Source organism: Kitasatospora sp. NPDC028055 (assembly GCF_040637885.1).
Lineage (GTDB): Bacteria > Actinomycetota > Actinomycetes > Streptomycetales > Streptomycetaceae > Kitasatospora.
In genome coordinates this window covers 229,216-283,600 of the sequence record NZ_JBEZXE010000002.1, presented here as the reverse complement: position 1 = coordinate 283,600, position 54,385 = coordinate 229,216, and the positions used below count along the sequence as shown (strand labels likewise).

Below are 54,385 nucleotides of genomic sequence, written 5' to 3'. Positions count from 1 at the left end.
TGGAGCAGCGCCGGGCCAACGAGGAACGGCTCAGGATGGCCAGGGAGTTGCACGACATCCTGGCGCACAGCCTGTCCCTGATCAACATCCAGGCGGGGGTTGCGCTGGCGCTGCTGGACCGGCGGCCGGCGGAGGCCCGCACGGCGCTGGTCACCATCAAGTCGACCAGCAAGGAGGCGCTCGGCGAGGTCCGCCAGGTGCTCGCCACGCTGCGCGGGCCCGACGCGGCGCCGCGCGGGCCGGCCCCCGGGCTGGGGCGGCTGGACGAACTCACCGAGCAGGCCGACCGGATGGGGCTGACGGTCGAGGTGCACGAGGACGGCGTCCGTCGCCCGCTGTCCGCCACCGTCGACCTGACCGCCTTCCGGATCGTCCAGGAGGCGCTGACCAACGTGATCCGGCACTCGGTGGCCCGGGAGGCGGTCGTGGTGCTGGACTGGCGGGACACCGCCGTCCTGGTGGTCCGGGTCGAGGACCCGGGGCCAGCGGTGGTCGCGGACGCCGGCGGGTCCGGCAGCGGGCTGGTCGGGATGCGGGAACGCGCCTCCGCGTTCGGTGGCACCATCACGGCGGGGCCGCTGCCCGGCGGCGGCTTCCGGGTCCGGGCGGAGCTGCCGACACCGAAGGTGGAGAGCGATTGATTCGGGTACTGCTGGCGGATGACCAACTGCTGGTCCGGGCGGGCTTCCGGGCCCTGCTGGACCTCCAGGACGACCTCACCGTGGTCGGCGAGGCGGACGACGGCGAGGCGGCGCTGCGGCTCGCCCGTGAGCTGGTGCCGGACGTGGTGCTGATGGACGTCCGGATGCCCCGGATGGACGGGCTGGAGGCCACCCGGAGGATCGCCGGAGACCCAGCGCTGTCCTCCGTACGGGTGGTCGTGCTGACCACCTTCGAGCTGGACGAGTACGTCTTCGAGGCACTGCGCTCGGGGGCGTCGGGCTTCCTGGTCAAGGACACCGAACCGGCCGACCTGCTGCGGGCGATCCGGGTCGCGGTGGCCGGGGACGCGCTGCTCTCGCCGGGTGTGACCAGGCGGCTGATCGGCGAGTTCGCGGCCCGCTCCAAGGGGCCGGAGACGGCTCCGGAGGGGCTCTCGGACGTCTCGGCGCTGACCGAGCGGGAGCGCGAGGTGCTGGCGCTGGTCGGGATGGGGCTGTCCAACGAGGAGATCGCCCGGCGGCTGGTGGTCAGCCCGCTGACGGCGAAGACGCACGTCAGCCGGGCGATGGTGAAGCTCGGGGCCCGGGACCGGGCGCAACTGGTGGTGCTGGCCTACGAGTCGGGGCTGGTGCGGCCGGGCTGGCTGGGCTGAGGCCCCTCGGCCGGCGGGACGGACTTCGGGCGCGCTTTCGCGCGGCTACTTCCGGCCCGGCGTGGCGCGGGGCCTGCGTACTTCCCCGGGAGTACTCCAAGTGCCGCTGCTGGTAGGACGCGTGATGAGGCCCCTCGGCGGGACGCTCAAGGCACCTCGGGAAGACCCGGGGCCGTGGAGCCGACCGCGAGGAGATGAACCGTGATGAACACGCAGCTGGCGGAGCAACTGGCGGACTGGCACGGGCCGGGCGCCTGGATCCTGCTGGTGCCCCTGGTCTGGATCGCCGTGGTGGTCCTGGTGATCGCACTGCTGCGCCGGACGCTCTGGCGGCGGCGCGGCGCCTGCGGGTTCGGGGCCGGCGCCCCGGGCGGCGCGGAGCACCCGCTGGCCGTCCTGGGCCGCCGCTACGCCGAGGGCGACATCGACGCCGAGGAGTACCGCGCCAAGCGGGCTGTGCTCACCGAGCCGACGCGGGACGGCCCCCGGGGCGGTGGCGCCGCATGACCACTCTCGACGTCGTGCGCGGCACCGCCGCCCGGGCCGCCGACGCCGTGAAGGTCCACGGCGTCGGCGGGGGCCGGCCGCCGGGGTCCGGCGGATCAGCCCACCGTGACCTGCGGGAACACCTCCCGCAGCAGCGGGTCCGGCAGCCCGCGCTTGCGCCACTCGCGCGGGTAGCCGAGCGAGACCTCCTCGAACGGGACGCCGTCGTAGGAGGTCTTGCGCGGAATGTGCAGGTGCCCGTAGATCATCGCCGCGGTGTTGAAACGGCGGTGCCAGTCGGCGGTCAGCTCGGTGCCGCACCACTGGGCGAACTCGGGGTACCAGAGGACTTCGGTGGGGTGGCGGACCAGCGGGTAGTGGTTGACCAGGACCAGCGGGACGTCCGGGTCGCAGGCCGCGAGCCGCTGCTCGGTCAGCCGGACGCGCTCGCGGCACCAGGAGTCGCGGTCCGGGAACGGGTCCGGGTGGAGCATCCGCTCGTCCGCGCAGACGATGCCGCTCTCGTACGCGGCCGCCAGGGACTCCTCCTTGGTGGTCGTCCCCGGGGCGCGGAAGGTGTAGTCGTACAGGAGGAACAGCGGGGCGATCCGCACCGGACCGGCGGGGCCGTGCCAGAGCGGGTACGGGTCCTCGGGGGTGACGACGCCGAGGGCGCGGCACAGTTCCACCAGGTGGTTGTAGCGGGCCACGCCGCGGAGCTGGACCGGGTCGTCGGGGTGGGTCCACAGCTCGTGGTTGCCGGGGGCCCACACCACACGAGCGAAGCGGTCGGCGAGCAGGCCGAGCGCCCACTCGATGCTGGTGGTGAGTTCGGCGACGTCACCGGCGACGAGCAGCCAGTCGTCGGGGTGGGTGGGCCGGAGCTTCTCCACCAGGTCGCGGTTCTCCTGGTAGGAGATGTGCAGGTCGCTCACCGCGAGCAGCCGCCCGCCCCCGCCCGCCCCGATGGGCCTCGGCTGTGCGTCGCTGCGGATCTCGGTACTCACTCCTGCCCCCTGTGGTCACCCGGCCGATGTGGCCACCCTACGTGGCGGGCGGGGGTCGTGGGCAGGGTTGACATGATCGGCTGTCCGGCCCGGGGCGTCCGGGAGTTGAAGCCGGTCAGGAGCCGAGGTCGATGAGCACGCCGTGAGAGGTGGCGGTGGTGACGGCGAGGATGGCCAGCGAGGCGATGCCGAGGGCCAGTCCGAGGAAGGCGCGGCCGCGGCGGCTGGTGCCGCGGACCAGGGCCAGGGTGGCGAGGGTGACGGCGATCGGGCCCAGCACGAGGTTGAAGAGCAGCAGGCCCGGGAGGCCGAGCAGGAAGGAGGCGACGGCCAGGTTGTCGGCCTCGGCGGTGCCCTGACGCTCGTCGGCGGCGCGCCCGGCGGTGCGCTCGGTGGTGCGCTCGGAGCTGCTGCGGCCGGTGGCGGCGCGGCTGGTGATGGCGCGGCTGGTGACGGCGTGGTCGGTGACGGTGCTCATGGCGGTGGCGGTCCTCTCGGCGGTCGACGGGAGTGGACGGTGCGGCGGACTCAGCGGTGCCGCAGGCGGGCGACGCCCTCGCGGGCGCCGAAGGCGAGCAGCCAGGCGGAGATGGCGGCGGAGGAGGCGAGGAACACCGGGAGGGGGAGGTGGGCGGCGGTGCCGATCAGGACTCCCATGGCGACCAGTGCGGAGAACAGGATCACGGCTGGCTCCTTCGGCTGGGGATGCGGCGGCTGCTGCACCGATTTCGGTTGACAAGTGTTCACTGACTTCGAGGCCCACTGTACGCCTGGCTGGCCAAGTTCGGCAAACGACTGTTTACTGAATGGCGTGAATCACACCGTGGGGGCCAGACAGGCCCAGAAGCAGCAGAGTCGGCGGGCCTTGCTGGACGCCGGACTGCACCTGCTGGCCGATCAGAACCTGGCGAGCCTGGGCGTCCGCGAGGTCACCCGGGAGGCGGGGCTGTCCCCGGCCGCCTTCTACCGGCACTTCCCGGACCTCGCCGCCCTCGGCGTCGCCCTGGTCGAGGAGTCGCTGGCCAGCCTGCACGTCATGATCCGCGCGGTGCTCGCCGAGGCCGGCGGCGCCGAGGAGCTGATCGACCGGGCGGTGGACGTGATCCAGCGGCACGTCCGCGACCACCAGCCGCACGTGCGCTTCCTGTCGCGGGAGCGGCACGGCGGGGTCCGGCAGGTGCGCGAGGCGATCGACGCCGAACTGGGCCGCTTCGCCGCCGAGGTGGGCTCCGCCCTGGCGCTCCAGCCGGTCTCGGCGGGCTGGAGCGAGCAGGACCTGCGGATGCTGGCCGAGCTCTACGTCGACCACATGGTGTCGACGGCCTCCGCCTTCCTGGAGGCCCAGGAGGCGGACCCCGCCCGCGAGCAGCGGATCGCCGCCACGGCGCGCTCGCAGCTGCGCCTGATCAGCCTCGGCCGGCGGTACTGGCAGGGGAGTTGACCGCGGCGGGGTCCTGACCGCCCGCCCGGGTGCCGGGGGGGCGCGGTCCGGGCGCCGGGCGGGCGGTTCCTGACCAGGGGTGTTCTCTTGGGCCGGTTTTGACTCTTGACAGTAAGTCATGTCCGCGACAGCTTTGGGGGACCCCCACACCGAGAGGTCTCTCATGAAGAAGCCGCTCATAGGCATGCTCGCCACGCTCCTGGTCGCGGGCGCCACCGCCCTCGGCGGTGCCGCCCCGGCGCAGGCCGCTGCTCAGGCGCAGGTCACCGCCCCGACGGAGGCCACCGCCCAGGCCGAGGGCTCCGCCCCGGCGGCCAAGGCGGCCGCGGTCAACTTCGCCGGGACGGTCGCGCTCAGCAACTGCTCCGGCTCCCTGGTGCGGATGCCCGGCTCGGCCGCGACCGACCCGGCCCTGGTGCTCTCCAACGGCCACTGCCTGGAGTCCGGCATGCCCGGCCCCGGCGAGGTCGTCCTCAACCAGCCCTCCAGTCGGACCTTCACCCTGCTCAGCTCGACCGGTGGCCGCCTCGCCACCCTGCGTGCGAGCAAGGTGGTCTACGGCGCCATGACCGACACCGATGTGTCGATCTACCAGCTGAACACCACCTACGCCTCGATCAAGTCGAAGTACGGGATCTCGCCGCTGACCATCGCCGACACCCACCCCACCCAGGGGTCGGACATCCGGGTCGTCTCCGGTTACTGGAAGAAGATCTACTCCTGCTCGATCGACGGCTTCGCCTACCAGTTGAACGAGGCCGACTGGACGTTCAAGGATTCGGTCCGTTACACCTCGGGCTGCAACGTGATCGGCGGCACCTCCGGTTCGCCGGTGGTCGACGCCTCGACCGGTCTGCTGGTCGCCGTGAACAACACGATCAACGAGAGCGGCGAGTCCTGCACCCTGGACAACCCGTGTGAGGTCGACGAGTCGGGCGCGGTCACGGTGCACCAGGGCATCGGCTACGCCCAGGAGACCTACGGCATCCCCGCCTGCTTCGCGCCCGGCAACCGCCTCGACCTCACCCTGGCCGGCTGCACCCTGCCCCGCCCGTAGGCCCCGCCTGCAAGCCCCGCCCGTAAGCCCTGGCCCGACCGCAAGCCCTGTTCGTATGCCCCGCCCGTAAGCCCTGGCCCGACCCGCAAGCCCCGGCCCGCCCGCACCGCACCCCCTCGGCGGGCGGGCCGGCCGGCGGGACCTCCGGGCCGTCGACGGAACCGCAGCAACCCCCTTGACCAGCACCTTTCCCCGATGGGCCACCCGCGACCAGGCGGGTGGCCCATTCGGCCGTCCGCCGGGCGGCCGCCGCACCACCCGCACCGCAGAGTAGTGCCGACGAGGCACGTCATGTCCGTTGACCAGATGGAGAGTTGATGACCACCAGGCTCAAGAGGCTGCTGGTATCCGTCCTGCTGATACCGATGTTCGCGATCGGGGGCCTGGCCGTCCCGGCCTCGGCCGACACCGGCCGCGGGGCCGAGGCGTCCGGGGCCGCGCACGGCCGGAGCCCCGCCGACGACCCGACCGCCGACATCAAGGACCGCCTGGCGGCGATCCCCGGCGTGACGATCACCGAGGAGAAGCCCACCACCACCGGCCACCGCTACTTCCTGGCCACCTACACCCAGCCGATCGACCACTTCCGCCCCTGGCTGGGCACCTTCCAGCAGCGTTTCAGCGTGCTGCACCGCGGCTACGACCGCCCGACCGTCTTCTACACCAACGGCTACACGCTGGGCACCACGCCGTCCCGCACCGAGCCGACCCGGCTGGTGGACGGTAACCAGGTCTCCATCGAGTACCGGTACTTCACCCCCTCCCGCCCCGAGCCGGCCGACTGGTCCAAGGCGGGCATCCGCCAGCAGGCCGCCGACTCGCACAAGCTGGTGACCGCGCTCAAGCGGATCTACGACCAGGAGTGGCTCTCCACCGGCGCCAGCAAGGGCGGCATGTCGTCGACCTACTACCGCCGCTTCTACCCGGACGACGTGGCCGGCACGATCGCGTACGTCGCGCCGAACAACACCGACGTCAACGACTACGCGGCCTACACCGAGTTCTTCCGCAACGTCGGCACCCCGGAGTGCCGGGCCAAGCTGAACGCCGCCCAGCGCGAGCTGCTGGTGCGCCGTGACCGCCTGGAGCCGCGCTACATCGCCGACAACAAGGCGGCGGGTTCCACGTTCAACACCCTCGGCACCCCGGACCGCGCCTACGAGGCCGGCGTGCTCGACGTGGTCTGGGCGTTCTGGCAGTACAGCCTGGAGTCGGACTGCGCGAAGGTCCCGGTGGCCGCGACCGCGACCGACGACGAGCTGTACGCGTGGTACGACGCCCAGTCGGGCATCACCGGCAACAGCGACCAGTCGCTGGCGAAGTACACCGCGTACTACTACCAGGCCGCGACCGAACTGGGCGCGCCGTTCTTCGACGTCTCGTACTTGAAGGACCAGCTGCACTACGACTACAAGGAGCTCTACTCGGCCCGCTCCTACGTGCCGAAGGAGATCCCGACCGTCTTCAACCCGAAGGCGATGCCCGACATCGACCGCTGGGTGAAGCGCGAGGGCGAGCGGATGATGTTCGTCTACGGCGGCAACGACCCGTGGGGCGCCAAGCCGTTCCACCTCGGCCGGGGCAGTGACGACAGCTACGTCTACGTCGTGCCCGGCGGCAACCACGGCTCCAACATCGGCAAGCTGCCGGCCGACCAGTCGGCGGAGGCCACGGCCAAGGTGCTGGAGTGGGCCGGTCTGGGCGACCAGGCCGCCGCCCGCTCGCTCGCCAAGTCGCCGCAGCCGGGGGCGCCGTTCGGGCCGCTGGACGTCGAGGGCCAGCGCCTGGAGCAGGAGCGCCGCCCGCTGTAGCGCTGCGTAACCAGGAAGCAGAACCAGGAGGCCGCCCCGCCCGGGGCGGCCTCCCGTCGTTCCGGCCGTTCCGGGTTCCCGTGCCTGCCCCTGCCGCTGCCTCCGCCACCGCCGTCTCCACCTCCGCCCACCCCCTCCCCGAAGCAGTGAATCGGTGCTTCAATGCTTCCATGGCCTACCGACGCACCCCCGCCGTCCAAGCCCGCCTGGACGCCCAGCGCGAGGCAGTGCTGCAGTCGGCGGTCGGCCTGCTCGCCGAGCGCGGCTACGGCGGCTGCACCATGGCCGCCGTGGCGGACCGCGCCGGGATCGCCACCGGCAGCCTCTACCAGCACTTCGCCAACAAGGCCGAGCTGTCGGTGCAGCTGTTCCGCCGGGTGGTCACCCGCGAGATGGCCGCGGTGAACGCCGCCGTCGCGCTCCGGGACACCCCGCGGCAGCGGATCGCCGCCGTGGTCGAGACCTTCGCCGCCCGCGCCCTGCGGGCCCCCCGGCTGGCCTACGCGCTGCTGGTCGAGCCCGCCGACGCGGTGGTGGACGCCGAGCGGCTGGTGTTCCGGCGGGCGTTCCGGGACGTGATCGCCACCGAGATCGCCGCTGCCGTGGCGGCCGGTGAACTCCCCGAGCAGGACCCGGTGCTGACCGCCGCCGCCCTGGTCGGCGCGGTCGGCGAGGCCCTGGCCGGCCCACTCGCAGCCGAGCCCTCCGACCCCCAGCGGGCCACCACCGAGGTGGTCCCCGCCCTGGTCTCCTTCACCCTGCGTGCCCTGGGAGGACGCGATGACAGCGACGCATGAGGTCACCAACCAGGTGCCCCTGCCGTACGGACACGACACCGCCGCCGATCCGACCCTGCTCGCCGCCCTGCACCGGGCCGGCGCCGGCTGGGCCGAGCCCGAACTGCGCGAACTCGGCCGCCTGGCGGGCTCCGAGCAGGCCGCCGACTGGGGCCGGCTGGCCAACGAGAACCCGCCCGTGCTGCGCACCCACGACCGCTTCGGCCACCGCATCGACGAGGTCGAGTTCCACCCCTACTGGCACGAGCTGATGCGCACCGCCGTGTCCTACGGTCTGCACGCCGCGCCCTGGCGGGACGACCGGCCCGGCGCCCACTCCGCCCGCGCCGCCAAGTTCTTCGTCTGGGGCCAGGTCGAGGCCGGTCACACCTGCCCGATCTCGATGACCTACGCCGCCGTCCCGGCTCTGCGCCAGAACCCCGTCCTGGCCGCCGAGTTGGAGCCGCTGCTGGCCGCCACCGAGTACGACTACGGCCTGCGCGAGCCGCACACCAAGCGCGGGCTGATCGCCGGCATGTCGATGACGGAGAAGCAGGGCGGCTCGGACGTCCGCACCAACACCACCACCTCCGTCCCGCAGTCCGACGGCACCTACCGGCTCACCGGGCACAAGTGGTTCACCTCGGCCCCGATGTCCGACCTCTTCCTGACCCTCGCCCAGGCCCCCGGCGGGCTCAGCTGCTTCGTGCTGCCGCGCGTCCTCCCGGACGGCAGCCGCAACCGGCTGCACCTGATGCGGCTCAAGGACAAGCTGGGCAACAAGTCCAACGCCTCCGCCGAGCTGGAGTACGACGGCGCGGTCGGCTGGCTGGTCGGCGCGGAGGGCCGGGGCGTGCCGACCATCATCGAGATGGTCAACATGACCCGCCTGGACTGCACCGTCGGCGCCGCCTCCGGGATGCGTTACGGCGCCACCCGGGCGGTCCACCACGCCCTGCACCGGCGGGCGTTCGGCAAGGCGCTGGTCGACCAGCCGCTGATGCGCAACGTGCTGGCCGACCTGGTGGTGGAGTCCGAGGCGGCCACGGCCGTCGCGATGCGGCTGGCCCACGCGACGGACCTGACCCTCGCCGGGGACGGGAACGAGGCGCTGGTACGGCGGTTGGGTCTGGCGGTGGCCAAGTACTGGGTCTGCAAGCGCGGCCCGGCGCACTCCGCCGAGGCACTGGAGTGCCTGGGCGGCAACGGCTACGTCGAGGAGTCCGGGATGCCCCGGCTCTACCGCGAGGCACCGCTGGTGTCGATCTGGGAGGGCTCCGGCAACGTCGCCGCCCTGGACGCCCTGCGCGCCATGGCCAAGCGTCCGGAGACGATCGAAGCCTTTCTGGGCGAGCTCGACGCGGCGGCCGGGGCGGACCGCCGGCTGGACACGGCCGTCGCCGGACTGCGCAAGCAGCTCAGCGACCTGACCGACCTCGAGTACCGCACCCGGCGGCTGGTCGAGTCGATGGCCCTGGCCCTCCAGGGCTCGCTGCTGGTCCGGTACGGCAGCCCGGCGGTGGCCGACGCCTTCTGTGCGAGCCGGCTCGGCGGCGACCACGGCGCCGCCTTCGGCACCCTGCCGTCCGGCGTCGACACCGCCGCGATCATCGACCGCGCCCGCCCGGTGCCCGCGTGAACGACCAGGAGGCCGCAGGCGTACGGGAGTTCTGGCAGGAACTGGGCCTGCCCGGGCTGATCGACGTGCACACCCACTTCATGCCGAAGAACGTCCTCGACAAGGTCTGGGCGTACTTCGACGCGGCCGGCCCACTGGTGAACCGCCCCTGGCCGATCACCTACCGCGAGGCCGAGGAGCAGCGGGTCCAGCGGCTGCGGGACTTCGGCGTCCGGGCGTTCACGTCCATGCTGTACCCGCACAAGCCGGGCATGGCCGGCTGGTTGAACGCCTGGGCCGCCGAGTTCGCCGCCCGCACCCCGGAGTGCCTGCACACCGCGACCTTCTTCCCCGAGCCGGGGGCGGCCGGCTACGTGGCCCGCGCGATCGAGGACGGCGCCCGGGTGTTCAAGGCGCATCTCCAGGTCGGCGGTTACGACCCGACGGACGACCGGCTGGACGAGGTCTGGGGGCTGCTCGCCGACACCGGCACCCCGGTGGTCACCCACTGCGGATCCGGGCCGGTGCCGGGCAAGTTCACCGGCCCCGGCCCGATCGGCGCGGTGCTGGACCGGCACCCGGGCCTGGTCCTGGTGGTCGCCCACCTCGGCATGCCCGAGTACCGCGACTTCCTCGACCTGGCCGAGCGCCACCCGGCCGTCCGAGTGGACACCACCATCGCGTTCACCGACTTCGCCGAGGCCGACGCGCCCTTCCCGCGCGACGAACTGCCGCGCCTGCGCGGGCTCCGGGAGCGCGTCCTGCTCGGCAGCGACTTCCCCAACATCCCGTACCGGTACGTGCACCAGCTGGAGGCGCTGGCCGGGCTGGGGCTGGGGGAGGAGTGGCTGCGGGCGGTCTGCCACGACAACGCGGCCGCGCTGTTCGGTCTCACCTGAGGTCTGAGCCCGAGCGCCCACCCCGACCCGAAGCCCCACCTGAGGCCACACCCGAGGCCTCACCCGACCGCCCGCAGCACTTCCACCGCGTCCGCGTGCAGTCCGGGCGCGGCGGTGAGGAAACCGTCCGAGCCGGCCGTCCAGGCCGACCCGGCGGTGTCCGTCACCGTCGCGCCCGCCTCGCTCGCCACCAGGGCGCCCGGCAGCAGGTTGCCCGCGTCCTGCCCGTACTGCCAGAACAGCGCCAGGTGCCCGGAGCCGACCTGGGCCACCTGGAGCGCGGTCGGGCCCAGGTTGCGCACCGCGAGCACCGCGCCCGCCATCGCGGACAGCGACTCGCCGGCCCGGCGCAGCGCCACCGGGTCGGCGGCCACCAGCGGCGGCTGGCTGGTGGCCGCGACGGTGGCCGCCAACTCGCGCTCCAGCGGCGCGATCGGCCGCCCGTCCAACTGCGCCCCGCCGCCCAGCACCGCCCGGTAGGTCCGGCCCGCGCCGAACAGCTCCGGGGCGTGCACCACGGCCAGTACCGCCGCGCCGTCGCGCACCAGCGTGGCCGTCACCGCCCAGTGCGGCTGCCCGAGCAGGTACTGCACCGCGCCGTCGGTCGCGTCGCAGACCCACCACTCGCCCTCGGCGGGCACCGAGCCGTCCAGTTCCTCCAGCACCCACCCGGCCTGCGGGCGCAGCGCGGTGAGCCGCTCGCGCAGCTCGGCGGCGGCCGGACCGTCCAGCTCGGCGAACCGCGCCATCGCCTCCTCGACCGTCCGCCCCGGGGTCGGCTCGACCGGCCGGGCCGCCGCCAGCCCCGCGCCGACCTCGCGCACCGCCGCCTCCACGGCCTCCGTCAGCGCCCACAGCTCCGCGACCTGTCCGTCCATGTCCCGTCCGTCCATGTCCCGTCCGTCCATGTCCTGCCTCCTCGATTCCGCCCCGGTCCGCCCTGGTCCGCCCTGGTCCGCCCCGACCGGCGCGTTCCGGCCGGGCAGGACAAGGAGTACCGTCAGGGCTGCCGAACAGGACGCAGTAGCGGCTTCGAACGACGGAGATCGGACACCATGGACCTCGCCACGACGGATCCGGACACCGTGCTGGACACCCTGGACCGCCGCCTGGTCTGCGCCCTCCAGGTGGACGGACGGGCCGAGCCCGGCCGGATCGCCGAGGTGCTGGGCGTCTCCGCCCGGACGGTCACCCGCCGGCTGGGCCGGATGCGCGAGGCCGGAGTGCTCCGGGTGGTGCGGCTGCCCGACGTCGAGGACGCCGCCGTGGGCGCGCTGCTGCTGCGGGTCCGGGTGCTGCGCGGCCGGGTGGACGCCCTCGCCCGGGCGCTGGCCGACCGCTCCGACGTGCCCTTCGTCGACGTGATGCTCGGCGGCCACGAGGTCGGCGCCGTGATGCTGAGCGACGCCCACGGCCGCGACCGCCTGCTGTACGGGCAGCTGCCCGCGACCGGTGCCGTCGTCGAGACCACCACCCATGCCGTCCTGCACGCCTTCGCGGACGCCGGGCAGTGGCGGGCCGGCTGGCTGACCGACCGGGAGGCCGCCGCGCTCGCCCGGCCGCTCGCCCCGCGCCCCGCCGTGCCCCCGCCGCTGGACGACCTCGACCGCGCCCTGCTGGGCCGGCTCGGGCAGGACGCCCGGCAGTCCCACGCGGTGCTGGCCGGGGCGGTCGGCGCGCCCGAGTCGACCGTACGGCGCCGGCTGCACCGGCTGGACGGGCTCGGCCTGCTGCGCACCCACGCCACCGTGGACCCCCGGCTGCTCGGCATGGCCGTGGACGCCAACCTCTGGCTGGACGTGCCGCCCGGCCGGCTCGCCGAGGTCGGTGCCGAGCTGGCCCGCCACCCGCGGGTGCACGGCGTCTTCGCCACCAGCGGCCCGACCAACCTGCTGGCCACGCTGTTCTGCCCGGACCACGGCGGCCTCTACCGCTTCCTCACCGACACCCTGGGCCCGCTGGGAGTCACCCGCGCCGAGACCACGATCACCGCCCGCGCGGTGAAGCGGGCCGGGGTGCTGCTGGACCGGCCGGCCCGCGGACGGTGAGCGCGCGCCGGGCACCCTGGCCGGGGGCCTTACCTGCGGGGTAATCGACGTGCACGGTCCGGCCCGGCAGGGTGGAGGCACCCGGTCGGGCGGTCGGCGCCACCGGGACACCACCCCGGTCAGGAGACGATCCGCATGCCCGCGAACGCGCCCCCCGTCACCCCCGTCACCCCCGTCCGGTCCGCCGCGGCGTTCTCCCCGTGGACGGTCCGCGGGGTCCTGGCCCTGGACGCGGTGGTCACCATCGGGAACGGCCTGGCCTATCTGGCCTTCGCCGGGCCGCTCGGCAGCCTGTTCGGGGTCGGCCTCCCCACCCTCCTGGACCTCGGGCTGCTGCTGACCTGCCACGGTCTGGTGGTCGGCGCGCTGGCCGCCCGCCGCCCGCCGCGGCCTGCGGTGCTGGCGGTGGTGGGGATCAACGCCGGGTGGGTGCTGCTCAGTCCGGTCGCGCTCGCCGCCCGGTTCGCGCCGACCGTGTCCGGCACGGTCTGGATCCCCTTGCAGGCCGCCGCCGTGGCGCTGTTCGTGGTGCTCCAGCTCGCGGCCCTGCGCCGCAGCGGCGCCCGGCGGTAGGGCCGGACTACCGGGGCAGGCTGCCGAGGTGGGCTACCGGTCCGGGCCGACCACGGAGTGCAGGTGCTGCACGGTCTCCCGGTCGGCCGGCAGGAAGGTCTCCAGGGCCAGTTCGGAGACCGTCACGTCCAGTGGCGTGTTGAAGGTGGTGACGGTCGACAGGAAGGAGAGCACCCGACCGTCGTGCCGGACCCGCAGCGGCAGCGCGAAGGGGTTCCCCTCGTCGGCGGCTTCCGGGGCCGGGCCCTCCTCCGGTTCGGGGTAGCCGAGCACTTCCTCGTACAGCCGCCGCAGTGGCTCGGCGTGGATCCCCGGCTCCAGCCGCTCCTCCAGCCGGCTGAGCAGGTGCCGCCGCCACTGCCGGAAGTTGACGATGTGCGGTGCCAGCCCGTCCGGGTGCAGGGCGACCCGGACGGCGTTGAACGGCGGTCGGAGCAGCTCCGGGGCGACGCCGTCCAGCAGCAGGGTGAGCGAGCGGTTGGCCGCCAGCACCTGGAAGGTGCCGTCGATGACCACGGCCGGATACGGGTCGTGGGCGGCGAGCAGCCGTTCGACGCCGCCGCGCAGCGCGTCCATGGACGGGGCGTCGAGCGGCGTCTCGGGGTAGTGCGGGGCGTAACCGGCCGCCAGCAGAAGGGAGTTGCGCTCGCGCACCGGGACGTCCAGCTGCTCGGCCAGGCGCAGCAGCAGCTCCCGGCTCGGCCGGGCGCGGCCGTTCTCGACGAAACTGAGGTGCCGGGCCGAGGAGTTCGCCCGAAGTGCCAGTTGGAGCTGGCTGAGCTGCCGCCGCTCCCGCCAGCCGCGCAGCAGCGGTCCGACGCCGGTTCCTGTCGGGCCGCCCATGCCCGCCATGATCGTCATGGGCAAGGACGGTACTCGAACCGACCCCGTCCGCGGGAGGGGGCCGGGAGTTCGGGTGCCGGGAGTTCGGAGGCTGGGAGCTCGGAGGCCGGGAGTTCGGGTGCCGGGTTCGGACAGCGGCGGGTCAGGCGCCGGTGGTCGAGCCGGGGCGGATCACCATCAGCACCACGACCACCGCCCACAGCAGGTTGAACACTCCGGCGGTCATCGGGAGCAGCCGCAGGCCGCTGACGGCCTTGGTGCGCTGCTCGTCCGCCGGGTCGAGGCCGAGCGCGTCCACGGCGGCCTGCTGGCCGGGCAGCACGAAGAGCAGCAGCGAGAGCGCGGCGACCGCGGTGAGCACCATGGAGGCGATCAGCCAGGACTGGCCGAGCACGTCCATCACCTGGGCCAGGCCGATGCCCAGCACCGGCACCGCGACGCCGAGCAGCGCGTAGACCTGGGTGATCCGGTGCAGGACGCGCAGCACGCCCGCGTCCGAGGCCTGGTCCGGGCCGCCGGCCAGGGCGGCCTTCGCCCGGCGCGGGAACATGCTGACGGCGACCGCGACCGGGCCTATGAACAGGACCGACGCGAGGACGTGCAGGCTCAGCAGGAACTTGGCCATGGCGGGGCACCCTTTGATCCGGTGGGCAGCTGGGGGTCGGCGGGCGTGCGCGCTCGGCGTGCCCACGACCAGGCACGCTAACACCGCTTATTCACCGGCCCCGCGCTCGGGTACCCGGCCCCGCGCTCGGCCGGCCCGGCCCGGTGCTCGGGTATCCCCAGCCCGGTGCCCCGCTCAGCCCGCCGGGACCAGCTCCACGATCCGCGGCGGGGCGGTGCTGACGGCCGCGACGGCGGCGCCCTGCCCGGGGTCGGCCCAGTCGAGCAGGTGGAGGTCCTCGAAGCGGCTGCGCAGCGGGGCGCCGGGCGGGACCTCCAGCGGCAGGGCGGAGAGGTCGACCTGCCCGAGGGTGTCCAGGGTGACCCGCCCGATCTTGATCAGCGACTCCTTGCGCACCCACTGCCGCAGGAACGCCCGGTCCGGCTCCGGGGCCGCCTCGACCAGGGCCAGCTCGGCCGGGGCGAGCACCCGACGGGCCACGGCGCGCAGCGAGCCGCCCCGGCCGGCCAGCTCGACGTCCACGCCGACCGGGCGGCGGCCCGCACCGGCCGCGACCACGCCCCGGGTGTGCGACAGGGTGACCTCCACCCCGGGGTGGTCGGGCAGGTAGGGCTTGCCGTGGTCGGCGAGGCCGCAGTCCGGGCACTCCTGGGCGAGCACCAGCCCGGCGACCGGTACGCCGAGCAGTCGGGCGGCGCAGAGCCGGACCAGGACGTGCCCGGCGACGAAGTCGGCCCGCCCGGACTCCTGCCGGAAGCGCGCGGCGCGCGCCCGCTCGATCTCGGTGAGCAGGTGCTCGCCCGCCTCGGGGTGCCGCAGTACGGCGTCGGCGGACGCGACGGCGACGAGCGGCGCGTCCTGCTCCTGGGCCTCGGTGGTCATGCCCTCCAACCTAGTCCGCCCCGTGGCCGGGCGGGGAGCCGGACCCCGGGCGGAGAGCCGGACCCCTGGGGGAGCGGCCGTGGTCCCGGCGGGCCGGGCCGACCGATGAGTCGCCCGCAGGGTGTGAATAGTCCGTTTTAGGATTGAATGTCTCTGATCTATGGGATCGTCAGGAGATATGACGGAACCTGGCAGGTCATCCGGCCTGCCCTTTTCTCTGCGCGGAGGAATTGTCGATGGGTCAGGCCACCGGTTCGCCGGGTCACCGAGCGACCGCCGTGAGAAGAACACCAGCCACCGGCCGTCGCCGGGCCGTCCGGATCGCCGTGGCGACCGCCGTCGCCGCCGTGCCGATGGCCGCCGTGCTGACGGTCGGTTCGGCCGCCCCGCTCGCCCCGCCGCTGGGTGCCTGCTCCGGCCCCGACTGCCCCGCCACCTGGCCGCCGGCGAACAACGGCGACTTCACCGGGCGGGACGCCACCATCAACGTCTTCACCGGCGGTGACTACACCGTCAACGGCCGTGCGGCCGAGGCCGAGGGCAAGATCGTCACGCTGGGGAACCTGACCGTCGACAAGAACGGCGGCGGCGTCTACAACATGGGCGTGGTGGGCGTCGGCTCGCGCGTCGTGCCGCCCAACGGCAGTGACTTCGTCACCAGCGGCGGCAACGTCGACGTCAGGACCGGCAACTCGATCCTGATCGGCGGTAGCGACTCCCACGGGCCCGCCTTCGGCAACCTGCGCCACGCGGGCAGCGTCACCGGCACCGTCAGCATCGACCCCACCGGCAAGTCGATCCAGGACCCGAACGCCGCCGCGCCCTACCAGGACGTGCTGACCCAGATCGAGGAGGTCTCCGACTGCGTCGGCCGGGCCACCGCGACCGGCACCGTCGACGTCTCCTCCAGCCAGGCCACCTTCACCGGTGACGGCGTCAGCATGAAGCAGGTCTTCAACGTCAGCCAGAACCTGGCCTCGCCGAGCGGCGGCCAGATCGGCCTGGTCTTCAACAACATCCCGGCCGGGGCCACCGTCGTGGTGAACATGCTCGGGGACAGCCCGATCATCAACACCTACACCGGCACCGGCCTGGCGGGCGACCAGACCACCGACATGCGCTCCAAGCTGATGTACAACTTCCCGACCGCGACCTCGCCGCAGATCCTCGGCAGCGCCCAGTTCCAGGGCTCGGTCATGGCCGGCAACCCGGGCAGCACCACGACCCTTGCCCAGCCGGGCATCAACGGCCGGGTGTACCTCGCGGGGAACCTGATCCACACCGGTACGGGCGGCTACGAGATCCACAGCTACCCGTTCGACGGGGATCTGCCGGACTGCCGGGTGACGCCGAGCCCGTCGCCGACCTCGCCGAGTCCGACCTCGCCGAGTCCGACCTCGCCGAGTCCGACCTCGCCGAGTCCGACCTCCCCGTCCCCAACGTCCCCGTCTCCGACCTCGCCGTCACCGACGTCCCCGAGTCCGACGTCCCCGAGCCCCACCTCCCCGCGCCCGACCTCCCCGAGCGCGAGCACCACTTCGGCGTCGGCCAGCGCGTCCACGTCGAGCGCGGGCCCGGCCCCGACCAGCCACCATCCGACGAGCCACCACCCCACCAGCCACCACCCCGGTGGCGACGGCGAGTTGCCCTCGACCGGTTCGGGTGACGCGCCGGTGGTCTTCGGCCTGGCCGGTGTCGGCCTGCTCGGCCTCGGCGGCCTCGCCGTGCTGGCCGCCCGCCGCCGCGGCCGCCACAGCTAGCAGCCCCCCAACACCCCGGCCAGTACCCCTCGGGCCGCCCGCCTCCGTGGCCGGGCGGCCCGAGTCGTGTCACTGCCCCGACCGGTACCCGGCGAGTCCGGAGGTGAGCAGGTCGAAGGCCCGTTCCACCGCCGTCCTGACCCGTTCCCGCACCTCCTCGGCCGGCTCCCCGGCGACCATCGCCCGCCGGATCTCGCCGAGCACCGCCCGGTGGGCCCCGGCGACGGCGCCGGCCACCACCCGGGGGAGCGGGTCCGCCGGTCCGGTGCCCGACTCCTCGGCCAGGGCGGCCGCCAGGGCCGCTTCGGAGCGTTCGCCGAGTTCCAGCAGCCGGGCCCGCAGGGCCGGGCTGTCCGCGATGATCCGCCAGAACGTGGCCATCCGGGGGGTGAGCCCGATGGTCGGCTCCCCGTCGGCGAGGCCCGCCAGCAGGTCGGCCCGGACGGCGTCCACGGCGGAGCTGTCGGCCGGCCGTCGGCGGACCACTTCGGCGAGGTGGCCGACGACCGCGTCCTGCCGGTCGAAGAACAGGTCCTCCTTGGTCGGGAAGTAGTTGAACACCGTGTTGGGCGAGACCCCGGCGGCCCGGGCCACCTCGGCCACGGTGACCCGCTCGAAGCCGTGCTCGGCGAACAGGCCCATGGCGGTGTCGGCCAGGAGTTCCCGGGTCTGCTGCTTCTTGAGTTCGCGAAGTCCCATGGCCGCATCGTAGCGCAAAATCATGGAGTCACTTAAAACTTGCAGTGACACCAAAAATATCCGCTACGGTGTCGCCATGACCTTCACCTTCGGCATCTACCCCGGTGGACTGCTCGGCGACGAGACCGGGATGATCCAGCCCGCCCGCCCCGACGATCCTGCGGAGATCACCGCCGCACTACGCGAACTCCAGGGCGAGGCGGCAGAGTTGCTCGTGCGCGCCTACCGCCTGTACCCGGACGGCGCGCACACCCCGGAGCGGCCCGAGCGGTACGCCGCCGACGGGCGGAAGCTCGACCTCGTGCTCCAGTACCGAGAGCTCAGCGGGGAGTTGGCGGGCTGGCTGGACTTCGTCCGGCGGACCGTCCGGGCCGAAGGCCCCCGCCTCGCGCTCCTGCAGATCTGCGAGGAGCCCAACCTGGACCTGCCCGTCCTCGACGGCAGCATCCCGAACGTCCGCCGGGCGCTGGTCGAGGGCGTCGTCGCGGCCAAGGAGGAGGCGCTGGCCTGTGGTTACGACCACCTGGCGGTCGGCTTCAACGCGGTGCCCTCGTTCGACCCGGCCGACACCTTCTGGCCGGAGCTGGGGCGGCTCGCCGACGAGCGCTTCCACCGCGCCCTGGACTACGTCGGCCTGGACTTCTTCCCGGACGCCTTCCGCCCCGTCCCGGAGGGCCGGATCGCGGACGCGGTGCGGGCGGTGCTCACCGGCTTCCGCAACGACGCACTGCCCCGGGCCGGGATCGGGCCGGCCGTCCCGCTGCGGATCTGCGAGAACGGCTGGCCCACCGGTCCGGGGCGGAGCGAGGCCCGGCAGGCCGAGGTGGTGGAGCAGGTGGTCCGGGCGGTGGCCGGGCTGGCCGGTGAACTCGCCGTCCGGAGCTACTCGTTCTTCTCCCTCCGGGACGCCGACAGCGCCGGCCCCGGTCCGTTCCACCACTTCGGACTGCTCCGCGACGACTGGACGCGCAAGCCGGCCTTCGACGTCTACCGGCAACTGATAGCGGAGTTGACGATCGGTCGGTCGAGCGACTGAGCGAAGGGCCCCTGCCTCCGGTCAGGTCACCTCGCCCCGGCGGGAGAACCGCTCCTCCCGCCACTCGCCGCTCGCCAGCACCTCGGCCAGCTGCTGCGCCGCGTCCCACACCTCGGTGTACGAGAGGTACAGCGGGGTGAAGCCGAAGCGCATCAGGTCCGGTGCGCGGAAGTCCCCGATCACCCCGCGCGCGATCAGCGCCTGGACCACCGGGTACCCGTCCGGGTGCCGCAGCGCGACCTGGCTGCCCCGCCGGGCGTGCTCGCGCGGGGTGACCACCTCGATCCCGTCCAGGCCCTCGACCAGCGAGACGAACAGGTCGGTCAGCGCCAGGCTCTTGGCCCGTACGGCGGCCAGGTCGGCCCGCTCCCAGATGTCCAGGGAGACCTCCAGCGAGGCCTGGCCGAGCAGGGAGGGCGAGCTGGTCAGGAAGCGCCCGATGCCCGGCTTGGGGTCGTACCCGGGCTCGAAGGCGAACGGGCGGGCGTGCCCGAACCAGCCGCTCAGCGGCTGCCGCGGACCGGCCGCCAGGTGCCGCTCGGCGACGTACAGGAAGGCCGGCGAGCCGGGGCCGGAGTTCAGGTACTTGTAGGTGCAGCCGACCGCGAAGTCGGCGTTGGCGGCGCCGAGTTCGACCGGCAGTGCGCCCACCGAGTGGCAGACGTCCCAGATCATCAGGGCGCCCGCGGCCTGCACCCGGGCGGTGATCCCGGGCATGTCCAGCAGCTCGCCGGTGCGGTAGTCCACGTGCGAGAGCACCACCGCGGCGACCTCGCCGTCGAGGTGCCGGTCCAGCTCCTCGGGGCGGATCAGCACGCTGCGCCCGCCCTCGACCAGGCCGGTCACGCCCTCGGCGATGTACAGGTCGGTCGGGAAGGCCTCGACGTCGCCGAGCACCGTGTGCCGCCCCGGGCGGAGCCGGAGCGCGGCCGCGAGCACCTTGAACAGGTTCACCGAGGTGGTGTCGCAAACGACCACTTCCGCCGGGTCGGCCCCGATCAGCGGCGCGATCCGCCGCCCCAGCCGGTACGGCTGCTCGAACCAGCCGGCGTCGTTCCAGCTGCGGATCAGCTCCCGGCCCCACTCCTGCTCGACCACCCGGGCCACCCGCTCGGGCGTGCGCACCGGCAGCGCGCCCAGTGAGTTGCCGTCCAGGTAGATCACCCCGTCCGGCAGGGCGAACTCCTTGCGGAACGCCGCCAGCGGGTCGACGGCGTCCAGCGCCGCGCAGTCCTCGCGCGTGGTCATGCCCGTTCTCTCCTTCGCCACCGGCTCGGTCACAGCTCGTCCCGGATCGTCCACAGCTCCGGGAACACGTCCTGCTCGGCTGCCTTGCGCAGCCAGGTCAGTCCGCTGGAACCGCCCGAGCCGGGCTTGGCGCCCATGGTCCGCTTGACCGAGCTGAGGTGCCGCTGGCGCCAGCGGGTGACCCGCTCGGCGACGTCCAGCAGCGCCTCGGCGAGCGGCTGGAGGTCGGCGAACTCCGGCTCGGTGTAGACCCGGCGCCAGGCCGCGGCGACCTCCTCGGAGGGCCGGTAGCGCTGCTCCGAGGCGGCCGCGGGCACCGCCAGGCCGCGGCGGGCCAGCAGGCCGAGCGCCTCGTCGTACAGGCCGGGGGAGCGCAGTGCCTCGGCCAGTTCGGCCTGGGTCTCCGGCATCCCGTCGTACATGTTCAGCAGCGCGGCGTTCTTGTTGCCGAGCAGGAACTCCAGGTGCAGGAAGGCCGAGGACTGGAAGCCGGAGGCCTCGCCGAACAGGGCGCGGAAGGAGTTGAACTCCTGCGGCGTCATGGTGGCCAGCAGGTCCCAGGACTCCACCAGCACGTCCTGGACGTGGGTGCCGCGGCGCAGCGCGGCCCGCGCGGCGGTCGGGTCGTCCTCGCGCAGCGCCTGCCGGGCGATCGTCCACTCGTGCCGCAGCAGGTCGAAGAGCAGCTCCATCACCTGGGTGGTGACGATGAAGGACAGCTCGGCCGGCTCCTTGCTGCGCGGGTGCTGGAGGCTGTGCAGCTCCTCCAGGCGCACGTACTGCGCGTACGGGGTGCCCCGACCCGGTCGGCCGTCCGCACCGAACGACAGGTTGGGTGTCTCCACCGTGTCGTGCCCCATCCCGATCCCTCCTGCTCCGTCCGGGCCGCGTCGCCCGGGTCCGATGGAGCGGACGGATGTCCTGGTTCCACCGGGGAGCCCATTGTGCGGCGCCGTGGTCCCCCGCTTGAATGGCCGACGAGCACCGCAACAGGGCTTCGGGTTGTCGTTCGCGAGGCGTTCGGTCGATCTGCTTTACGAATGAAAAACCGCTGATCACCCGCTGATCACACCCGCTGACCACCACCGCTTCGGGAGCCCCCATGGACGCCGTCGACCGCCGCCTGCTGGCCGAACTGCAGGCCGACGCCAGACTCTCGTACAACGAACTCTCCCGCCGGGTGAGCCTGTCCGCACCCGCGGTGGCCGAACGGGTCCGCCGTCTGGAGGCGGACGGCGTGATCAGCGGCTACCACGCCCATGTGGACCCCACCCGGGCCGGGCTGCCGATCACCGCGCTGGTCCAGGTGCAGTGCTACGGCCCGCGCTGCGTGCTGCGCGACCCCGAGGTGGCGACCTGGCCGGAGGTGCTGCAGCTGCACCGGGTCACCGGCGGGGCCTGCTGCGTGCTGCTGGTCGCGGTCGCCACCATGGCCGAGTTCGAGGCGCTCTGCGACCGGCTCGGCGGGTACGGGCCGCCGGCCAGCTCGATGATCCTCTCCAGCCCGGTGCCCTGGCGGCCGCTGCTGCCGAGCTGACCCCGCCCGGGACTGCCGGCCCGAGCCCGCCCGGGTTCGCCCGCCCGAGCCCGCCCGCCCCGGCGATCGGCCTCCGGCTGGCCTTGACGCGGACGTCAAGGAGTAGGTTCCTCGGCATGCCGAACGAGCGCCACATCCTGCTGCTGCCGGGGAGCCTGCGGGCCGGCTCCGCCAACGAGGCCGTGCTGCGCACCGCCGCCGCCGTGGCCGACGACCTGCCCGGCGTCCGGACCACGTACTACCCGGGCCTGGCCGGGCTGCCGCACTTCAACCCGGACCACGACACCGACCCGCTGCCGGAGCCGGTGGCCGCGCTGCGGGCGGCGATCGAGGCGGCCGACGCGCTGCTCGTCTGCACCCCCGAGTACGCAGGGACGCTCCCGGGCTCCTTCAAGAACCTGCTGGACTGGACGGTCGGCGGGATCGAGATCTCGGACAAGCCCGCGGCCTGGATCAACTGCGCGGGGCCGGGCCGCGGCCTGGGCGCCGAGGCCACCCTGGGCACCGTCCTGGGCTACACCGGCGCGGCCGTGCTGGCGGAGGCCTGCGTGCGGATCCCGCTGGAGCGCGGCGCGGTCGGCCCGGACGGGCTGGTCGCCGACCCCCTGGTGCGCGGGCGGATCGGCGAGGTGCTGACCCGCCTGGCGGCCGGCTGAGCGACCGCCCGAGCCCCTGCCGCGCCCCCCGCCTGCGCCCAGCCCCCGCCCGAGCCCAGCCCCCCGCCCGGGCGCTCCGGCTCAGTGCCCGGCGGGCAGCGGCACCCCGAGCCCGGCCAGGCCCTCCAGGAAGAGCTCGACGCCGACCGCTGCGAGCAGCAGCCCGAGCAGCCGGGACGCCACCTCCAGCGAGGTGCTGTGGGTGCGCTTCATCAGCGGCGCGAGCACGGCCACGCAGAGGTAGTTGAGCACCGCGACGGCCACGTACGCCCCGGCGACGGCCGCCTTCCAGCCCCAGTTGTCCTGGTTCAGGGAGGCGACCAGGACGGCGGTGATCGCGAGCGGGCTGGCGATGTACGGCAGCAGCAGTTCGCGGATGCCGTCCGCGAGCGGGTTGGCCAGGTGCTCGTCGTCGTCGCCGGTCGCGCCGAGGTGCAGGCCGAAGACCAGCGCGACGGCGTAGACGAAGAAGATCGCCCCGCCGGCGAGCTGCAGCGACTGGTCGCTGATGTGGAAGAGCGTGGTCACCTCGTCCGCGCCGAAGCCGAGGACCAGGCCGATCAGCGCCGAGACGGCCGTGCTCCAGGCGGCCAGCCGCCGGAGCTCCCGGGTGCTGCGGTCCCCGGCCAGCCTGGCGAAGGTCAGCAGGGTCTTCGGCGGGCCGACCACGGCGAAGAAGGTGATGAAGGCGCTGCCCAGGTTGAAGACGAACATGGGCCCAGCATTCCTTGTCGCGGTCGGATTCGCCCGGATGGCGGCCCCGGGTCGAGCCGGCGGGCGCTCTCGGGTGCCATGGAGGTACGTACGACCACTCCCCTGGCGGAAACGAGGATGCGACATGTGCCTGAACCGTAGGGACCTGGGCCTGCTGGCCCTGCGCAGCGCGGTCGGCGGAGTGCTGATCGCGCACGGGACCCAGAAGCTGTTCGGCTGGTTCGGTGGCGGCGGCCTGGAGGGCACCACCCAGGCGATGGACCACATGGGCTTCCACCCGGCCCGGGAGAGCGCCATCGCGGCGGGCCTCGGCGAGGCGGGCGGCGGGGCGCTGCTGGTGGCCGGGCTGGCCACCCCGGCGGCCGGTGCGGTGGTGGCCGGGACGATGGCCGGGGCCGTGGCGGTGCACGCCCCGGCGGGCTTCTTCGCGATGTCCGGCGGCTACGAGTACCCGGCGTTCCTCGGCGCGACCGGCCTGGCGATCGGCCTGGCCGGCCCCGGGCGGTACTCGCTGGACCACCTGACCGGGCACGTCTTCGACCGGCCGTGGGTCGGCACGCTGGCCTTCCTGGCGAGCGCGGCGGGCGCGTACGGGGTGGTGGCGCGCCGCCGGCACCTGGTGCGGCTGCGCGAGGAGCGGGCCGCGGTGGAGGCGGACGAGCAGGAGGGCTCCGGGCTGTCCTGAGGCCCGTACCGGAGGGCCGGGCCCTCACCCGGAGGCACCACCCCTGCTGGCGGGGGCGGCGGGCGGCTCGGAGGGTGGGCGGGAGGTGTGCCGGGCAGCCCGGCGCCGGGAAGGAACGAGGACCCGCATGGACCGCCAGCCGCTCACCCGAGCCACCTCCGGGCCGCGCCGCACCGTTCAGCGCCCGACCGCACCGACGAATCGTCACCATCGGCTGGCCGCAGGGGTGTTGGCGGTGGCCGTGCTGGGTTCGGCGGTGCTGGCCGGCTGCTCCTCCGGCAAGAGCGCGCGCGGTGAGGCCTCCGCGGCGGCCGGGGAGGTGCAGAAGGCGGCGAGCGCGGCCGCCTCCGCCGCGTCGGCGCTGGCCTCGGCGGCCGGCGGGGTGGGCGGGCTGCTCGGCTCGGCGCAGGCCGAGGCCTCGGCGGCGGTCTCGGCGGCGTCCTCGGCGGTCGCCGGGATCAAGGGCGGGCTGGACGCCAAGGGGGACGTCTCGGTCGGCGCGGTGTCGACCGGTTCGGACGGCAAGCCGCAGGCGCAGCTCACCGTCACCAATCACGGGCAGGAGTCGTACCGGTACGTGGTCCAGGTGAACTTCACCGACGGGAGCGGCAAACTGCTGGACGCGACCGCGGTGACCGTCCAGGACGTGGCGGCGGGCCAGAGTGCCCAGGCCACCGCGCAGGCCAACCGGGAGCTCAGCGGCACGGTGAAGGCCGAGGTGGCGAACGCCGTCCGGTTCTGAGCGCCGCTGTCGCGGTTCCGCGGGCCGCCGTTGCGGGGCGGGTGCGGAACCTTAAGCGGGTCTCAAGGCCAACGGGACCCCTTGACGGGGGAGTTGGTCTAGTCCATTTTTGTTCCCCAGGTGCAGGGAGCCCCTGAACCGGCGTCACCGGCCTCGTGCCGGGGGCGCCGGTTCGGCACATCCCGGTGTCCGTCATGGCCTGTCCGCTCGATTCCCACCCCTGATCTGTCATGTCCCGGTCGTCCGGCCCCACCCCGGACGCACCCCACCGGGCGACGGAACCCCCACACCCAGGAGTCACGCACCCATGCTGCGCTCACGCATTGAAAGGGCCGGGACCCCGGCTCCGGACGGGCCCCGCCGGCGCCGCCCGAAGAGCCTGGCCGCCGTCGCGGCCGGCACCACCGCCTCCCTGCTGCTCGGCGCGGGCCTCGCGCTGTCCGGCGGCGGCGCGGCCAATGCCGCGACCACCAACTCCACCGGCGCGACCGCCACCAGCGGCGGCATCAAGGTCGCCTACTACGACCAGTGGTCGGTGTACGCCAACGCGTACTACCCGAAGACGATCCAGGACACCGGCGTGGCCGGGAAGCTGGACTACATGATCTACGACTTCGCCAACATCTCCCCGACCGACCTGGGCTGTTTCGAGGCGACCAAGGCCGCCGACACCAACGACAACAACCCCAACGCCGGTGACGGCGCGGCCGACGCCTTCGCCGACTACCAGAAGAGCTTCGGCGCGGACATCTCGGTGGACGGCGTCGGCGACGTCTGGAACCAGCCGATCGCGGGCAACTTCAACCAGCTCAAGAAGCTCAAGGCGAAGAACCCCAACCTCAAGGTCCTGCTGTCGATCGGCGGTTGGACCTACTCCAAGTACTTCTCGTCGGCGGCCGCCACGGACGCCTCGCGCAAGCACCTGGTCTCGTCCTGCATCGACATGTTCATCAAGGGGAACCTCCCGTCCGACGCCGGCTACGGCGGTCCGGGCACGGGCAAGGGCGTCTTCGACGGCATCGACATCGACTGGGAGTACCCGGGCGGCGGCGGCCACACCGGCAACATCTCCAGCCCGGCCGACAAGCAGAACTTCACCCTGCTGCTGCAGGAGTTCCGCAACCAGCTGGACGCCCAGGGCAAGGCCGACAACAGGACCTACGCCCTGTCGGCGGCGGTCGGCGCCGGCCAGGACAAGATCATGAACGTCGAGACCGACAAGATCGGTCAGTACCTGACCTTCCTCGACGTCATGACCTACGACATGCACGGCGGCTGGGACCCCCAGGGCCCGACCAACCACCAGGCCCCGCTGTACTCCGGCCCGAACGACCCGTCGACCCCGGCCAAGCCGGGCAACGGCAAGTACTCGATCGACAACGCGATCAAGGCGTGGACGGTCGGCGACGCCCAGTACGGCATCCCCGGCGGCTTCCCGGCCAACAAGATCAACATGGGTGTGCCGTTCTACTACCGCGGCTGGACCGGCGTCCAGAACAACGGCAGGAACGGCCTCTTTCAGCCCGCCACCGCCCCGGCCGCCGGCGCCGCGATGTCCGGCAACGTCCCGGGCATCCAGATGTACAAGGAGCTGACCGGCTTCGTCGACAACCCGTCCAAGACCTTCTGGGACGACGACGCCAAGGCCGCCTACTTCTACGACGGCAACACCTTCTGGAGCGGTGAGAACGCCAAGTCCATCCAGGCCAAGCTGGACTACGCGCACTGCAACGGGCTCGGCGGCTCCTTCGCCTTCTCGCTGTACGACCTGGGTACCAACACCACCCTGTTCGACACGATGGTGAACGCCACCAACGGCTCCGCGGCCGGCTGCCCGGCCCCGCCGACCGGCAGCCCGACGCCGACCCAGACCCCGACCGGCACGCCGACCGGGACCCCCACCGGGACCCCGACGGGCACCCCGACCGGCACGCCCACCGGGACTCCGACCGGCACCCCGACCACGCCGGCCACCTGCTCGGCCGCCCCGAGCTGGGACCCGAACGCGACCTACGCGGCCGGCGGCACCAAGGTCTCCTGGAAGGGCCACTACTACACCAACAAGTGGTGGACCAAGGGCGAGGACCCGACCCAGAGCGGCCAGTGGGGCGTCTGGACCGACAACGGCCCCTGCTGACCCGCTGACCGCCCCGAGGCCCGACGGGCCCCGCGGCACCTGAACGAACGAAGGAGTCCGGCCCGCCGGGGGAGCACCCCCGGCGGGCCGGACTCCGTCGTTCCGGGCCCGGACCCGCGACCGCGACCGCGGCTCAGGCCAGGTCGGCCGTGCGCCCGAGCGCGTCCGGCTGGCTCTCCTCGATCCGCCGCAGCATCCGGGCCAGCAGGCCGGACAGCGCGGTGCGCTCCTCGCCCTTGATGTCCTGCAGCAGCTCCTCCTCGAACACCGCCGCCATCCGCATCGACTCCAGCCACTTGTCGCGGCCGTTCTCGGTCAGCTCGATGATCACCCGCACCCGGTTGGACTCGTCCCGCTCCCGGGTGACCAGGTCCTCGGCCACCATCCGGTCGATCCGGTGGGTCATCGCGGCCGGGGTGAGCCCCAGCCGCTTCGCCAGCTCGCCCGGGCCCAGCCGGTAGGGGCTCCCGCTCACCACCAGCGCCTTGAGCACCTCCCACTCGGCGGAGGTGATCCCGAGCACAGTCAGCTGCCGGTCGTACGCGACGCCCATCCGCCGGGAGACCCGGTTGAGGGTCTGCACGATCGTCTCGACCTGGGGGTCGACGGTGGGGAACTCCCGCTGGTAGAGGGCCACTTGCTCGGCGATGCCGAGCTCCAGGGGAGTGGCCTTCGGCGGCTTGTCAGCAGCCGGCGACGGCTTGTCCGTAGTCATGCGGACCAGTGTCGCACGGGCGTGCACTCCTTAAGCCTTTGACTCCGCAGCCTTCCAGTGCTAAGACTTTATCTCGGCAGAGTTTAGGTCTGAAATCTTCTGGGCTCAAGAGTTCCAGTGGAAACAGGAAGGGATGTGCACGGTGACCGGCACGGTGAAGCAGCAGAGGCAGCAGCGACGTGGGGCGGGCGGCCCGCTGCGCCGCGTCCAGATCGGCAACGCGCTCAGCGCGTTCGGCAGCGGGTTCACGATGCCGTACATGTTCGTGTACGTGGACCAGGTGCGCGGGCTGGGTTCGCTGGCGGCCGGGATGGTGTTCACCGTCTTCGCGCTGGCGGCGCTCGCCGTCCTCCCGTTCACCGGGCGCGGCATCGACCGGTACGGTCCCCGTCCGGTGCTGCTGGCGGGTGCGGCCCTGGCCGCCACCGGCGCGTTCGCCTTCGGCCACGCCACCGGCACGCCGGCCCTGCTGGTCTCCTCGTTCCTGTTCGGCGCGGGTGTCACCACCTGCCAGCCGGCCCTCGCCACGATGATCGTCCGCTGCTCGACGGCCGCGACCCGCTCGCACGCCTTCGCGCTGCAGTTCACCCTGGTCAACCTGGGCATGGGCATCGGCGCGCTGGTCGGCGGGCAGATCGTGAACGTCGCCGACCCGGCCAGCCTCACCCGGCTGTTCACCATCGAGGCGGTCACCTTCCTCGGCCTGGCCCTGGTCACCGGCACCGCCCGGATACCGAAGGCCCAGCTGAGCGTCGTCCAGGGCGCGGCGACCGGCCCGACCGGCCTGCGCGCCCTGCTCGCCGACAAGGCGATGGTGCGGCTCTGCGTCCTCGCCGGGCTGATCTTCTTCACCTGCTACGGCCAGTTCGAGTCCGGTGTCGCGGCCTTCGCCACCGACACCGTCGGCACCGCGCCCTCCACCCTGGGCCTCGCGATCGGCGCCAACGCGGTCACCATCGTGGTGCTGCAGATGTTCATGGTGCGGATCACGGCGCGCCGCCGCCGCACCGCCGCGATGGCCGCGGCCGGCCTGGTCTGGCTGGCCGCCTGGGCGATGGCCCTGGTCGCCGGTCTGATCCGGACCGAGACCATGGCCGCCACGGTCGCGATCGTCTCGATCTACGCCCTGTTCGGCGTCGGTGAGTCGCTGCTCGCGCCCACCATGGGCCCGATGGTCGCCGACCTCGCCCCGGCCCGGCTGCTCGGCACCTACAACGCCGGGTACGCCCTGGTGAAGCAGATCGCCATCGCGGTCGGCCCGGCCGTCGGCGTGCTGCTGGTCGGCTCCGGCACCTGGCCGCTCTACCTCGCGGCCATGGCGGGCTCGACGCTGCTGATCGTCGTGCTGGCGCTGCGCCTGCGCCCGTACCTCACGGCCGAGCAGGACAACGCGGCCCCGGCCGTGGTCCGCACCCCGGCCCCGGTCCGGGAGCGGGAGCTGCAGACCGCCGCGTGATTCGGCTGAGCAAATCGGCCGCGTGATTCGGCCGCTTGTGCGGCCATGTGTACGGCCGCTCGCACGGGCGCCGACCAGGTCACCTGGTCGGCGCCCGTCGCGCTTGGCTTCCCGGGCACCGCCACATAGTGTCAGTGGCTGTTGACCGCCCGGCCCCCGGCCGGGGCAGCAGACCCGGGCCCGGTGCAGCAACCCCAGGGCCCCGCAGACAGGCGAATCGGCGAGGCTATGACGCAAGCGGCGCTCACGCACCCCCCGGCGGTCCAGGCCACCGCCGAACCGGACCCGGCACTGGCCCCGCGCGGCCTGCTGCGCTGGGCGGCCGACCGTTCCGGCTGGCTCGGCCCGATCGCCGTCGCGCTCTTCGCCGGCCTGCTGCGGTTCTGGAACCTCGGCTACCCCAACGCCTTCGTCTTCGACGAGACGTACTACCCCAAGGACGCCTGGTCCCTGCTCCAGCAGGGCTACGAGGGCACCTGGCCCGACCACGCCAACGCCGACATCCTGGCCGTCCCGCAGTCCGTCCCGCTCAGCTCCGCGCCCGAGTTCGTCGCCCACCCGCCGCTCGGCAAGTGGGTGATGGCGGTCGGCGAGCAGCTGTTCGGACTGCACCCCTTCGGCTGGCGGTTCATGACCGCCCTGCTCGGCACCCTCGCCGTGCTGATGCTGGCCCGGATCGGCCGCCGGCTCTTCGGCTCCACCCTGGTCGGCTGCACGGCCGCCCTGCTGATGTCCGTGGACGGCCTCCAGCTGGTGATGAGCCGGGTCGGCCTGCTCGACGGCATCCAGATGTTCTTCGTGCTCGCCTCCTTCGGCGCCCTGCTGATCGACCGCGACCACGTCCGCGCCCGGCTCGCCGGGGTCACCGACGGCGACGTCGTGCGGCTCGGGTGGCGCCCCTGGCGGATCGCCGCCGGGGTGCTCGTCGGCGCCGCCTGCGCCGTCAAGTGGAACGGCGCCCCGATCCTCGCCGCCTTCGGCGTCCTCACCGTGCTCTGGGACCAGTCCGGCCGCCGCGCCGCCGGCGCTCGCCACCCCTGGCGCTCCATGCTGCGCCGGGACGCCGTACCCGCCTTCCTCGCCATGGTCGGCTCGGCCCTGGTGGTGTACGTCGGCGCCTGGAGCGGCTGGCTGGCGAGCGGCGCCGGCGACGGGGGCGGCTACGACCGGCACTGGGCGGACGGCCGCGCCGGGCTCTCCCCGGACCACGCCTTCGGCATCCCGCTGCCGCAGGTCCCGATGACCTGGGTGCCCGCGCCGCTGCGCAGCCTGTGGCACTACCACTCGCAGATGTACGACTTCAACACCGGCCTGAGCACCCCGCACACCTACCAGTCCAATCCCTTCGCCTGGCTGGTCGACGGCCGCCCGGTCTCGATGTACTGGGAGCAGGTGCCGACCGGGACGCGCGGCTGCACCGCCCCCGGCGGCTGCGCGGCGCAGATCCTGGGCCTGGGCACCCCGTTTCTGTGGTGGGCGGCCTGCTTCGCGCTGGTCTACCTGCTGTGGCGCTGGTTCTTCCGCCGGGACTGGCGCTCGGGCGCCGTGCTGTGCGCGGTGGCCGGGATCTACCTGCCATGGTTCCGGTACCAGGAGCGGACGATCTTCTCCTTCTACATGGTCGTGCTGGTGCCGTTCCTGTGCCTGGCCGTCGCCCAGCTGCTCGGCGCGATCCTCGGCCCGGCGGGCTGCAGCCCCGAGCGCCGCCGGTACGGGGCGGTCGCGGCCGGGCTGATCGTGTTCGCGATCGTCGGCTGCTTCGCCTTCTTCTACCCGCTGTACACGGCGGAGGTGATCCCGATGTCGTCCTGGCAGGACCGGATGTGGTTCACCAGCTGGATCTGATGCCGCTGTCGGTACCGGCCCCCGTACCGCTGGCGGCTTCCGGCAGCGGGCAGCTGCTGCCGGTCACCCCGGTGCTCGGGGTGGTCACCGGGGTGCTGCTGCTGGCCGCCGTGGCGGTGGCCGGCCGGGGTCTGCTCGGCCACGGGCGGGCGGTGGCGCGGGCCGGACTGCGGGCGGTCGTCCAACTGGCCGCCGTCGCCGTGGTGATCAGCTGGGTGGTCGCCTCGCTGTGGTGGTCGGCGCTGTTCGTGCTGCTGATGTTCACGGTCGCGGTGCGCACCGCCGGCCGGCGGATGACCCCGGGCCCCGGCTGGGTCTGGGCGGCGGCCCCGATCGGCGCGGGAGTGCTGCCGGTGCTGGTCCTGCTGCCGGCCGTCGGGCTGCTGCCGCTCAAGGGCCTGTCGGTGATCCCGGTCGCCGGCATCCTGATCGGCGGCGGGCTCACCGCCACCTCGCTCGCCGGCCGGCGCGCCCTGGACGAGCTGCGGCAGCGGCGCGGAGAGGTGGAGGCGGCGCTGGCGCTGGGCTTCGAGGAGCGGGACGCCCGGCTGGAGATCTGCCGTACGGCGGCCGCGACCTCGCTGGTCCCGGCGCTGGACCAGACCCGCACCGTCGGCCTGGTCACCCTGCCCGGCGCCTTCGTCGGGATGCTGCTCGGCGGCGCCTCGCCGGTGCAGGCGGGCGCGGTGCAGCTGTTCGTACTGATCGGGCTGCTGGCGGTGGAGTCGGTGGCGATCGTGGTGGTGCTGGAGCTGGTCGGGCGGGGGCTGGTGACGGCCGACGGCGGACCGGGCCACGGCGTCGGGTAGGCTGGGGCGCGTTGAAGGGGAGTAGCCCTCCACCGGACCGTCGACATACTGGCCCCCAGGGGCCCGGCGCCCGGGGCACCGCCGGCTCGGCGGCTGCCGGCGAGACCTTCGGCCGCAGTGCTGTGACCATTTCCAGTGCTGTCGGGCCGAAGCGTCCCCTGACGGACCTGCGGAGGCCGGGCAGCCGACCGAGGGGTTCCTCCGATGAGTGTGACCGTTGCCGCGTTGACGTTCGGCATCATCTTCCTGGCCGAGCTGCCGGACAAGACCGCGCTGGCCAGCCTGGTGCTCGGTACCAGGTACCGGGCGAGCTACGTCTTCGCGGGCGTGGCCGCCGCCATGCTGGTCCAGGTGGTGCTGGCGCTGGTCGCCGGGCACCTGCTCTCGCTGCTGCCGCACCGCTGGGTGGAGGGCGTCACCGGGGTGCTGTTCCTGGTCGGCGCGGCCATGCTGCTGTTCCACGGTGGTGAGGACGAGGAGGGGCACGCGGCCAAGGAGCCGTCCTCGAACCGCTTCTGGAAGGTGGCCGGGACCAGCTTCGCGGTCGTCGCGGTCGCCGAGTTCGGCGACCTGACCCAGATCATGACCGCCAACCTGGCCGCCAAGTACGCCGACCCGCTGGCCGTCGGCCTGGGCTCCTGGCTGGCGCTCTGCGCGGTCGGCGGGATCGCGATCGTGGGCGGGCAGAAGCTGCTCAAGTACGTGCCGATGAAGCTGATCATCCGGGTGGCGGCGGCGATCATGGTGGTGCTGGCCGGGGTGAGCATCTTCGGGGCGATCACCGGCTGACGGTGGTCAGCAGGTGGTGCGGTTGTCCAGGGCCGCGCGGGTGTTGGGACCGTAGACGCCCTTCTTGTCGCCCTGGACCCCCTGCATCCGCTGGAAGTAGCTGACGTAGCCGGCGGTCTCGCTGTCATAGGTGCCGTTGACCGGCACGTCCATCCAGCACAGAACGGTCGCGAGCTTCGTCTGCATCGCGGAGACGTCCACGCCGGACATCCCGATCTGCAGGGTCCGTGGGGTCTGCGTCGGGGTCGGGGTGGGCGTGGGGGTGGGCGTCGGGGTCGGCGTGGGGGTCGGGGTCGGCGTCGGGGTGGGGGTCGGGGTGGGCGTCGGCGTCGGGGTGGGGGTCCTGGTGGGGCTCGGCCTGGCCGACCGGGTGGCGCTCGGGCTCGGCGTCTCGGGGGTCGGCGTGGGGGCGCTGGGCGCCGGGGCGGCCACGGTCGGCGGGTCCACCGGGGCGGGGGCGAGCGAGGTGGTGGGCGCCGGCTCGGCCCGGCGGGTCGGCTCGGAGGAGGGCGTCACGGCGTACGCGAGGCCGACGGTGAGCGCCAGCAGTCCGGCGCCGACGGCCGCGATCAGGCCCTTGCGCCCGGCGAAGGGGGCGCGCTCGGACTGCTCGGCGGCCCGGCGCGCGGCCCGTCCGCCGGTGGGGGCGGAGTCGGGTTCGGGGGCTCCGTGGTCGAACGGGAAGTAGCCGAGCTCCTCCCCGGCTGCGCCCGGGCCGGGCCGGGGATCCGACGGGACCGGGGGCAGGACGGTGGTGGCGCCGTTGCCGTACGCGTCCGGCGCGGGGCCCGGGACGGGCGGCAGGACGGTCGTCGCGTAGGCGTCGGCGTCCGGCCCGAGCGGGGGCGTGACCGGCGGCTGCATCTGCTGCGCGTGCTGCGCCTGCTGCGGGTGCTGCGCCGGACGCGTCATCGGCTGCACCGGAGGCGTCATCGGCTGCGCCGCCGCGACCGGGGGCAGCACGGTGGTCGCGAACGGGTCGGCCGTCAGCGGCGGCTCGTCGGCGACCTGGTCGGGCGCCTGGGGCACGTACGGGCGGACCAGCGGCGGGCCCTCCAGGTGCGGGAGCACGGCGGTCTCGTCGAGGCTCCGGTCGGGGAGGCAGCTGCACCCGGTGGAGCGTGCGGTGCCGCACGTCGGGCAGTGCTGGTCCGGCATCGGCCGGTCCTCCTCGGTTCTCGGGTCTCGCGATCGGGCCTGATTATGCAGGACGTCCCGGAGGGGGGACAGGGGCGTCCGGTGCTCGGCGGGGGTGTTGTGCCGGTTGGTGGTGGTTGGCCCCGGGAGAAACCGCCGGGACGTGTGCGACGGGTCCGGTGCTTACGTTCGGCTCAACCCGGCGGATCAAAACGGGACATATCTGCCAGCATGGGAAACGGGGAGTGATCATCCACCTGGGCGTCCGGTCGTCCGGCCCCGCGACCCGACGGAGAGTCCATGCCGCCTGTGGAGACGTCATGACGGAGCCGCGCGCCGCGAGCGAGCGGAGCCCGGCGCACCCGCCCGGCCCGCCCGAGGTCACCGTCCCCAACCTCTGGGTGCCGATCGGGGCCCTGCTGCTGGCGATGCTGCTCGCCGCCCTCGACCAGACCATCGTCTCCACCGCGCTGCCCACCATCGTCAGCGACCTCGGCGGTCTGGAGCACCTCTCCTGGGTGGTCACCGCCTACCTGCTGGCGTCCACCGCCGCCACCCCGCTCTGGGGCAAGCTCGGCGACATGTACGGCCGGAAGCGGTTCTTCCAGGCCTCCATCGTGATCTTCCTGATCGGCTCGGTGCTCTGCGGAGTCGCCCAGGACATGGGCGAGTTGATCGCCTTCCGGGCGCTCCAGGGCCTGGGCGGCGGCGGGTTGATGGTGCTCTCCCAGGCGATCGTCGGCGACCTCGTCGCCCCCCGGGACCGCGGCAGGTACCAGGGCCTCTTCGGCGCCGTCTACGGCGTCACCAGCGTCCTCGGGCCGCTGCTCGGCGGGCTGTTCGTCGACCACCTCAGCTGGCGCTGGGTGTTCTACGTCAACCTGCCGATCGGCGTGGTCGCCCTGGTGGTGATCGCGGCGGTGCTGCACGGCGCGGAGGTCCGGCGCGAGCACCGGATCGACTACCTCGGCACCGCGCTGATCGCCGCCGTCGCCACCTGCCTGGTGCTGATGACCTCGCTCGGCGGCACCACCTGGGCCTGGAGCTCCTGGCAGGTCGTCGGCCTGGGCGTGCTCGGACTGGCGCTGCTGCTCGTCTTCGTCCAGGTGGAGCGCTCGGCCGCCGAGCCCGTCCTGCCGCTGCGGCTGTTCCGCTCACGGACGTTCAGCCTGGTCGCGGTGATCTCCTTCGTGGTGGGCTTCGCGATGTTCGGCGCCCTCACCTACCTGCCGACCTTCCTCCAGGTGGTCCAGCAGGTCTCGCCCACCATGTCCGGCATCCACATGCTGCCGATGGTGCTCGGGATGCTGCTCACCTCGATCGGCTCCGGCCAGATCGTCGCCCGCACCGGCCACTACCGGGTCTTCCCGATCGCCGGGACGGCCGTCACCGCGGTCGGCCTGCTGCTGCTCTCCCGGCTCGACGAGCACAGCGGCACCGCCGAGATGAGCCTCTACTTCCTGGTCTTCGGCCTCGGACTGGGCCTGGTGATGCAGGTGCTGGTGCTGATCGTGCAGAACTCGGTCGGCTACCAGGACCTCGGGGTGGCCACCGCCGGCGCCACCTTCTTCCGCTCCATCGGCGCCTCCTTCGGCGTCTCCATCTTCGGGACGGTCTTCGCCGGCGGCCTGCGCTCCCGGCTCGCCGACGCCCTGGCCGGGCAGCCGCTGCCGCCGGGCTTCCGGGTGGAGGCGATCACCGCCGACCCGCGCCTGATCACCCGGCTGCCCGCGGCCGTCCAGGCCGGCGTCCACCACGCCTACGCCGAGTCGATCACCCGGGTGTTCCTGTACGCGGTGCCCGTCGCGGTGCTCGCCTTCGTGCTGTCGCTGTTCCTGCGCGAGCAGAAGCTGCGCTCCACGGTGACCGCGCCCGACCTCAGCGAGTCGATCGGGATCAACCCGGTCGAGCGCTCCTCCCTGGACGAGATCGCCCGCGCGCTGTCCGTCCTGGGCACCCGGGAGGCCCGGCGCGACCTCTTCCGGCGGATCACCGCCACCGCCGGGCTCGACCTGCGGCCCGCCTCCAGCTGGCTGCTCCTGCAGATGTACCACCACGGCTCGGTGGAGCCCGCCGAACTGGCCGAGCGGCGGGTCGTCCCGGTCCCGGTCGTCGAGGAGGCCGTCCGGGAGGTGGAGGGCCGCGGCCTCGCCGCCCGCACCGGCGGCCTGCCGCTGCGGCTCACCGAGCCGGGGGCGGAGGTGGCGCTGCGCCTGGTCGCCGCCCGGCGCACCCAGCTCGCGGAGCTGCTGGGGGACTGGGACGAGCGGCAGTACGAGGACCTCGCCGCACTCCTCACCCGGCTCAGCTCCGCGCTCTGCGCCGACCGGCGGGACCGGCCGGATCCGCCGACCGGTCCGCAGCCGCCGTACCGGGGGGAGGGGCGGTCGTTCTAGCCGTCCTTCGCACCGGTTCGGTGTCCCTTCACGGGCTGCCGAACCAGCGCGGGGTGTCGAGCCGGAACGGGTCCCCGGGGGCGAGCAGTCGCAGACCGTCCTCGATCCGGCGGAGCTGCTCCTCGCCGAGGGTGGCGGACCACTCGGTGCGCAGTTCCTCGAAGATCCGCGCCGAGCGGACCAGGCAGTCCACGCCCCGGTCGGTGAGCCGGACCACCTTGCGGCGGGCGTCGGCCGGGTCGCTGCCGCGCTCGACGTAGCCGAGCTGCTCCAGGGTCTCGACGGTCTTGCCCGCGGCCTGCTTGGAGACGCCGAGCCGGCGGCCGAGTTCGACGGCGGTGGTGCCCTGGGGGCCGATCGCCTGGAAGACGAAGCTGTGCATCGGGCGCAGGTCGGGGTGCCCTTCGCGGGCGATCCGCTCGTGCAGCTCGTCGATGATCGTGCGGAAGGCCAGCAGCAGGCGCAGCGGCAGCTCGAAGCCGGGCGGGGCGGGTTCGCTTGACACGATAGACAACCTCATTGACCATATAGACAACTCCATTGTCCATCTTAGGGGATTCCTTCACCATGCCCGTGATCCGCTCCGCCGACGCCCGTCGCACCGAGACCCCGAACGCCGTCATGACCACCCTCGCCTCGCCCACCCAGGGTGCGACCGCCCTCGCCCAGTGGCGGGTCGAGATGCCCGCCGGCCGACAGGGGCCGCTGCACGCCATGGACACCGAGCAGATCTGGACCCTGCTGGCCGGCTCGGCCGAGGTCGACCTCGCGGGCGAGACCCTGACCGTCGCCGCCGGCGACACCCTCGCCCTCCCCGCCGACCTGCCCCGTCGCATCACCACCGCCGAAGGCTTCACCGCCCTCGTCGCCTCCCCGTCCCCCTCCCACGCCTACAACCCCGACGCCCGCACCCCCGAGGGCGCCTGCGCCCTCGCCCCGCGCGACGCCGACCGCCTCCTCCCGGCCTGGATCGCCTGATCCGGCGCCCCGCCCCCTGCCCCTTGCGGCCCCCTGGGCCCGCAGCGCCCGCCCCGGGCCGGGTGTGAGGTGTAGCAGACTGCTCGTGAGCAACCGAGCCGACGGCCGTACGGGCCCCGGCGGATCAGTGAGGAGCGGCATGTCCGTCGTCAAGATCAACGTACTGACGGTGCCCGCCGAGCAGCGCGAGGTGCTGGAGCAGCGCTTCGCCTCGCGGGCCGGCGCGGTGGAGAACTCCGACGGCTTCGAGTGGTTCGAACTGCTGCGCCCGGTCGAGGGGACCGACCAGTACCTGGTCTACACCCGTTGGCGCAGCGAGGAGGACTTCAAGGCCTGGATGGAGGGCCCGATGCAGGCTGCTCACCGTGGTGGCGGCGAGGGTGGCGAGGCCCCGAAGCGGCCGGCCGCCTCCGGGTCCACGCTGTGGTCCTTCGAGGTCGTGCAGTCGGCGGGCCCGAAGGCCTGACGGTCGTCGGGTAGGGCGAACGGCGCGTCCCGGGGTTCCGGGGCGCGCCGTTCGTCTGCTTGCTTGCCGTGTCCGGCAAGGGAGTTCAGGCCGCGGCGGCGTACAGGGTCGCGCGCAGGCCGGGGACGGTCTCGCGGTCGGCGCGCCAGACCAGGCGGAGTTGGAGGGGCGGGGGAGCGAGGGGGAGGCGGACGAGGGTGCCGGAGGCGAGCGGCTCCCGGACGGCGAAGTCGGGGAGCAGGGCGATGCCGAGGCCCTGTTCGGCGCAGGCGCGGGTGACGGCGACGCCGCCGGTGCGGACGCGTTCGACGTCGTTGCCGAGCAGGCGCTCGCCGGCCAGCCGGAAGGAGCAGGCCGGGGCGTTCACCAGCAGGCGCTGGCCGCGCAGGTCCTCGCGGGTGAGGGCGGTGGCGCCGCCGAGCGGGTGGGCGGGGGCCGCGACCAGGGCGAGCGGGACGTCCTTGAGGTCGAGGTGGTCGAGCGGGGCGGGCGGCAGGTAGAAGCCGAGTTCGCCGAGCGGCCCGGCGGTGTCCAGGATGAGGGCGGCCTCCAGTGCCCCGGCCGCGACGCCGCCGAGCAGCGCGTCCCGGGCGGTGTCGGTGTGCAGCGCGACGTCCAGGCCGGGACGGCGTTCGGCGAGCCGGGCCAGTACGGCCGGGGCGTGGGTCGCGGCTATCGTCGCCAGCGCGCCGAGCCGGAGCCGGGCGCGGTCGGCGACCACCTCCCGGCGGGCCTGTTCGGCCTGGTCGAGCAGCTTGCGGGCCCAGGGCAGCAGCCGCTCGCCGGCCGCGGTGAGGCTCAACTCGTGCGGGGCGCGGCCGAACAGCTCGGCGTCCAGGCTGTGTTCGAGCGTGCGGAGCTGCTCGGAGACCGAGGAGGGGGCCAGGTCGAGCGCCACGGCCGCGGCGGTGACGGTGCGGTGGGTGGCCACGGCCTCGAAGACGCGCAACTGACGAAGTTCCACTGGTTTCTCCGGTCCCCCCGAACGCCCGCGTGCGGTCGCGGGCCCGCTCGGCCCGCTGGTGGTTCGTGCTGCGGCTCGTGTTGAGGTGTTCGCGATGATCCTGCCGGTGTCGCGGGACAGCGTACGGCGGCGTTCGGGCATTCCGAACGCCGCGCGCGCGATCGCCGGTGGGGCGGATTCCGGGGGCGGCCCGTGGGAGCCGGCGCTCGACCCGGGGCGGCGGTGGCCGACCGGGTCGAGCGGGTGGGACGGTCAAGCGGGCAGTTTCCAGAGCTGGTTGGCGCTGCCCGCGCAGTCCCAGATCAGGAGCCTGGTCCCGTCGGCGCTGCTGCCGCCCCGGGCGTCCAGGCAGCGCTGCGAGCCCGGGTTGACCAGGGTGCCGTCCGGGTGCGGGAGCCAGCGCTGGGCGGCGGTGCCGTTGCAGTCGTAGAGCTGGACGGGGGTGCCGGCGGCGGTGTGGCCGTCGGTGATGTCCAGGCACTTGCCGAGCGCCCGGAGCGAGCCGTCCTGGCGGACGGTCCAGTCCTGGGCGCCGGTGGAGTTGCAGTGGTAGAGCTGGACGGCGGTGCCGTTGGCGGTGTGCGCCCCGTCGACGTCCGTGCACTGCCCGGCGATGCCGGTCAGCGGCCCGCTGGGGCTGGGCGTGGTCCAGCGCTGCTGGGCGCTCGCCGTGCAGGCCTGCAGCAGCAGCCGGCCGTCCGTGACGCTCAGGCACCGGCCGGTCGACGGGTTCAGCAGCGAGGAGTCCGGGCCGCTGCGCCACTCCTGGTCGGCGGTCCGGGTGCAGTCCCGCAGGAGGACGGCGGCGCCGTCGGCGGAGCCGGCCGGGGTGAGGCAGCCGTCCAGGACGCCGATGCTGCCGTCCGAGCCGACGGTGGCGTCCTGGGCGGCCGCACCCGAGCAACTCGTCGCCTCCAGTGACCGGTCGGCGTCCCCGGCGGCGGCCGAGGCGTCCAGGCAGGCGCCGTCGGAGCCGGTGATCCGCCCGGACCAGGTGGAGACGGCGGGGGACGCGGGGGCGTCCACGGTGCCCCGCAGCCGGGGTGCGCGGGAGGAGGAGCCGACGGTGAGACCGTACCGCCCGCCGGGGACGCCCCAGCCGTGCACGCCCTCGTCCCAGACGGCGAAGGCGGAGCGGTCCAGCCGCAGCTCCACGTGGGTCGAGGCGCCGGGCGCCAGGGTGACCTTGTCGAAGGCCTTGAGCTGCTGCGGGGGTTCGCCGGCCGCGGCCGGGAAGGTCAGGTACAGCTGGGGCACCTCGGTGCCGGTCCGGGTGCCCCGGTTGGCGAGGTCGAAGCCGACCCGCACCCGGCCGGCCGGGTCGGGGCCGGTCACGGTGAGGCCGTCGTAGGTGAAGGTGGTGTACGAGAGGCCGTGGCCGAAGGGGAACAGCGGGGCGGTGCCGCTCGCGTCGTACCAGCGGTAGCCGACGCCGAGGCGCTCGGTGTAGTGGTAGACGCCGTCCGTGCCCGGGTACTGGGCGGCGTCCCGGATCGGGGTGGTGTCGGCGGAGGTCGGGAAGGTGACGGGCAGCCGCCCGGCCGGGTCGACGTCGCCGAACAGCACGTCGGCGAGCGCGGCGCCGCTCTGCTCGCCCGGGTACCAGGCCTCGACCACGGCGGGCACCGCGTCCAGCCACGGCATGGTGACCGGCCCGCCGGTGTTCAGCACCACCACGGTGTGCGGATTGGCCCGGGCGACGGCCCGGATCAGCGCTTCGTCCGCCGCGGCGAGGCTCAGCGAGCCGCGGTCGGCGCCCTCGGTCTCCTGGTCGCCGACCACCACCACCGCGACGTCCGCGCCGGTGGCCGCCGCGGCCGCCGAGGCCGGGTCGTCGCCGGGGTCGTGGCGCACCTCCGTGTTCGGGCCGACCCGGGCCGCGATGCCCTGGCGGGGCGTCACCGTCTGCTCGGCGTACGGGGTGACGTGCGAGGAGCCGCCGCCGCCGGTGTAGGCGCGGTCCGCCCAGGGGCCGATCACGGCGACGGACTTGAGCCGGGCGGCGTCCAGCGGCAGGGCGGACCCTTCGTTGCGCAGCAGAACCGTTCCGGCAGCGGCGGCCGTCCGGGCGTCGCGCGCTCCGGCGGCCGGATCGACCGGGGGAGCCTGTCCGCCGTCGAGCGCCCCCGTGCGCGCCATCAGCCGCAGCACCCGGCGGACCTGGTCGTCCAGCACGGCCGGGGCGAGTCGGCCGTCCGCCACGGCGGCGGGCAGGGCGGCGAAGTAGCTCGAACCGCCGAACTCCTGGTCCAGCCCGCCCGCGGCGGCGTTGACGGCGGAGTGGGTGGCCGGGTAGTCGGAGCCGACCACTCCGTCGAAGCCCCAGCGGCCCTTCAACACGTCGCGCAGCAGCGGGAAGTTCTCGCACGCCCAGATGCCGTTCACCGGGTTGTAGCCGCACATCGCCGACCAGGCCCGGCCCTCCCGTACGGCCGCCCGGAAGGCGGGCAGCTCGATCTCGGCCAGGGTGCGCTCGTCCACCTCCGAGCCGTACGACTGGCGGTTGTCCTCCTGGTTGTTGGCCGCGTAGTGCTTGACCTGTGCGGCGACGCGCTGGGCCTGGATGCCGCGCACCTCGGCGGCGGCGAGCCGCCCGGCGAGGTACGGGTCCTCGCCCAGCGTCTCGAAGTTCCGTCCGCCCTGGGGGACCCGGACGATGTTCACCATGGGCGCGTACAGCACCTGGTAGCCGCGCGCCCGCGCCTCCCGGCCCAGCACGTCGCCGTACCGGGCGGCCAGCGCCGGGTCGAAGGCGGCGGCGAGCGCGACGGGTGCGGGCAGCGCGGTCGCCGGGCGGCCGTCCCGGACCCCGGCCGGGCCGTCGGTCAGCAGCAGCGGCGGGATGCCGAGCCGGGGTACGCCCGCGACGTAGCCGACGGAGTCCACCCCGGAGGGGGCGTCCCGGCCGCGCAGCAGGGTGACCTTCTCGTCGGTGGTGAGCTGGGCGAGGAGGCTCTCGATCCGCTGCTCCGGCGAACCCGGCGCGTCCTTCGGGCGTTCGCTCGGCTCGGCTGCGGCACTGCCGGTCGTGGCGGCCGCCAGCAGGCAGCCGCCGAGGCCGAGCCGGAGGATTCGCATCCGCAGGGAGGGACGTCGCATGGCAACCACCACCGATCGACGGAGTCGTGGACGGCCGGGCGGGCCTAAAAGTGACGATCCGTCAAATCTACGATGGTTCGGCCCCGGACGGCAGGTGGCGCGCCAGGGCGTGTCGGGTATGTCCGGGGCGCGCGCCGGGCGGTGCGCGCGCCATCGTCCGCCCCCGGGCCGTCCGCCCCTGGGGCCGAGGGCGGGGCCGGGGCCGAGGCCGGGGCCGGGGTCAGCTCAGCTCGGCCAGGGCCTGCTGGGCCGCCCGTGTCTTCGGGTGGCCCGCACCGAAGTGCTCCAGCCAGGCAGCGGCGTTGGCCCGGAGGACCTCGCGGGCCTCCGGAAGACGGCCCTGCGCGGCGAGGACCCGGCCCCGGAGCGTGCCGACCTCCAGGGCGCGGTGGTGGTTCGGCCCGAGCGTGCGCCCGCAGAGCTCCGAGGACTTCTCCAGGGACGGCGCCGCGTCCCTCCCCAGCCCGAGCAGCGAGACCGCCGCGACGAGGTGGAGCGCGGCCTCCAGCTCCTCCTCGCCGACGGGGTCCGCCGTGGTGCGTTCGAGGGCGGGGCGGAGCACGGGCAGCGCTTCGTCGTGGCGGCCCTGTGCGTTCAGGGCGCGGGCCAGGCCGAGCCGGGCGGTGAGGAGGAACCGGGCGTCCAGGCCCGGGACGCCCGCCGCGTGGTCGAGGGCGGTGCGGGCCTCGGCCTCCGCCTCGACCGCCCGGCCGCAGGCCGTCAGCGAGAACACCAGGGCGTTCCGCGCGGCCGGCCCGAGCGGCACGGCGCCGGGCCCGCCCGAGGCCGCGACCTCCATCAGCGCCCGGGCCTGGGCCTCGGCCTCCTGGAAGCGGCCCAGGTAGGCGAGCGCCTGCGTCCGGTCGGACCTGGCCTTGAGCACGCGGGCACTGCCGTCGCCCGCGGTGGCGGTGGCGGCCGTTCGAGTGCGCGCGCCCACACCACCCGGCTCGCCAGGGTCGCGGCATCATCCGGGCCGAACACCTTCGAGCGGATGCGGACCGCCTCGCGGGCCACGGGCTCCGCGTCCCGCGCGCGCCCCCCGTTGAGCAGGCGAACGCCTTCCCGGTGCAGCTCCTGCGCCTTGGAGTCCCGCCACTGCTGGAGCAGTCCCACCTCGTACCCCCCCGTCGACGACGACCGGGCGATGACAGCGGGGTGCCCGGGGTGCCGCCCCGGGCGGCAGGCGCGCCGGTGGCCAGGGCCCAGTAGCGGTCGCCGTACCCGTCGGGACCGGGCTACGGTCCCGGCCCCCGGGCGCCGCCCGCCGGGTCCCGCGAGGGGGTGGGTAGATTCTCGATCATGAAAACGACAACGGGGGACGGTCGGCCGGTGCGGCCGGTGCGGGCGGCGCTCGACCGCCTGGGATCGGCGCATCCGACGGCGGAGCGCTCCCGCGCACTCCTGGGCGGGGCGCTGATCGCCGTCTCACTCCTGCTCTTCGCCTGGATCCTGGTCCTCGGGTCGGCCACCCGAGGGCAGGCCGAGGTCAGGAACTGGTCCACGGTGTGGATCGGCATGGATGTCCTGCAGGTCGCCGGTCTGATCGCCACCGCCAGGCTGCTCGTCCGGCGCTCACGCCTGACCGCCCTGGCCGCCGCCGCGGCCGCGACCCTGCTCCTCCTCGACGCCTGGTTCGACGTGATGACCGCCGAGGGCGGCGGCGCCTGGTACACCGCCCTCGCGATGGCGTTCCTCGTCGAACTCCCGGCCGCCCTCGGGCTCGGCGCCCTGGCCCGGTCCGCCCTGGACTGGTGAGTCGTGGATCGCTGAGTCCTGCCGGCGCCGGCCGATTCCGCTCAACTCGGGCCCCTCGCTGGGTCGGTAGCATGATCGTCACACCATCATTGGAGAGTTGCATGCCCGTCGTCATCGCCACGATCAGGACCAAGCCCGGCCGGCGCGACGAAGTCCTGGCCGCCTTCGAGCAGCACGCCCCGGCCATCCACGCCGAGGACGGCTGCGAGCTCTACGCCGTCCACGCCGGCCCCGACCGGATCACCGTGGTCGAGAAGTGGGCCGACCGGGCCGCCCTCGACGCCCACAGCGCCGGAGCGCCGCTGGCCGCGCTCGGCCCGGTCCTCGCCGCCGCCCTCGCCGAGCCCGCCGACGTCGCCGTCCTGGACGCCTTCCCCGCCGGAGACCCGGCCAAGGGCCTCATCTGACCGCGCGTCCTCCTCGCGCGGTCCGCACGGTCCGCACGCCCGGGCCAACAGACCCGGGCGTGCGGACCGTCTGGCCCGTCAGGCAGGGTGTGGTGTCCGCCGGGCAGGGGCGCGGCGTCCGGCGGCGGCTACCAGGTGAAGAAGTCCGGCAGTTCCTCGGCGGGCGGCAGCGGTGCGTCCGCCGGGAGCGGGCGGATCTGGACGAAGGCGTGCTCGAACTGGCAGTACGAGAAGGGGTCCATGCCCGGGGCCACCACCAGGGCGTTGTCGCCGCGGCGCCAGACGCGGTACCGCCACCGGTAGCTCGAGTGCGGTTCCCGCTGGTGGCTGAGGTCGTGATCGGGCGGGCCCAGCAGGGTGGTGAACTGCTCTGCCACGGCGTCCAGTTGTTCGTTGAAGGTGTCGGTCTCCTGGTCGGTGCTGCGCTGCCAGCCGGGGAGGGTGCCCCAGAAGTCCTCGGCCATCCCGCCGTCGGGGTCGACGTAGTACTCGTAGGCGAAGGGCAGGAAGAGACTGTCGTCGCCGTACACCAGGTGGCCCGCCGGTGTGCAGGCCTTCTCGTTGAGCTCGCCGAGGTGGTCGCCGGTCGAGCGCCAGCCGGCGTCGGTCATCGCGCGTTCGCCGGCGTCGCCGTCCGTCCAGTCGAGGTCCGCCATCGCCACCAGCTGGGCGGCCAGTTCGGGGCCGACGGGGCAGCTCGCGACGATCCAGGGGGTGTCCTCGTCGTCCTCGGGCTCGTCGAGGTCGGGCTCGGGGGCGAGGGGTGCGTCGGACACTGGGGGACTCCCGTTCTGCTGCTCGGTTCGAACGGTCACCCTAGCGGCGGCCGGAAGTCGACGGGGGCGTCGAAGGCCGCACGGCGGGTGGCCCGGCGCAGGGCGCGCAGGACGGGGGTGCCCAGGGTGAGGCAGAGCACGACGGTGAGGGCGGCGCGCGGGAGGTCCCAGCCCAGGGAGGTGGTGAGGCAGTAGGCGGCGAAGCGGACCAGGTTGGCGGGCAGCGGATCGCCGGGGTGGAAGGAGATGGAGCCGGCCAGGCCGCCGATGTACGGCCAGCCCTGGAGGTTCATGATCGTGCCGTACAGGACGGCGGAGACGGCGCCGTACCCCGCCAGCAGCAGTAGTTCGCGGCGGCCGCGCAGCGTGGCCTGGCCGGGCAGCAGGCCCGCGCCGAGGCAGACCCAGCCCATGGCGAGCATCTGGAACGGCAGCCACGGCCCGACCCCGCCGGTGAGCAGCGCGGAGGCGAACATCGACAGCGAGCCGAGGACGAAGCCGAAGCCGGGGCCGAGGACCCGCCCCGACAGCACCATCAGGAAGAACATCGGTTCCAGGCCCGCCGTCCCCGCCCCCAGCGGCCGCAGCGCGGCGCCGGCCGCCGCCAGCACCCCCAGCAGGGCGACGGACTTGGCGTCCAGGCCCGGCGCCCCGCCGCCCGCCGTACGGCCCTCGGAGATCTGCGCGATGACGACGGCCAGCAGCAGCGGCAGCAGCAGCGCGAACAGCCACGGCGCGTCGGCGGAGTGGCCGACCAGGGCCGAGCCGGTGGAGGCGAGCAGCGGCCAGCCGAAGGCCGTCACGCCGACCAGGGAGACCAGGGACAGCGCCGCGACGGAGCGGCGGCCGAGCGGTACGGGTCGGCTGCTCATGCGTGCAGTGCCTCCGCGACCTGCCGGACGGTGAGCCACGGTCCGGGCGCGAGCACCTTGGCGACCTGCGGCGCGAAGGCGGGGGAGGAGACCACCACCTCCGCGGTCGGGCCGTCGGCGACGATCTCGCCCTCGGCCAGGATCAGGGTGCGGTGGGCGAGTTCGGCGGCGAGTTCGACGTCGTGGGTGGCCAGCAGGACGGCGTGCCCCTCGGCCGCGAGCCCGCGCAGGATCTCGACCAGCCGGGCCTTGGCGGCGTAGTCCAGGCCGCGGGTGGGCTCGTCCAGGAGCAGCAGCGGGGGCCGGGCGGTGAGGACGACGGCGAGGGCGAGGGTGAGCCGCTGGCCCTCGGAGAGGTCCCGGGGGTGGGCGGTGTCGGCGATGCCGGGCAGCAGTCGCTCGACCAGGGCGCGGCAGCTGCCTGCGGCGGCCCCGGCGTCCGCGTCCGCGGCGGCGCACTCGGCGGCGACGCTCTCCCCGTACAGCAGGTCGCGCGGGTCCTGGGGGACGAGGCCGACGTGCCGGATCAGTTCGGCGGGGCGGGTGCGGTGCGGGGTGCGGCCGCCGACGGTGACGCGGCCGGAGTCGGGGGCGTGCAGGCCGACCAGGCTGCCGAGCAGGGTGGACTTGCCGGCGCCGTTGCGGCCCATCAGGGCGGCGATCTCGCCGGGGCGCAGCACCAGGTCGACCCCGCGCAGGGCCTGGACCGGGCCGCGGCGTACGGCCAGCCGGTCGACGGCGGCGATCGGGGCGGCGGGGGCGGCAGGGGCTGCGGACGGCCCGGCGGACGCAATGGCGGACGGACCGAACGGCCCGGCCGGGCCGCCGGGCGCGCGCCCGTCCAGCTCGGCGCGCAGCGTGGCGGCCTTGCGCCGGGCGTCCCGGACGGACAGCGGCAGCGGCCGCCAGCCGGCGAGCCGGCCGAGGCCGACCACCGGCGGGTGCACGGGGGAGTGCGCCATCACCTCGGCGGGTTCGCCCAGTACGGGCGGTTCGCCCGGGGTCAGCAGCAGCACCTGGTCGGCGTACTGGACGACCCGCTCCAGCCGGTGCTCGGCCATCAGCACGGTGGTGCCCAGGTCGTGCACCAGCCGTTGCAGCACGGCCAGCACCTCCTCGGCGGCGCCCGGGTCGAGCGCGGAGGTGGGCTCGTCCAGGACCAGGACGCGCGGGTGCACGGTGAGCACCGAGCCGATCGCGACGCGCTGCTGCTGGCCCCCGGAGAGCGAGCCCAGGGCGCGGTCGCGCAGGTCGGCGAGGCCGAGCAGGTCGAGGGTCTCCTCGACCCGGCGCCGCATCACGTCGCCGGGCAGACCCAGCGACTCCATGCCGTAGGCGAGTTCGTCCTCGACGGTGTCGGTGACGAAGTGCGCCAGCGGGTCCTGGCCCACGGTGCCGACCAGGTCGGCGAGTTCGCGCGGCCGGTGCTCGCGGGTGTCCCGGCCGCCGACGGTGACCCGGCCGTGCAGCACCCCGCCGGTGAAGTGCGGCACCAGGCCGCTGACCGTGCCCAGCAGGGTGGACTTGCCGGAGCCCGAGGGCCCCACCAGCAGGCAGAGTTCGCCCTCCGGCACGGTGAGGTCGACGCCCGCCAGCGCCGGGGCGGCGGAGTCCGCGTACCGGACGGAGACCTGCTCGAAGGTGATCACGATGCCCTCCGGGGCGGGGTCGGGGCGGCGAACGCCGGTACCAGGCCGAGGAGTACGGCCAGGACGGCGGCCAGCGGCAGCTCGGGGACGGTCGGCGGGACGACGGTGGGGGCGAAGGCGGCCGGATCACGCGTCGCGAGGTAGGTGAACAGGGCGGCCACGGCGGCCCCGGAACCGGCGGTCAGCCACTCCGGCAGTGCCCAGGGATCCGGCCGGTAGCGGGATCTGACGGACCGTCGGTTGCCGAGCAGCAGCCCGGCGAAGGCGGCGGCCAGGCCCAGCAGCAGCACCGGCAGCGCCCAGCCGGCGCCCCCGGCGGTCAGCAGCCCGTACGCAGCCAGGCAGACCCCGAGCAGCCCGGCCAGGGTGAGCGCGGCCGTCACCCGGGCCAGTCGGCGCGGAACGTCGGCGGTGCGGCCGAAGCCGCGGGTGTCCATCGCCGCCGCCAGGGTGATCGAGCGCTCCAACGCGCCCTCCAGGACGGGGAGTCCGACGCTCAGCACGGCCGCGACGCCCTTGTCGGTGCGGCCCCGCAGCCGGCGGGCGGCGCGCAGCCGGCGCACGTCGGCGACCAGGTTCGGCGCGAAGGTCATCGCCACCACCACGGCCACGCCCGCCTCGTAGAGCGCGCCGGGCAGGGCGCGCAGCAGCCGGGCCGGGCTGGCCAGCGAGTTGGCGGCGCCGACGCAGATCAGCAGGGTGGCCAGGCGCAGCCCGTCGTACAGCGCCGCGAGCAGGCCTTCGAGGGTGACCCGCCCGCCGATCCGCACCCCCTGCGCCCAGCTGGGGAGCGGGAGTTCGGGCAGGGTGAACAGCACGTGGGTGCCGGGGACGGGCGAGCCGAGCAGCACCGCGAAGACCAGCCGGATGCCGAGCACCAGCAGCCCCAGGCGCAGGAACGCCCCGTACGAACGCGACCAGGGCGCGTCGCCGCGGCGCGCCGCGACCACGTACCCGGCGGTCGCGGCGAGCAGCAGCAGGAGCACCGGGTTGGTGGTGCGGGTCGCCGCCGCGCCCAGCCCGAGCGCCCACAACCACCAGGCCCCGGGGTGCAGTTGGCGCGGTCCGACGGGCGGGCGGGTGCTGCGGATGGTGCTGCTCACGGATCTGTCCTGGGAACGGGGTCGGGGCGTGCCACGGCACGCCTCAGGAGTTACGGCGGCGGCGCGCCTGCCAGACGGCGCCACCGGCGAGGACGGCGACCAGCGCGCCACCGGCGACCAGGCCGAGGTCGGGGCCGCTGCCGTCGCCGTCGGTGCTGCCGCCGCCGGCCTTGGGCTGCGCGGCGGCGCCCGCGTCCACCTGGTCGCCGCAACCGGACTTCGGGTAGCCGGCGATGGCGCAAAGCATCCCGTTGGACTCGTAGCGCAGCGGCGGGGCGACGGCGGCCAGCACCTCGGCCGAGGTGGCGCGCGGTGCGACGCTCGCGCAGGCGGTCCGCGACCCGGGCGGCGCGGCGGCGGACGTACCGGCGTCCTCGGCCGTGCCGAAGTCCAGCACCACGGCGACCCGCTTACGGCCGTCCTGGGCGGGGGTGGCGGCGCAGATCCCGTCGAACCCGGCCGCGGTGCGCGGCTTCGCGGCGTCCTGTCCGCCGTCCGGGCTGAGGGCGAACCGCCAGCCGTCCACCGAGCCGTCCGGCGGCACGGCGGTCGCGGGCCCCTGCTGCTGGTACGTCCAGGCCCCGCTGTCGGCCCCGCGCCAGAACGACCAGTACCGGTACCCGGCGGCCTGCGCCGGGGTGGCGCAGGCCAGCAGCGCCAGGGCGCCGAGCAGGGCGAGCGTCAGGCCGGCCGGTGCCCGCCGGGGGCCGCGGCCCCCGGCGACGTCACGCTGCGCCCGCATCAGAGCTTCGGGTTGCGCTTGCGCTGGAGGCTGAGCAGGAGCCCGCCGCCGACGCCGACCAGCAGGCCGACGATGATCAGCCAGAACTGCCCGATGCCGCCGCTCTTCTCCTTCGCCGGGGCGGCGGCGGTCGAGGGGGCCTCGGCCTTGGGCGTCGGGCCGAGGGCGGTGAGCTGGCCGAGGAGGGCGGCGTCGCTGCGGCGGCCGGCCTGGTCGACCAGCAGGAGGGTGGCGGTGGCCGCGGCGTCGGTGCCGTTCTTGGTCCAGGTGGCGCCCTGCCCCTCCAGCCAGTCGACGGCGTCGGCGGCCTGGTCGGGGTGGCCGCTCTGGATCAGGGCGAGGGCGGCCCAGGCGGTGGCGGTGTAGTCGGGCTTGGGTTCGGCGCCGGGGGTGGTGAGGGTGAGGTGTCCGCCGTCGGTGCCGAGCTGGGCGGCGAGGTAGGCGCTGACGGCCTCGCCCGCCTCGGCGTGCGGCACGGTGGCGGGCGCGGAGCCGTCGGCGCAGGCGAGCGGCTTGGCGGTGGCGTCGGCGTGCACCGAGGAGGCGACCGGCAGGTGCCCGCCGGCGGCGGCGAGGGCGGCCTGGGCGGTGGCGAGGGTGTTGGGGGCGAGGGTGCCGGCGGCCGGGTCGGGCTGGAAGGCGAAGGCGCCGCGCTGGTCGGCGGGGGCGGCGCAGCCGAGCTGGAAGCGGGCGAGGCCGTCGAAGGCGTTCTTCCCGGCGGCGCCGCCGGTGCCGGGCTTGGCGATGCTCGCCGGGTCGGTCCGGGCGGCGAGCAGCGCGTTGACGACGAGGCCGGTGGAGTTGGCGTCGCCGGGGTTGCCGGGGTTGTAGGCCCAGCTGCCGTCGGCGTTCTGGTTGGCCTTGAGCCACTGGAGGCCCTTGTCGACGGCGCTCTGGTGCCCGCCGAGGGCGACCAGGGCCTGGAGGGCGACGGCGGTGGCGTTGCTGTCCTCGGTCTTGGGGTCGCAGGCCGCGCCGGCGGCCCGGTAGGAGGGCCAGCCGCCGTCCTCGCACTGCTGTCCGGTGAGCCAGTTGACGGCGGAGTCGGCGGGGGTGACCTTGGCCGCCGTCAGCGCGGTGAGCGCGAGGGACTGTCGCCAGACGCCGTCGTACGTCGGGTCGCTCTTGCCGTACAGGCCGTCCGGGGCGGCGGCCGTGGGCGACGGGCTGTCGGCGAGGGCCGGTCCGGCGGAGAGGCCGGCGAGCAGCGCGGCGGACAGGGCGGCGGCGCCCAGACGGGCGGCGGTCAGCATGGTGCGGGTGTGCCTTTCGGTGAGCGGTGGTGGGCCCCGGCGGGGGCCGTTCCGTAGTCCTCGACGGGTGCCGGGCGGGTGCGGGTGCCCGGCTCGCCGCTCGTCCCTCCCCGGGTGCCCCGGCTCGCCCGGGGCGCCGGGGGCGCGGTCGGGCTCACGGTTGCGGGTCAGCGCCGGATTCGCACCGGCTTCCCCCGGGGGAGGAGCGGGATGGAGTTGTGCTGCCCGTCGACTCTAACCGCCGGGCCGCGGCGCGCGGGTCGGCCGGGGCGGCGCAGAGCTGGAACAGGTTCCAGAAATCGCCCCCGGTAGCCGCCCCGGCGGCCGGGGCGCTCAGGGCAGCGTGAGCAGCCGGGCCGCGGTGTGCAGGTCGGCCCGGACCTCGGCGATCGAGGCGCGCCCGGAGAGCCAGGCGACCAGGGCCGAGTGCCAGGTGTGCTCGATGACCCGGACGGCCGCGCGCTGGCCCTCGCTGGGCGGGCCGGACTGCCCGATCGCGTCCAGGATGAGCTGTCCGGTGGCGGCGCTGACCTGGTCCACCTCGGTGCCGACCGAGCGGTCCGCGAAGCTGAGCGCCCGGACCATCGCCTCGGCCAGCAGCGGCTCGCGCTGGAGCGCGTGGAAGGCCCGGGTGAGGGCGTCGGCGACCCGCAGGGCCGGCTCGGGATCGGTCGGCGGGTGCCGCCGGATGTGCTCCTGGAGCCCCTGGAGCTGCTCCAGCATGACCGCGACCAGCAGGTGGACCTTGGACGGGAAGTACCGGTACAGCGTCCCGAGGGCGACCTGCGCGCTCTCCGCGACCTCCCGCATCTGCACCGCCTCGTACCCGCCGCGGGCGGCCAGCGCGGTGGCGGCGCGCAGGATGCGCCGCCGCCGCTCGGCCTGGCGCGCGGACAGCGGCGGCTCGCCCGGCGCGGAGGAGGCGGGGCTCACGGACGTGGTCGGCGACGGCAAGGGTGCTCCCGGGGGGCGCGTGGGTGGCGGCGTGCTCCAGAAAGGTCGACCGGAAGTCGACCCGCGGTCGACCCGCGGTCGGTCGGGCCCGGCGTGGCGGGAATCACCAGCCCTGGCTCCTGAGCGAAAGCTACGGGCCGGTATCTTCGAGGTCTCTCATTGTTCACATGGTCGATGACGAGTTCCACAGCCACTGAAACCTGATCTACTTTAGCGATCGGTGCCACCGTTGGGCGCCGCTCGCACCGATAGCAGCCAGAGATGAGGGCCGAGGATGACCGCGCAGCCGCTGCGGATTGCCCTGCTGTCATACCGCGGGGACCCGTTCTGCGGCGGTCAGGGCGTGTACGTACGGCACCTCTCCCGCGAGCTGGCCCGGCTCGGCCACCACGTGGACGTGATCGGCGCCCAGCCCTATCCCGTGCTGGACGAGGTCGAGGGCCCCGGCTCGGTCCGCCTGGTCGAGCTGCCCAGCCTGGACCTCTACCGCGCCGACGACCCCTTCCGCACCCCCGCGCGCGGTGAGTTCCGCGGCCCGGTGGACGTGCTGGAGTTCGCCACCATGCGCACCGGCGGCTTCCCCGAGCCGCTCACCTTCTCGCTGCGCGCCCGGCAGTACCTGGCCCGCCACAAGGGCCGCTACGACGTGGTGCACGACAACCAGACCCTCGGCTACGGCCTGCTGGGCCTGGCCCGGCACGGCTTCCCGCTGGTCACCACGATCCACCACCCGATCACCGTGGACCGGCAGTTGGAGCTGGACGCGGCCACCACCCGGGGCAAGCGGCTGTCGCTGCGCCGCTGGTACGCCTTCACCCGGATGCAGCGCCGGGTCGCGGCCCGGCTGGACCACGTGATCACCGTCTCCGGCACCTCGCAGCGCGAGATCGCCGAGCACCTGGGGGCCGCCCCCGGCGCGATCTCGGTGGTGCCGATCGGCGCCGACACCCGGCTCTGGTCGCCCTCGGCGCAGATCGAGCGGGTCCCGGGCCGGATCGTCACCACCTCCAGCGCGGACGTGCCGCTCAAGGGGCTGGTGTACCTGGTCGAGGCGCTGGCCAAGGTCCGCACCGAGCGGGACGCCCACCTGGTGGTGGTCGGCAAGCCGCAGAAGGAGGACGGGCCGGTGGCCGAGGCGGTGCGCGGCTTCGGGCTGGCGGAGCACATCGAGTTCCGCACCGGGCTGAGCGACCGGGAGCTGGTCGACCTGTACCGCTCGGCCGAGGTCGCCTGCGTCCCGTCGCTGTACGAGGGCTTCTCGCTGCCCGCCGCCGAGGCGATGGCCACCGGCACCCCGCTGGTGGCGACCACCGGCGGGGCGATCCCCGAGGTGGCCGGGCCGGACGGCGTGACCAGCCTGGCGGTGCCGCCGGGGGACGCGGGCGCCCTGGCCGCCGCGCTCGGCCGGCTGCTGGACGACCCGGAGCTGCGCGCCGAGCTCGGCGCGGCCGGCCGGGAACGGGTGCTGGCCCGGTTCACCTGGGAGCGGGCCGCCGAGCTGACCGCCGAGGCGTACCGCGCGGCGATCGCCACCGGCGTCGGCGCCCGGGCCCGCTTCGGGCCGGGCTGGCGGTACGTGCCCTGAGGGGCGCGCCCGTGAGCGAGTCGCTCCGGGCGTTGAGGCGTGTGTGACCTGACGAAGCGTCAAGGACGCTTGGTGGCAATAGGAATGGGAGCCCTGCAGTGCTGACCGTCGATTTCTCGCGCTTCCCGCTCGCCCCCGGCGACCGGGTGCTCGACCTGGGCTGCGGCGGGGGCCGGCACGCGTTCGAGTGCTACCGCCGCGGCGCCAACGTGATCGCCCTCGATCAGAACGCCGAGGAGATCGCCGAGGTCACGAAGTGGTTCGCGGCGATGGAGCAGGCCGGCGAGGCCCCCGAGGGTGCGTCGGCGGTCGCGATGGAGGGCAACGCGCTGGCGCTGCCGTTCGAGGACGACTACTTCGACAAGATCATCATCTCCGAGGTGATGGAGCACATACCCGATGACAAGGGCGTGCTCAACGAGATGTTCCGGGTCCTCAAGCCGGGCGGCCTGCTCGCCGTCACCGTGCCGCGCTGGCTCCCGGAGAAGATCTGCTGGGCGCTGTCCGACGAGTACCACGAGGTCGAGGGCGGCCACATCCGGATCTACCGGGGCGACGAGCTGCTCGGCAAGCTCAAGGACGCCGGCCTGGAACCCTACGGCACCCACCACGCGCACGCCCTGCACTCGCCGTACTGGTGGATCAAGTGCGCGGTCGGCGTGGACAACGACAAGGCGCTGCCGGTCAAGGCCTACCACCAGCTGCTGGTCTGGGACATCGTCGGCACCCCGGTGATCAGCTCGATCACCAAGGCCGCCGAGAAGGCGCTCAACCCGCTCATCGGCAAGAGCTTCGTCGCCTACGCCGCCAAGCCGAACAAGGTCGAGCGCGCACCGGGCGGGGCGGAGTGACCGCCGCCGTCCCCGAGGTGCTGCTGCTCGACGGGGTGCTGGACGCCGAGCAGGCGGCCGACACCGTGCGCAGCATCCTGGCCGAGCAGCGCCCCGACGGCGCCATCCCCTGGTTCGCGGGCCACCACCTCGACCCCTGGGACCACACCGAGGCCGCGATGGCCCTGGACACCGCCGGCGAGCACGCCGCCGCCGAGGCCGCCTACCGCTGGCTCGCCTCCCGGCAGAACCCGGACGGCTCCTGGTACGCCGCGTACACCGACGGCGCGGTCACCGACCGGGCCAAGGAGAGCAACTTCTGCGCGTACATCGCCGTCGGGGTCTGGCACCACCACCTCAGCACCGGCGACGACGCCTTCCTGGAGTGGATCTGGCCGGTGGTCCGGCGGGCGCTGGACTTCATCGTCGGCCTGCGGCTGCCCGGCGGCCCGATCGCCTGGCGGGTCGACGAGAGCGGTGCCGCCACCGGGGAGGCGCTGCTCACCGGCTCGTCCAGCATCCTGCACGCGCTGCGCTGCGGGCTGGCCGTCGCCGACTACCTGGAGGAGCCGCAGCCCGACTGGGAACTCGCGGCCGGCCGGCTGCGGCACGCCATCGCCCACCACCCCGAGCGGTTCCTCGACAAGGACCGCTACTCGATGGACTGGTACTACCCGGTGCTCGGCACCGGCCTGCGCGGCGACGCGGCGGTGGCGCGGATCGAGCGGGACTGGGAGCGCTTCGTCGTCCCCGGCCTCGGCGTGCGCTGCGTCAGCGACCGCCCGTGGGTGACCGGCGGCGAGAGCGCCGAACTGGCGCTGGCGCTCTGGGCGATCGGCCAGTCCGACCGCGCGGTGGACATCCTGCGCTGGATCCAGCGGCACCTGCGGCACGAGGACGGCTCGTACTGGACCGGGTACGTCTTCGAGGACGACGCGATCTGGCCCGAGGAGCGCACCACCTGGACGGCCGGGGCGCTGCTGCTCGCGGTGGCCGCGCTCGGCGGGGACCCGGCGACCGTCGCGGTCTTCGGCGGGGACCAGCTGCCCGCCGGGCTGGTGGTCCAGGACTGCTGCTGACGGCACGACCGCTGCTGACGGCACATGGAAGGGGCGGGACCGGTGATCCGGTCCCGCCCCTTCCCGTCTCCGTCGCGCGGCTCGGGTCCGCGCCGTGGCGTCAGCCGCGGTGTCAGCCGCGCTGGATG

Annotated in this window: 55 protein-coding genes and 1 riboswitch (2 of these 56 running past the window's edge); of the genes, 30 read left to right on the top strand and 25 right to left on the bottom strand. The window is 74.2% G+C overall.

The genetic code is table 11. The features are described from left to right. From AB0F71_RS05205 to AB0F71_RS05195, 3 genes are all read left to right on the top strand, one after another. On the top strand, positions 1 to 641 hold the 3' portion of the coding sequence (locus AB0F71_RS05205) for a sensor histidine kinase (RefSeq protein WP_360228403.1). The gene continues 613 nt to the left of window position 1, outside the view; only the last 641 of its 1,254 coding nucleotides appear in the window; its start codon lies off the left edge, out of view; its stop codon occupies positions 639 to 641. Next, positions 638 to 1,315 carry a response regulator transcription factor gene (locus AB0F71_RS05200; RefSeq protein ID WP_360228400.1) on the top strand — a complete coding sequence of 226 codons (678 nt, stop codon included), beginning with the start codon at positions 638 to 640 and terminating at the stop codon, positions 1,313 to 1,315. The genes AB0F71_RS05205 and AB0F71_RS05200 overlap by 4 nt, the downstream gene beginning before the upstream one ends. Positions 1,316 to 1,519: 204 nt before the next feature. Next, complete coding sequence (locus tag AB0F71_RS05195) at positions 1,520 to 1,822, top strand: SHOCT domain-containing protein (protein ID WP_360228397.1); 303 nt, start codon at positions 1,520 to 1,522, stop codon at positions 1,820 to 1,822. Positions 1,823 to 1,917: 95 nt separating this feature from the next. Here the strand turns inward: AB0F71_RS05195 and AB0F71_RS05190 are convergent, their stop codons facing one another. The 3 genes from AB0F71_RS05190 to AB0F71_RS05180 form a co-directional block, all read right to left on the bottom strand. Then, the gene (locus AB0F71_RS05190; protein ID WP_360228394.1) at positions 1,918 to 2,808 is read right to left on the bottom strand and encodes a metallophosphoesterase; all 891 of its coding nucleotides are present in this window, start codon (positions 2,806 to 2,808) and stop codon (positions 1,918 to 1,920) included. Positions 2,809 to 2,923: 115 nt separating this feature from the next. Continuing rightward, positions 2,924 to 3,286, bottom strand: a complete 363-nt coding sequence (locus AB0F71_RS05185) for a DUF4190 domain-containing protein (RefSeq protein WP_360228391.1) — start codon at positions 3,284 to 3,286, stop codon at positions 2,924 to 2,926. A 50-nt stretch (positions 3,287 to 3,336) separates the two neighbouring features. Further along, positions 3,337 to 3,492, bottom strand: coding sequence for a hypothetical protein (locus tag AB0F71_RS05180; RefSeq protein WP_360228389.1), 156 nt, complete (start codon positions 3,490 to 3,492; stop codon positions 3,337 to 3,339). A 127-nt stretch (positions 3,493 to 3,619) separates the two neighbouring features. Between AB0F71_RS05180 and AB0F71_RS05175 the strand changes: the two genes are divergently transcribed. The 6 genes from AB0F71_RS05175 to AB0F71_RS05150 all read left to right on the top strand — a co-directional run bounded on the left by AB0F71_RS05175 (position 3,620) and on the right by AB0F71_RS05150 (position 10,410). Continuing rightward, the gene (locus AB0F71_RS05175; RefSeq protein ID WP_360228386.1) at positions 3,620 to 4,249 is read left to right on the top strand and encodes a TetR family transcriptional regulator; all 630 of its coding nucleotides are present in this window, start codon (positions 3,620 to 3,622) and stop codon (positions 4,247 to 4,249) included. Positions 4,250 to 4,412: 163 nt separating this feature from the next. Beyond that, positions 4,413 to 5,306 carry a trypsin-like peptidase domain-containing protein gene (locus AB0F71_RS05170; RefSeq protein WP_360228383.1) on the top strand — a complete coding sequence of 298 codons (894 nt, stop codon included), beginning with the start codon at positions 4,413 to 4,415 and terminating at the stop codon, positions 5,304 to 5,306. 317 nt (positions 5,307 to 5,623) lie between these two features. Next, positions 5,624 to 7,117, top strand: coding sequence for a S28 family serine protease (locus tag AB0F71_RS05165; protein WP_360228380.1), 1,494 nt, complete (start codon positions 5,624 to 5,626; stop codon positions 7,115 to 7,117). A gap of 170 nt (positions 7,118 to 7,287) precedes the next feature. Next, the gene (locus tag AB0F71_RS05160) at positions 7,288 to 7,914 is read left to right on the top strand and encodes a TetR/AcrR family transcriptional regulator (protein WP_360228377.1); all 627 of its coding nucleotides are present in this window, start codon (positions 7,288 to 7,290) and stop codon (positions 7,912 to 7,914) included. Beyond that, entirely contained in the window at positions 7,898 to 9,532 is a 1,635-nt protein-coding gene (locus tag AB0F71_RS05155) for an acyl-CoA dehydrogenase family protein (protein WP_360228374.1), read from the top strand. The genes AB0F71_RS05160 and AB0F71_RS05155 overlap by 17 nt, the downstream gene beginning before the upstream one ends. Continuing rightward, on the top strand, positions 9,529 to 10,410 hold the full coding sequence (locus tag AB0F71_RS05150) for an amidohydrolase family protein (protein WP_360228371.1): 882 nt from the start codon (positions 9,529 to 9,531) through the stop codon (positions 10,408 to 10,410). The genes AB0F71_RS05155 and AB0F71_RS05150 overlap by 4 nt, the downstream gene beginning before the upstream one ends. A 59-nt stretch (positions 10,411 to 10,469) precedes the next feature. Here AB0F71_RS05150 and AB0F71_RS05145 read toward each other — a convergent pair whose 3' ends face one another. Further along, on the bottom strand, positions 10,470 to 11,318 hold the full coding sequence (locus AB0F71_RS05145) for an inositol monophosphatase family protein (RefSeq protein WP_360228368.1): 849 nt from the start codon (positions 11,316 to 11,318) through the stop codon (positions 10,470 to 10,472). Positions 11,319 to 11,465: 147 nt separating this feature from the next. On the opposite strand from AB0F71_RS05145, the gene AB0F71_RS05140 reads away from it, so the two are divergent. Both AB0F71_RS05140 and AB0F71_RS05135 read left to right on the top strand, forming a co-directional pair. After that, positions 11,466 to 12,458, top strand: a complete 993-nt coding sequence (locus AB0F71_RS05140) for an Lrp/AsnC family transcriptional regulator (protein WP_360228365.1) — start codon at positions 11,466 to 11,468, stop codon at positions 12,456 to 12,458. A 135-nt stretch (positions 12,459 to 12,593) separates the two neighbouring features. Then, positions 12,594 to 13,031, top strand: coding sequence for a hypothetical protein (locus AB0F71_RS05135; RefSeq protein WP_360228362.1), 438 nt, complete (start codon positions 12,594 to 12,596; stop codon positions 13,029 to 13,031). Between the two features lie 33 nt (positions 13,032 to 13,064). Here the strand turns inward: AB0F71_RS05135 and AB0F71_RS05130 are convergent, their stop codons facing one another. The 3 genes from AB0F71_RS05130 to AB0F71_RS05120 form a co-directional block, all read right to left on the bottom strand. Beyond that, positions 13,065 to 13,892 carry a helix-turn-helix transcriptional regulator gene (locus AB0F71_RS05130; RefSeq protein ID WP_360228359.1) on the bottom strand — a complete coding sequence of 276 codons (828 nt, stop codon included), beginning with the start codon at positions 13,890 to 13,892 and terminating at the stop codon, positions 13,065 to 13,067. Between the two features lie 124 nt (positions 13,893 to 14,016). Next, the gene (locus AB0F71_RS05125; protein WP_360228356.1) at positions 14,017 to 14,499 is read right to left on the bottom strand and encodes a DUF2269 family protein; all 483 of its coding nucleotides are present in this window, start codon (positions 14,497 to 14,499) and stop codon (positions 14,017 to 14,019) included. A gap of 174 nt (positions 14,500 to 14,673) precedes the next feature. Continuing rightward, the gene (locus AB0F71_RS05120) at positions 14,674 to 15,381 is read right to left on the bottom strand and encodes a 4'-phosphopantetheinyl transferase superfamily protein (protein WP_360228353.1); all 708 of its coding nucleotides are present in this window, start codon (positions 15,379 to 15,381) and stop codon (positions 14,674 to 14,676) included. A 278-nt stretch (positions 15,382 to 15,659) separates the two neighbouring features. Between AB0F71_RS05120 and AB0F71_RS05115 the strand changes: the two genes are divergently transcribed. After that, positions 15,660 to 17,141: a choice-of-anchor A family protein gene (locus AB0F71_RS05115; protein WP_360228350.1), complete on the top strand. Its 1,482-nt coding sequence runs from the start codon at positions 15,660 to 15,662 to the stop codon at positions 17,139 to 17,141. Between the two features lie 69 nt (positions 17,142 to 17,210). Here AB0F71_RS05115 and AB0F71_RS05110 read toward each other — a convergent pair whose 3' ends face one another. After that, entirely contained in the window at positions 17,211 to 17,840 is a 630-nt protein-coding gene (locus AB0F71_RS05110; protein WP_360228347.1) for a TetR/AcrR family transcriptional regulator, read from the bottom strand. A 76-nt stretch (positions 17,841 to 17,916) separates the two neighbouring features. On the opposite strand from AB0F71_RS05110, the gene AB0F71_RS05105 reads away from it, so the two are divergent. Then, positions 17,917 to 18,876 (top strand): hypothetical protein, encoded by a 960-nt coding sequence (locus AB0F71_RS05105; RefSeq protein ID WP_360228344.1) that lies wholly within the window; start codon positions 17,917 to 17,919, stop codon positions 18,874 to 18,876. A gap of 21 nt (positions 18,877 to 18,897) precedes the next feature. Here the strand turns inward: AB0F71_RS05105 and kynU are convergent, their stop codons facing one another. Continuing rightward, a complete protein-coding gene (kynU, locus tag AB0F71_RS05100; protein ID WP_360228341.1) occupies positions 18,898 to 20,124 on the bottom strand; it encodes a kynureninase in 1,227 nt (408 codons plus the stop codon). 29 nt (positions 20,125 to 20,153) lie between these two features. Then, entirely contained in the window at positions 20,154 to 20,984 is an 831-nt protein-coding gene (locus AB0F71_RS05095; protein WP_360228338.1) for a tryptophan 2,3-dioxygenase family protein, read from the bottom strand. 242 nt (positions 20,985 to 21,226) lie between these two features. Between AB0F71_RS05095 and AB0F71_RS05090 the strand changes: the two genes are divergently transcribed. Both AB0F71_RS05090 and AB0F71_RS05085 read left to right on the top strand, forming a co-directional pair. After that, positions 21,227 to 21,661 carry an Lrp/AsnC family transcriptional regulator gene (locus AB0F71_RS05090; RefSeq protein WP_030288688.1) on the top strand — a complete coding sequence of 145 codons (435 nt, stop codon included), beginning with the start codon at positions 21,227 to 21,229 and terminating at the stop codon, positions 21,659 to 21,661. Positions 21,662 to 21,777: 116 nt separating this feature from the next. Further along, complete coding sequence (locus AB0F71_RS05085) at positions 21,778 to 22,317, top strand: NADPH-dependent FMN reductase (protein ID WP_360228335.1); 540 nt, start codon at positions 21,778 to 21,780, stop codon at positions 22,315 to 22,317. 81 nt (positions 22,318 to 22,398) lie between these two features. Here AB0F71_RS05085 and AB0F71_RS05080 read toward each other — a convergent pair whose 3' ends face one another. Further along, the gene (locus AB0F71_RS05080) at positions 22,399 to 23,031 is read right to left on the bottom strand and encodes a MarC family protein (RefSeq protein WP_360228332.1); all 633 of its coding nucleotides are present in this window, start codon (positions 23,029 to 23,031) and stop codon (positions 22,399 to 22,401) included. Positions 23,032 to 23,155: 124 nt separating this feature from the next. On the opposite strand from AB0F71_RS05080, the gene AB0F71_RS05075 reads away from it, so the two are divergent. The 3 genes from AB0F71_RS05075 (at position 23,156) to AB0F71_RS05065 (ending at position 26,595) form a co-directional block, all read left to right on the top strand. Next, entirely contained in the window at positions 23,156 to 23,716 is a 561-nt protein-coding gene (locus AB0F71_RS05075; RefSeq protein ID WP_360228329.1) for a DoxX family protein, read from the top strand. A 127-nt stretch (positions 23,717 to 23,843) separates the two neighbouring features. Further along, positions 23,844 to 24,458 (top strand): FxLYD domain-containing protein, encoded by a 615-nt coding sequence (locus AB0F71_RS05070; protein ID WP_360228326.1) that lies wholly within the window; start codon positions 23,844 to 23,846, stop codon positions 24,456 to 24,458. 307 nt (positions 24,459 to 24,765) lie between these two features. Further along, positions 24,766 to 26,595, top strand: a complete 1,830-nt coding sequence (locus AB0F71_RS05065) for a glycosyl hydrolase family 18 protein (RefSeq protein WP_360228323.1) — start codon at positions 24,766 to 24,768, stop codon at positions 26,593 to 26,595. 133 nt (positions 26,596 to 26,728) lie between these two features. On the opposite strand, the gene AB0F71_RS05060 is transcribed toward AB0F71_RS05065, so the two are convergent. Next, positions 26,729 to 27,310, bottom strand: a complete 582-nt coding sequence (locus AB0F71_RS05060; protein WP_360228320.1) for a MarR family transcriptional regulator — start codon at positions 27,308 to 27,310, stop codon at positions 26,729 to 26,731. A 142-nt stretch (positions 27,311 to 27,452) separates the two neighbouring features. On the opposite strand from AB0F71_RS05060, the gene AB0F71_RS05055 reads away from it, so the two are divergent. From AB0F71_RS05055 to AB0F71_RS05040, 4 genes are all read left to right on the top strand, one after another. After that, positions 27,453 to 28,766, top strand: coding sequence for an MFS transporter (locus tag AB0F71_RS05055; RefSeq protein WP_360228317.1), 1,314 nt, complete (start codon positions 27,453 to 27,455; stop codon positions 28,764 to 28,766). A 228-nt stretch (positions 28,767 to 28,994) separates the two neighbouring features. Then, on the top strand, positions 28,995 to 30,611 hold the full coding sequence (locus AB0F71_RS05050; RefSeq protein ID WP_360228314.1) for a phospholipid carrier-dependent glycosyltransferase: 1,617 nt from the start codon (positions 28,995 to 28,997) through the stop codon (positions 30,609 to 30,611). Beyond that, a complete protein-coding gene (locus tag AB0F71_RS05045) occupies positions 30,611 to 31,420 on the top strand; it encodes an ABC transporter permease (RefSeq protein WP_360228961.1) in 810 nt (269 codons plus the stop codon). Before AB0F71_RS05050 ends, AB0F71_RS05045 begins: the two co-directional genes overlap by 1 nt. Before the next feature lie 204 nt (positions 31,421 to 31,624). Continuing rightward, on the top strand, positions 31,625 to 32,209 hold the full coding sequence (locus AB0F71_RS05040; protein WP_360228311.1) for a TMEM165/GDT1 family protein: 585 nt from the start codon (positions 31,625 to 31,627) through the stop codon (positions 32,207 to 32,209). 6 nt (positions 32,210 to 32,215) lie between these two features. Here the strand turns inward: AB0F71_RS05040 and AB0F71_RS05035 are convergent, their stop codons facing one another. Then, complete coding sequence (locus tag AB0F71_RS05035) at positions 32,216 to 33,367, bottom strand: peptidoglycan-binding protein (RefSeq protein ID WP_360228308.1); 1,152 nt, start codon at positions 33,365 to 33,367, stop codon at positions 32,216 to 32,218. Positions 33,368 to 33,666: 299 nt separating this feature from the next. Here AB0F71_RS05035 and AB0F71_RS05030 point away from each other — a divergent pair, with 299 nt between their 5' ends. Continuing rightward, positions 33,667 to 35,742 carry an MDR family MFS transporter gene (locus AB0F71_RS05030; protein WP_360228305.1) on the top strand — a complete coding sequence of 692 codons (2,076 nt, stop codon included), beginning with the start codon at positions 33,667 to 33,669 and terminating at the stop codon, positions 35,740 to 35,742. Between the two features lie 28 nt (positions 35,743 to 35,770). Here the strand turns inward: AB0F71_RS05030 and AB0F71_RS05025 are convergent, their stop codons facing one another. Then, entirely contained in the window at positions 35,771 to 36,247 is a 477-nt protein-coding gene (locus tag AB0F71_RS05025) for a MarR family winged helix-turn-helix transcriptional regulator (RefSeq protein WP_360228302.1), read from the bottom strand. Positions 36,248 to 36,309: 62 nt separating this feature from the next. Between AB0F71_RS05025 and AB0F71_RS05020 the strand changes: the two genes are divergently transcribed. Both AB0F71_RS05020 and AB0F71_RS05015 read left to right on the top strand, forming a co-directional pair. Continuing rightward, the gene (locus AB0F71_RS05020; RefSeq protein ID WP_360228299.1) at positions 36,310 to 36,720 is read left to right on the top strand and encodes a cupin domain-containing protein; all 411 of its coding nucleotides are present in this window, start codon (positions 36,310 to 36,312) and stop codon (positions 36,718 to 36,720) included. Positions 36,721 to 36,859: 139 nt separating this feature from the next. Continuing rightward, complete coding sequence (locus tag AB0F71_RS05015; RefSeq protein ID WP_188303748.1) at positions 36,860 to 37,186, top strand: antibiotic biosynthesis monooxygenase; 327 nt, start codon at positions 36,860 to 36,862, stop codon at positions 37,184 to 37,186. An 85-nt stretch (positions 37,187 to 37,271) separates the two neighbouring features. Here AB0F71_RS05015 and AB0F71_RS05010 read toward each other — a convergent pair whose 3' ends face one another. The 3 genes from AB0F71_RS05010 to AB0F71_RS05000 form a co-directional block, all read right to left on the bottom strand. Beyond that, complete coding sequence (locus AB0F71_RS05010; protein ID WP_360228296.1) at positions 37,272 to 38,150, bottom strand: LysR family transcriptional regulator; 879 nt, start codon at positions 38,148 to 38,150, stop codon at positions 37,272 to 37,274. A 252-nt stretch (positions 38,151 to 38,402) separates the two neighbouring features. After that, positions 38,403 to 41,249, bottom strand: coding sequence for a glycoside hydrolase family 3 C-terminal domain-containing protein (locus AB0F71_RS05005; RefSeq protein ID WP_360228293.1), 2,847 nt, complete (start codon positions 41,247 to 41,249; stop codon positions 38,403 to 38,405). 220 nt (positions 41,250 to 41,469) lie between these two features. After that, positions 41,470 to 42,189, bottom strand: coding sequence for a tetratricopeptide repeat protein (locus AB0F71_RS05000; protein WP_360228290.1), 720 nt, complete (start codon positions 42,187 to 42,189; stop codon positions 41,470 to 41,472). Between the two features lie 362 nt (positions 42,190 to 42,551). Here AB0F71_RS05000 and AB0F71_RS04995 point away from each other — a divergent pair, with 362 nt between their 5' ends. Next, a complete protein-coding gene (locus AB0F71_RS04995; RefSeq protein WP_360228287.1) occupies positions 42,552 to 43,007 on the top strand; it encodes a hypothetical protein in 456 nt (151 codons plus the stop codon). Positions 43,008 to 43,108: 101 nt separating this feature from the next. After that, complete coding sequence (locus AB0F71_RS04990; RefSeq protein ID WP_360228284.1) at positions 43,109 to 43,414, top strand: putative quinol monooxygenase; 306 nt, start codon at positions 43,109 to 43,111, stop codon at positions 43,412 to 43,414. A gap of 128 nt (positions 43,415 to 43,542) precedes the next feature. On the opposite strand, the gene AB0F71_RS04985 is transcribed toward AB0F71_RS04990, so the two are convergent. From AB0F71_RS04985 to AB0F71_RS04955, 7 genes are all read right to left on the bottom strand, one after another. Next, positions 43,543 to 44,190 (bottom strand): hypothetical protein, encoded by a 648-nt coding sequence (locus tag AB0F71_RS04985; protein WP_360228281.1) that lies wholly within the window; start codon positions 44,188 to 44,190, stop codon positions 43,543 to 43,545. A gap of 35 nt (positions 44,191 to 44,225) precedes the next feature. Continuing rightward, positions 44,226 to 45,062: an ECF transporter S component gene (locus AB0F71_RS04980; protein WP_360228278.1), complete on the bottom strand. Its 837-nt coding sequence runs from the start codon at positions 45,060 to 45,062 to the stop codon at positions 44,226 to 44,228. Then, positions 45,059 to 46,711 (bottom strand): ATP-binding cassette domain-containing protein, encoded by a 1,653-nt coding sequence (locus AB0F71_RS04975; RefSeq protein WP_360228275.1) that lies wholly within the window; start codon positions 46,709 to 46,711, stop codon positions 45,059 to 45,061. Before AB0F71_RS04975 ends, AB0F71_RS04980 begins: the two co-directional genes overlap by 4 nt. Further along, positions 46,708 to 47,814 carry an energy-coupling factor transporter transmembrane protein EcfT gene (locus AB0F71_RS04970; protein WP_360228272.1) on the bottom strand — a complete coding sequence of 369 codons (1,107 nt, stop codon included), beginning with the start codon at positions 47,812 to 47,814 and terminating at the stop codon, positions 46,708 to 46,710. The genes AB0F71_RS04975 and AB0F71_RS04970 overlap by 4 nt, the downstream gene beginning before the upstream one ends. Positions 47,815 to 47,857: 43 nt before the next feature. Beyond that, positions 47,858 to 48,556 carry an SCO2322 family protein gene (locus tag AB0F71_RS04965; protein ID WP_360228269.1) on the bottom strand — a complete coding sequence of 233 codons (699 nt, stop codon included), beginning with the start codon at positions 48,554 to 48,556 and terminating at the stop codon, positions 47,858 to 47,860. Next, positions 48,556 to 49,809 carry a prenyltransferase/squalene oxidase repeat-containing protein gene (locus AB0F71_RS04960; protein ID WP_360228266.1) on the bottom strand — a complete coding sequence of 418 codons (1,254 nt, stop codon included), beginning with the start codon at positions 49,807 to 49,809 and terminating at the stop codon, positions 48,556 to 48,558. Before AB0F71_RS04960 ends, AB0F71_RS04965 begins: the two co-directional genes overlap by 1 nt. Before the next feature lie 113 nt (positions 49,810 to 49,922). Next, positions 49,923 to 50,003: riboswitch (cobalamin riboswitch) on the bottom strand. Between the two features lie 139 nt (positions 50,004 to 50,142). Further along, positions 50,143 to 50,763, bottom strand: a complete 621-nt coding sequence (locus AB0F71_RS04955; RefSeq protein ID WP_360228263.1) for a TetR family transcriptional regulator — start codon at positions 50,761 to 50,763, stop codon at positions 50,143 to 50,145. Positions 50,764 to 51,037: 274 nt separating this feature from the next. Between AB0F71_RS04955 and AB0F71_RS04950 the strand changes: the two genes are divergently transcribed. The 3 genes from AB0F71_RS04950 to AB0F71_RS04940 all read left to right on the top strand — a co-directional run bounded on the left by AB0F71_RS04950 (position 51,038) and on the right by AB0F71_RS04940 (position 54,257). Then, on the top strand, positions 51,038 to 52,348 hold the full coding sequence (locus AB0F71_RS04950; protein WP_360228260.1) for a glycosyltransferase family 4 protein: 1,311 nt from the start codon (positions 51,038 to 51,040) through the stop codon (positions 52,346 to 52,348). A gap of 98 nt (positions 52,349 to 52,446) precedes the next feature. Further along, positions 52,447 to 53,199, top strand: coding sequence for a class I SAM-dependent methyltransferase (locus AB0F71_RS04945; protein ID WP_360228257.1), 753 nt, complete (start codon positions 52,447 to 52,449; stop codon positions 53,197 to 53,199). Beyond that, complete coding sequence (locus AB0F71_RS04940) at positions 53,196 to 54,257, top strand: prenyltransferase (protein ID WP_360228254.1); 1,062 nt, start codon at positions 53,196 to 53,198, stop codon at positions 54,255 to 54,257. Before AB0F71_RS04945 ends, AB0F71_RS04940 begins: the two co-directional genes overlap by 4 nt. A 112-nt stretch (positions 54,258 to 54,369) precedes the next feature. Here AB0F71_RS04940 and AB0F71_RS04935 read toward each other — a convergent pair whose 3' ends face one another. Beyond that, on the bottom strand, positions 54,370 to 54,385 hold the end of the coding sequence (locus tag AB0F71_RS04935) for a hypothetical protein (RefSeq protein WP_360228251.1). Its footprint extends 902 nt past the window's final position; only the last 16 of its 918 coding nucleotides appear in the window; its start codon lies beyond the right edge, outside the window; it ends in the stop codon at positions 54,370 to 54,372.

Bases quoted from the DNA above. Each gene is read 5' to 3' on its own strand.
- AB0F71_RS05195 (WP_360228397.1), top strand. From the start codon at position 1,520: ATGAACACGCAGCTGGCGGAGCAACTGGCGGACTGGCACGGGCCGGGC.
- AB0F71_RS05185 (WP_360228391.1), bottom strand. From the start codon at position 3,286: ATGAGCACCGTCACCGACCACGCCGTCACCAGCCGCGCCATCACCAGC.
- AB0F71_RS05170 (WP_360228383.1), top strand. From the start codon at position 4,413: ATGAAGAAGCCGCTCATAGGCATGCTCGCCACGCTCCTGGTCGCGGGC.
- AB0F71_RS05165 (WP_360228380.1), top strand. From the start codon at position 5,624: ATGACCACCAGGCTCAAGAGGCTGCTGGTATCCGTCCTGCTGATACCG.
- AB0F71_RS05160 (WP_360228377.1), top strand. From the start codon at position 7,288: ATGGCCTACCGACGCACCCCCGCCGTCCAAGCCCGCCTGGACGCCCAG.
- AB0F71_RS05155 (WP_360228374.1), top strand. From the start codon at position 7,898: ATGACAGCGACGCATGAGGTCACCAACCAGGTGCCCCTGCCGTACGGA.
- AB0F71_RS05145 (WP_360228368.1), bottom strand. From the start codon at position 11,318: ATGGACGGACGGGACATGGACGGACGGGACATGGACGGACAGGTCGCG.
- AB0F71_RS05140 (WP_360228365.1), top strand. From the start codon at position 11,466: ATGGACCTCGCCACGACGGATCCGGACACCGTGCTGGACACCCTGGAC.
- AB0F71_RS05135 (WP_360228362.1), top strand. From the start codon at position 12,594: ATGCCCGCGAACGCGCCCCCCGTCACCCCCGTCACCCCCGTCCGGTCC.
- AB0F71_RS05130 (WP_360228359.1), bottom strand. From the start codon at position 13,892: ATGACGATCATGGCGGGCATGGGCGGCCCGACAGGAACCGGCGTCGGA.
- AB0F71_RS05125 (WP_360228356.1), bottom strand. From the start codon at position 14,499: ATGGCCAAGTTCCTGCTGAGCCTGCACGTCCTCGCGTCGGTCCTGTTC.
- AB0F71_RS05120 (WP_360228353.1), bottom strand. From the start codon at position 15,381: ATGACCACCGAGGCCCAGGAGCAGGACGCGCCGCTCGTCGCCGTCGCG.
- AB0F71_RS05110 (WP_360228347.1), bottom strand. From the start codon at position 17,840: ATGGGACTTCGCGAACTCAAGAAGCAGCAGACCCGGGAACTCCTGGCC.
- AB0F71_RS05105 (WP_360228344.1), top strand. From the start codon at position 17,917: ATGACCTTCACCTTCGGCATCTACCCCGGTGGACTGCTCGGCGACGAG.
- kynU (WP_360228341.1), bottom strand. From the start codon at position 20,124: ATGACCACGCGCGAGGACTGCGCGGCGCTGGACGCCGTCGACCCGCTG.
- AB0F71_RS05095 (WP_360228338.1), bottom strand. From the start codon at position 20,984: ATGGGGCACGACACGGTGGAGACACCCAACCTGTCGTTCGGTGCGGAC.
- AB0F71_RS05090 (WP_030288688.1), top strand. From the start codon at position 21,227: ATGGACGCCGTCGACCGCCGCCTGCTGGCCGAACTGCAGGCCGACGCC.
- AB0F71_RS05085 (WP_360228335.1), top strand. From the start codon at position 21,778: ATGCCGAACGAGCGCCACATCCTGCTGCTGCCGGGGAGCCTGCGGGCC.
- AB0F71_RS05080 (WP_360228332.1), bottom strand. From the start codon at position 23,031: ATGTTCGTCTTCAACCTGGGCAGCGCCTTCATCACCTTCTTCGCCGTG.
- AB0F71_RS05075 (WP_360228329.1), top strand. From the start codon at position 23,156: ATGTGCCTGAACCGTAGGGACCTGGGCCTGCTGGCCCTGCGCAGCGCG.
- AB0F71_RS05070 (WP_360228326.1), top strand. From the start codon at position 23,844: ATGGACCGCCAGCCGCTCACCCGAGCCACCTCCGGGCCGCGCCGCACC.
- AB0F71_RS05065 (WP_360228323.1), top strand. From the start codon at position 24,766: ATGCTGCGCTCACGCATTGAAAGGGCCGGGACCCCGGCTCCGGACGGG.
- AB0F71_RS05060 (WP_360228320.1), bottom strand. From the start codon at position 27,310: ATGACTACGGACAAGCCGTCGCCGGCTGCTGACAAGCCGCCGAAGGCC.
- AB0F71_RS05050 (WP_360228314.1), top strand. From the start codon at position 28,995: ATGACGCAAGCGGCGCTCACGCACCCCCCGGCGGTCCAGGCCACCGCC.
- AB0F71_RS05045 (WP_360228961.1), top strand. From the start codon at position 30,611: ATGCCGCTGTCGGTACCGGCCCCCGTACCGCTGGCGGCTTCCGGCAGC.
- AB0F71_RS05040 (WP_360228311.1), top strand. From the start codon at position 31,625: ATGAGTGTGACCGTTGCCGCGTTGACGTTCGGCATCATCTTCCTGGCC.
- AB0F71_RS05035 (WP_360228308.1), bottom strand. From the start codon at position 33,367: ATGCCGGACCAGCACTGCCCGACGTGCGGCACCGCACGCTCCACCGGG.
- AB0F71_RS05030 (WP_360228305.1), top strand. From the start codon at position 33,667: ATGACGGAGCCGCGCGCCGCGAGCGAGCGGAGCCCGGCGCACCCGCCC.
- AB0F71_RS05020 (WP_360228299.1), top strand. From the start codon at position 36,310: ATGCCCGTGATCCGCTCCGCCGACGCCCGTCGCACCGAGACCCCGAAC.
- AB0F71_RS05015 (WP_188303748.1), top strand. From the start codon at position 36,860: ATGTCCGTCGTCAAGATCAACGTACTGACGGTGCCCGCCGAGCAGCGC.
- AB0F71_RS05005 (WP_360228293.1), bottom strand. From the start codon at position 41,249: ATGCGACGTCCCTCCCTGCGGATGCGAATCCTCCGGCTCGGCCTCGGC.
- AB0F71_RS04995 (WP_360228287.1), top strand. From the start codon at position 42,552: ATGAAAACGACAACGGGGGACGGTCGGCCGGTGCGGCCGGTGCGGGCG.
- AB0F71_RS04990 (WP_360228284.1), top strand. From the start codon at position 43,109: ATGCCCGTCGTCATCGCCACGATCAGGACCAAGCCCGGCCGGCGCGAC.
- AB0F71_RS04980 (WP_360228278.1), bottom strand. From the start codon at position 45,062: ATGAGCAGCCGACCCGTACCGCTCGGCCGCCGCTCCGTCGCGGCGCTG.
- AB0F71_RS04965 (WP_360228269.1), bottom strand. From the start codon at position 48,556: ATGCGGGCGCAGCGTGACGTCGCCGGGGGCCGCGGCCCCCGGCGGGCA.
- AB0F71_RS04960 (WP_360228266.1), bottom strand. From the start codon at position 49,809: ATGCTGACCGCCGCCCGTCTGGGCGCCGCCGCCCTGTCCGCCGCGCTG.
- AB0F71_RS04950 (WP_360228260.1), top strand. From the start codon at position 51,038: ATGACCGCGCAGCCGCTGCGGATTGCCCTGCTGTCATACCGCGGGGAC.